The sequence below is a fragment of the Virgisporangium aurantiacum genome, assembly GCF_016863635.1.
Classification (GTDB): domain Bacteria; phylum Actinomycetota; class Actinomycetes; order Mycobacteriales; family Micromonosporaceae; genus Virgisporangium; species Virgisporangium aurantiacum.
In genome coordinates this window covers 1-56966 of sequence record NZ_BOPG01000056.1, presented here as the reverse complement: position 1 = coordinate 56966, position 56966 = coordinate 1, and the positions used below count along the sequence as shown (strand labels likewise).

The following is a 56966-nucleotide window of genomic DNA, read 5'->3' as shown; positions in this document are numbered from 1 at the left end:
CCACAGCAGCACGAGCCCGAGCACGGTGGACCCCACGACCCAGGCGAGCGTGCCGCCGAGCCGCTTCCCCTTGCGGCTGACGAACAGCCACGGCAGGTACACCGCCGGCGTCAGCTTGACGGCGATCGCGAGGCCGAGTCCCCAGCCCTTGAAACCCTTGCGCTGCACCAGGTCGAGCGCGACCAGCAGCACCAGGAACACGCCGACCTGGCCGAACCGCAGGTGACTGCGCACCGGTGAGGTCAGCAGGATCGCGGTGACCGTCAACGGCATGCCGATGCGGTCGACCACGGGACGCAGGGCGACCGGTGCCAGCGCGACGACGGCGGCCAGCGTGGCGAGCGTCCAGAGTGCCTGGGCGAGCCCCAACGGCATGCGCGACAACGGTTCCATCACGAGCGCCGCGAACGGCGGGTACGTGAACGGCATGTCGAACACGGTGCGGAAGTCGTACAGGTTCATGCCGTTGCCGGCCTCGGCGCCCGCGCCGTGGTACACCAGGAAATCCTTGAGCCGCTGATCGGGCGGCGACGCGAGCAGCAGCCCGATCGGCAGCGCCGCCGCGGCGGCCGGGATCGTCCACGCCCACGGCGACGCCTTGAGCCAGGCCGGCATGCGCCAGGTCGGCGCCGGCAGCCGGTCCACAGAGGACAGTGCGGCCAGCGCGGTGGCGAGCAGCACCGAACCGGCGATCAGGCCGGCCACCGCGTCGGAGAGCCAGTGCATGCCGAGGTACACGCGGGTTCCCGCGACCACCGCTCCCACGGCCAGCGCGGTCGCCCAGATCACGCCCGGTTTCGGTGACCGAGACAGCAGGCGGTACCCCTGCCGCACCACGAGACCCCAGCCGAGCACGGCCGCGGCCGACCGCCCGGACGAGAACGTGACCTCGAGGATGTACTCCGGCCCGGGGCGGCGCAGCGTGGCGAACAGCACCAGTTCCAGCACCTGCCCGGCGGCGAGCGCCAGCACGGGCAGGATCTCGCGCGCTGACCGGCGGACCGCCGTCACCACGCAGAGCACCAGGAGCACCGGGTACAACACCGGCCCCGCGCCGAGCTGGGTGAGCGCGAGGGCCACCCGCACGCCGTCGCCGCGGTCCTGCGCCGCGACCAGATCGCGCACCGCGATGTCGGCGTCGAGCGGGGCGCCGTTGCGCGCCGCGACGACCGCCGTCAGCCCGGCGGCCCAGGCGATGGCCAACCCGACGGCGGCGGGACGCAACAGCTGTGATCTGGACACGTTCGCGAGGGTAACCGGGCCGCGCACCTCGCGGCTGTCCACCGGATCGCTTACGTGGCAGGGGAATCGACGTCGGTTCCGTCGGAAATCCGGTCGCAGGGTACGCGGATCACCGTGTCCGGATTGTTGCGGAGGTAGGCGCGGGCGCCGGTGTCGCCGGTGGCGAGCTCGACGACGCCGGGCCAGTGGTCGCGGCCGAGGAGCACCGGGTGGCCGTCCTCGTCCCGGTACGTGGCGAGGGCCAGCGCGCCGGGCGCGGTGTGCGTGGCGACGGTGCGCACCGCGTCCGCTGTGATGCCCGGCGTATCGACGAGCATGACCACGGCGGCGGCCGCGGCGGTCGGGCCGAGCGCGGCGAGCCCGGCGCGCAGCGACGAACCCATGCCGTCGGCCCAGCCGGTGTTCTCCACGATGATCGCGCCGCCGAGGTCGGCCTTCGCGCGGACCTCGGCCGCCGCGGCTCCGATCACGACGACGAGCGGAGCGCACCCGCCGTCGCGCAGCGTGCCGAGCGCGCGGTTGATCCACAACTCGCCACCGTCGCTGACCAGGGCTTTCGGCATTCCGTAGCGGGTGCCGCCGCCCGCGGCGAGCAGCAGTCCGGCCGGCTGCCTACGTCCCTGCATGCCCCTTAGTAGACCCCCTCGCGGCGGCCCCGACGGTAACGGTTGTGAAAACTTCGCCCGGGTTCTTGACACGAGAGGGCTCTCAGTAAGAAATTTTACCAACACACCGAAATGAACGCAGCGTGAAGAGGGGCCAATGATCGAGCCAGAGGCAGACCAGGTCACCACCGCCGGAACGGCAGTGGTCGACGGGTCGACCGCTGACGGCTCCTTCGGGGCCAGGGACAGCGTGCTGGCCCGGGTCCGGTCGAAATTACCGGAGTTCACGGGTGCGCTGCAGCGGGTCGCGGAAAACATTCTCAGCGACCCCGCCGGAGCCGCCCGCGCGACGATCGTGGAGCTCGCCGAGCGCAGCGGCACCTCGCCGGCCACGATCACCCGGTTCTGCCGGGCGATGGACTTCGAGGGCTACGCCGACCTGCGGCTCGGCATCGCGGCCGAGACCGGGCGGATGACCCGCCGGGCCGGCTGGACCGTCGACATCGGCCGGGAGATCCAGCCGACCGACCCGCTCTCGCGGGTGCTCGGCCAGATCATGGCCGCCGATACGCAGGCCATGAACGACACCGCCGCACTGCTCGACCTCGCCGAGGTCGAGAAGGCGGCCGCCGCGATCGCCAGGGCGTCCCGGGTGGACATCTACGGCGCGAGCGGCAGCGCGCTCGTCGGTGGCGAGATGCAGTTCTCGCTGCACCGCATCGGCGTCGCGGCGTGGGCGTGGACCGACGTCCACAACGGCCTCGCCAGCGCCGCGCTGCTGAAGGCCGGCGACGTGGCCCTCGGCGTCTCGCACAGCGGCCAGACCCGGGAGACCATCGAGATGCTCGCCGAGGCCGGTAGCCACGGCGCCACCACCATCGCCCTCACCAGCTTCCCCCGCGCGCCGCTGGCGGAGGTCGCCGACATCATCCTGCTCACCGCGTCGCAGGCCACCACCTTCCGCCCGGACGCGCTTTCGGCCAGGCACCCGCAACTCGTGGTGCTGGATCTGCTGTACATCGCGGTCGCACAACGGACGCACGACCGCGCACACGCCGCCTTCCAGCGCACCGCACAGGCGGTCGCCGGGCACAAGACGGCTCGAGAGTCGCGGGATTCCCGTCTCTGACTCTCTTTTGGAACCCACCTTTCGAATATCCCTACCCAGTCCCGATCGGTGCGAGCATCACGAATCGAGGAGAACCCACCATGTCCGAAATCCCCGAAACCGGCACCAGTCTCGACCGGCGGAGGTTGCTTGGCCGGACCGCGGCCGCCGGCCTGCTCGCCGTTCCCGGCGTCAGCCTGCTGAGCGGCTGCCTCGGCAGCGGTGACGACGACAAGCCCGATCAGGCCGAGGGCTCGAAGAGCGACACGAACCCGTTGGGCGTCAAGGAGGACGCCGAGCTGGAGGTCGTCATCTTCAACGGTGGCCTGGGCACCAAGTACGCCACCGACGTGCACATCCCGTCGTACAAGAAGTCCTTCCCCAAGGCGAACGTGAAGTTCTCGCAGGCGGAGGAGATCTCCACCGTCGTGCAGCCGCGGTTCGCCGGTGGCAACCCGCCGGACGTGGTCAACAACGCCGGCTCCAAGCTGATGGACATGGGCGCGCTGGTGGCCGAGGGCCAGGCCGCCGACCTGACCGACCTGTTCGACGCGCCGTCGCTCGACGTCTCCGGCCAGAAGGTCAAGGACACCCTGCTGCCCGGGACGATCGAGCAGGGCACGTTCAACGGCAAGCCGTACGTGGTGCAGTACGCCTACACCACGTTCGGCCTCTGGTACGACAGCGAGCTGTTCAAGAAGAACAGCTGGACCCCGCCGAAGACGTGGGCCGACTTCACCGCGCTGCTCGACAAGATCAAGGGCGCGGGTATGACCCCGTACGCGTACGCCGGTGCCAACGCCGCGTACTACCAGTACCTGGTGATCCTCACCAGCGCCGCCAAGATCGGCGGGGCCGACGTCCTGAAGAACATCGACAACCTCGAGCCCAACGCGTGGAAGAACGACGCGGTGAAGAAGGCCGCGGAGGCGTGGGCCGCCATCGGCGCCAAGTACATGAACAAGGCCAACCTCGGCCAGCGCCACACCGAGGTCCAGCTGCAGCAGAACCAGAGCCAGATCGCGTTCTACCCGAGCGGGTCGTGGCTGGAGAACGAGCAGGCCAAGAACACTCCGCCGACGTTCAAGTACGCGGTCACGCCGCTGCCGAGCGTCACCACCTCGGACAAGCTGCCGAGCACCGCGATCTACGCCGCGGCCGGCGAGATGTACTTCGCCTCGGCCAAGGGCAAGAACGTCAACGGTGGCAAGGAGTACCTGCGGCACATGCTCTCGAAGGCGGGCGCGCGCGGCTTCACCGAGCTGACCAAGGTGGCCACCGTGGTCAAGGGCGCGGCCGACGGCCTGAACATCTCGCCCGGCTTCGCCAGCGCCGACGAGATGACGAAGGCGGCCGGCGAGAACGTCTTCTCGTTCCGCTGGGACTCGTGGTACAAGAAGCTCGACGACGAGTGCCGCGCGGCCACCAACGAACTGATGTTCAACGGTGGCACCGCTGACAAGTTCTGTGACCGGATGCAGAAGGTCGCCGACGAGGTCAAGAACGACTCATCCATCCAGAAGTTCAAGCGCTGAATCTGGAGTGACCTTATGCGGCGCGGCAAGTACCCATTCATCATCGGGTTCCTGATCGTCCCGGTAACCCTCTACGTCACCTACGTCGTCGCCCCGTACATCCAGGCGTTCCAACTGGCGATGACGAACTGGCGTGGAGTGAGTGCCAACGCGAAGTTCGTCGGATTGGAGAACTTCGAACGACTGCTCAAGGACGACACGTTCTGGGCCGCCGTGCGGCACCACGGGATCATCCTGCTTGTCATGCCGCTGGTCACGATCATCATCGCGCTGTTCTTCGCGTTCATGTTGAACGTGGGGGGCGGTAGCCGAGGTGGCGAGCTGCGGGGGATCTGGGGGTCGAAGTTCTACCGGCTGGTGTTCTTCTTCCCCCAGCTCCTCGCGGTCGTCATCGTCGGCGTCATCTTCAACCGGGTCTACGCGCCCGACGACAGCGGCCTGCTCAACGGGATGCTCGGCTCGGTCGGCATCGACCCCGTGCTGTTCATGGCCGACAAGAACATCGCGCTGTGGGCGATGATCGCGGTGCTCGTGTGGCAGGCGATCGGGTTCTACGTGGTGCTGTTCTCCGCCGGCATGGCGTCGGTGCCCCGCGAGATCGTCGAGGCCGCGATGATCGACGGCGCCAGCCGGTTCAGCCTCTTCTTCCGGGTGACGCTGCCCCTGCTCTGGGACACCCTCCAGGTGGCCTGGGTCTACCTCGGCATCGCGGCGTTCGACGCGTTCGCGATCGTGCAGGTGCTCTCGGTCGACGAGGGCGGGCCGGACAACGCCACCACGGTGCTCGGCATGGAGATCTACAAGAGTGCGTTCCGGGAGTACCAGATGGGCTACGCCTCCGCGATGGGTGTGGCGCTGTTCTTCCTGACGTTGACGTTCGCGGCGCTCACCCTGCGGGTGACCCGCCGCGAAACGATCGAGATGTGACGGGACGGATCGAGATGTCGACAGGGCTGGAAAAGCGACCCGCCGGCACCCCCGTGCCGCACCACACCCGGCGCGCCGGGAAGAAGCCGAAGACCGTCCGGGAAGAGGTCGGGTTCTTCTCGACGCTCGCGCACATCTCGTTGGCGGTGTGGGCGCTCGTGGTGATCGCCCCGCTGCTGTGGACGGTGCTCGCGGCGTTCAAGTCGAACACCGAGATCTTCATCGGCAGCCCGTTCGCGCTGCCCGAGTCGTTCGGCTTCGACGCGTTCAGGCGCGCCTGGACCGACGCGAACATCGGGCGGTACTTCCTCAACAGCGTGCTCGTGGTGTCGCTGAGCACCGCCGGCACGATGCTGTTCGGCTCGATGGCCGCCTACGTGCTGGCCCGCTACCGGTTCTTCGGCAACCGGTTCATCTACTACATGTTCGTGTCCGGCCTCGCGTTCCCGGTGTTCCTCGCGCTCGTGCCGCTGTTCCTCATCGTGCGCAACATCGGCCAGTCGATCCCGTTCCTGGGGCTGAACACGTACGGCGGCCTGATCATGGTCTACATCGCGTACTCGCTGCCGTTCACCGTGTTCTTCCTGACGGCGTTCTTCAAGACGCTGCCGACGTCGGTGGCCGAGGCGGCGATGATCGACGGCGCCTCGCACACCCGCACGTTCTTCAGCGTGATGCTGCCGATGGCCAAGCCCGGCCTGGTCAGCATCACGATCTTCAACATCATCGGGCAGTGGAACCAGTACATCCTCCCGGTGACGCTGATGCAGGGCGACGGCGGCGACAGCAAGTACCTGCTGACCCAGGGCATCGCCCGCATCTCGGTGGCCGCCGGCTACGAGGCCGACTGGGCCGCCCTGTTCGCGGCGCTCACCCTGTCGATCCTGCCGATGATCATCGTGTACGCGTTCTTCCAGCGTCAGATCCAGGCAGGTCTCACCGCCGGTGCGGTGAAGTAGCGGGGACTGCGTTTCGGTCGGCCACCTTCACCGGGCAGAATGTCTCATCGTGACAGGCGTGCTTTCGATCGAGCAACGGATCGCTGAGGAAATCGGTGTCCGCGAGAACCAGGTGCGGGCGGCGGTCGGTCTCCTCGACGAGGGGTCCACGGTCCCGTTCATCGCGCGGTACCGCAAGGAGGTGACCGGGAGCCTCGACGACGCGCAGCTGCGCACGCTCGAGGAGCGGTTGCGGTACCTGCGCGAGCTCGACGAGCGGCGGGCGGCGATCCTGGAGTCCATCCGGAGCCAGGGCAAGCTCGACGAGGCGCTGGCGGCGCAGATCCTCGCGGCCGACTCGAAGGCCCGGCTGGAGGACATCTACCTGCCGTACAAGCCGAAGCGTCGCACCCGGGCGATGATCGCCCGCGAGGCCGGGCTGGAGCCGCTGGCCGACGCGCTGCTCGCGGACCCGTCGCTGGACCCGCCCGTGGCCGCGGCCGAGTACGTCTCGAAGGAGAAGGGCGTCGCCGACCCGGCCGCCGCGCTGGAGGGTGCCCGGTTCATCCTCGTCGAGCGGTTCGCCGAGGAGGCCGACCTCATCGGCGAGCTGCGCGAGCAGATGTGGGAGCGCGGCCGGCTCACCTCCCGCGTCCGCGACGGCAAGGAGGAGGCGGGCGCGAAGTTCTCCGACTACTTCGACTACGCCGAGCCGTTCACCCGGTTGCCCTCGCACCGGATCCTCGCCGCGTTCCGGGGTGAGAAGGAGGAGATCCTCGACCTCATCATGGAGCCGGAGATCGTCGACGACCCGGTGGCGGCGATGGCGGCCGGGCCGAACTGGTTCGAGCGGCGCATCGCGCACTACTTCGGCGTCTCCGAGCAGGGTCGGCCCGGCGACAAGTGGCTGCTCGACACGGTCCGCTGGGCGTGGCGGACGCGGATCCTGGTGCACCTGGGCATCGACCTGCGGTCGCGGCTGTTCCAGCAGGCCGAGGACGAGGCGGTGCGCGTCTTCGCCACCAACCTCCGTGACCTGCTGCTGGCGGCGCCGGCCGGCACGCGTCCCACGATGGGCCTCGACCCGGGGCTGCGCACCGGCGTGAAGGTCGCCGTGGTCGACGGCACCGGCAAGGTGGTGGCCACCGACACGATCTACCCGCACCCGCCGGCCCGCCGGTGGGACGAATCGCTGGAGAAGCTGGCGCGGTTGGCGGTCGCGTTCAACGTCGACCTGATCGCGATCGGCAACGGCACGGCGTCCCGGGAGACCGACAAGCTCGCCGGCGAGCTGGTGAAGCTGCTGCCCGACCAGAACATGACCAAGGTCGTCGTGTCCGAGGCCGGCGCGTCGGTGTACTCGGCGTCGGCGTACGCGTCGCAGGAACTGCCGGGGATGGACGTGTCGCTGCGCGGTGCCGTGTCGATCGCCCGCCGGTTGCAGGACCCGCTGGCCGAGCTGGTGAAGATCGATCCGAAGTCGATCGGCGTCGGCCAGTACCAGCACGACCTCGCCGAGGCGAAGCTGTCGCGCTCGCTCGACGCGGTGGTCGAAGACTGCGTGAACGGCGTCGGCGTGGACGTGAACACCGCCTCGGCGCCGCTGCTCACGCGGGTGTCGGGCATCGGCGGCACGCTGGCGCAGAGCATCGTGGCGCACCGCGACCAGAACGGCCCGTTCCGGTCCCGGTCGGCGCTGAAGGAGGTGGCGCGGCTGGGTCCGAAGGCGTTCGAGCAGTGCGCCGGCTTCCTCCGCATCGCCGACGCCGAGGACCCGCTCGACGCGTCGGCCGTCCACCCCGAGTCGTACCCAGTAGTGCGCCGCATCCTGTCCGCGACCTCGACCGACCTGCGCGGGTTGATCGGCAACACCACGGTGCTGCGCGCCATCGCGCCCACGGACTTCGTCGACGACTCCTTCGGCCTGCCGACGGTCACCGATATTTTGAAAGAGCTGGAGAAGCCCGGCCGCGACCCCCGGCCCGCGTTCAAGACCGCGGTGTTCGCCGAGGGCGTCGAGAAATTGGACGACCTGACGCCCGGCATGCTGCTCGAAGGCGTCGTCACGAACGTGGCGGCGTTCGGCGCCTTCGTCGACGTCGGCGTCCACCAGGACGGCCTGGTGCACGTGTCGGCGATGTCCCGCACGTTCGTCCGCGACCCCCGCGACGTGGTGAAGCCCGGCGACATCGTGCGCGTGAAGGTGCTCGAGGTCGACGCGGCCCGCAAGCGCATCTCCCTGACCCTGCGCGTCGAGGACGAGGCCGAGACGGCCGCCGCCGGCGCTCCGGGCCAGCGCGCCCGCGGCCAACGCGGACCGGGCGGCGCTCGTGACGGTGGACCGGGCGCGCCCCGGGGGCGGGGACCGGGCGGTCGCGGCCCGGGCGGCCCTGGTAGCGGTGGCCCTGGTGGTGGCCCCGGCGCGGGTGGCCCTGGCGGCGGTGGCCCTGGCGGCGGGCGTGCCGGTGGCCCTGGCGGCCGTGCCGGCGGTGCGGGTGCCGGCGGCCCGGGTGGCGGTGCAGGTGGGCGTGCCGGCGGTGCGGGTGCCGGTGGCCCCGGCGGTGCGGGCGGGCGTGCCGGTGGCGCGGGTGCCGGTGGAGCCGGTCGCCGCGGCGCCGGAACGGGTGATGCTGCGGCTGGCGGTGCTGCGGCTGGTGGTGTCGGTTCGGGCGCCAGCGGTGCCGATGGTGCCGGTTCGGGCGCTGGCGGTGCGGGTGGTGCTGCTGGTGGTGCCGGTTCCGGTGCTGCCGTGGGTGGTGCCGGTGGCTCGAGCAGCGCCGGTGGCGCGGGCGGCGCCGGTGCGGACGGCTCGGGCGGCGGGCGGCGCGAGGGCGCCGGCGCGGGTGCCCGGGGTGATGCCGGCGCACGCGAGCGCGGCCCGGGTGGCCCCCGTCCCCGGGACGGCCAGGCCGGCCGTGGCGGGCGCGACGGTGCTCGCGCCGGCTCCGGTCGCGACGGCGCCGGCGGTGCCGGACGTGACGGAGCCCGGGGCGGATCCGGTCGCGACGCCGCCCGGGGCGGACCCGGTGGCCGTGACGGTGCCCGGGGCGGTGCCGGCCGCGACGGTGCGGGCCGTGACAGCGCCGGCCGTGACGGGGGCCGAGGTCGCGACTCCCGCGGCCGCGACGGTGGCCGGGACAACCGGGGCAGCCGCCCGGGCACCATCGCCAACGACGCGATGGCCGACGCCCTGCGGCGCGCCGGCCTCCTCGACGGCGACGGCGGCGGCCAGCGATAGCCTTCGGTGTTGCCGCGGTCACCGGGTCATCGGGTGTTGATCTTCTGACCGGGCGCTGAGGCACCTGAGCAACGCGGGGAAACGTGCCTGAGTGCCCAGTCCAGAGATCAACTGAGCCGGCGTCGGCCCGGTTTGCGGATCTTGGACTCCGGTGGGGGTCATGGCACCTCGTGCAGTCCAAGATCCGGTCGATGAGTCGCCTGGCGGCAGAACTTCGGGGCGCGTGATCATGGGACGTCGCAACGCACCCATTCAGGTGGTAGGTCCACAGGGGACCCAACGTTGTTGATCTTGCAGTTGTGTTCGGTTCAGAGTGGGGCAAATCTTCCCGAATGGGCGAGCACAACTGCAAGATCGAGAACCGAGAGCTGTCCTCCGGTGTCGATCTTGCAGTTGTGGTGCCTTGTTCGCCCGTATTTGCCACTGTTTGCGGCCCACCACAACTGCAAGATCGACTCGTTGGGACGTCACAACGTGACATGATCTTGAAGGCTTTGCCCGATTGCCGGAGCCGCCGCTGAGGAGGGGTCAGCGGCGGCGGGTCCGGGATGGTGTGACGCGGGCGGTGGCCGCCTCGACGACCGCCCGCATCGCCGAGCCGCGGCCCCCCGTTCGCCGCCGTGGCACGTGATCACCGTACGTGTGGATCGCCCGGCGATCACTTAAATGCGGCTTAGGAAATCCTGAAGCGGCCGTCACGCGGCCGAGGACGAGGCGCTCGGCGCCCGTACCGGGGAGCAGCCGCACGGCGGGGTGTCGTCGTCGGCGAGGAGGGCGACCCCGACCAGGATCGCGAGCAGGCCGAGCAGTCCGAGCGCCACCACGAGAAGCCATCGCTTCGTGGATCGGCGTCGGGGTGCCACAGCTTCCGTCACGCATCCGAGTCTCGCAGAGCGGTGCCCGTCCCTGCGGCAAAGCGGGTCAAGGTAAAGCCTTCGCGAAGCCGTATAGTCCGGTCTAGACCAGGGCCATGCCGATCCATTAGCGTGGATCGTGTGTGCGGACCCGCCCGTCCGCACACACGCAGGATCCCCCGAGCCTTGAGGACCCCCATGAACAGACCCCGCTTCACAAGACCGGTCCGGCGCCTCCTCATCGGTGGCGCCGCGGTCGTCGCTCTCCTCGGTACGGCGCCGGCGATCAGCGCGCTCGGCGCCGGCAGTCTCACTGCCTCGTTCACCGCCGCCTCCGACTGGGGCAGCGGGCACGAGGGCAAGGTGACGGTCACCAACGGCACCGACGCCAGCGTGGCCACCTGGTCCATCGACTTCACCCTTCCCGCCGGCACCTCGATCTCCAGTTCGTGGGACGCCGACATCACGTCCCTCGGTGCCAACAGCTACCGGGCCACCAAGAAGAGCTGGGCCGGCGCCCTCGCACCCGGCTCGTCGGCGGTCTGGGGCTACATCGGCACCGGCGCGTTCAAGGCGCCGTCGGCCTGCACGATCAACGGCGGCGGGTGCAACGGCGGGCCGAGCCAGCCGCCCTCCAGCCCGCCGGGTACGTCGTCCTCGTCGCCGGGCAACCCGAGCCCGTCGCAGTCCACGTCGCAGCCGCCGGTCGACCCGGGCGCCAAGAAGGTCGTCGGCTACTTCGTCGAGTGGGGCGTCTACCAGCGCAACTACCACGTGAAGAACATCGCCACCAGCGGCTCGGCCGCGAAGATGACCCACATCCTGTACGCGTTCGGTAACCCGGCGAACGGGCGGTGCAGCGTCTACGACAGTTTCGCCGACTACGAGAAGTCGTACACGGCGGCCGACAGCGTCGACGGTGTGGCCGACACCTGGGACCAGCCGCTGCGCGGCAGCTTCAACCAGTTGCGCAAGCTGAAGAAGCTGTACCCGCACCTGAAGATCCTGTGGTCGTTCGGCGGCTGGACGCTGTCGAGCGGCTTCACCCAGGCCGCGCAGAACCCGCAGGCGTTCGCGGATTCCTGCTACAACCTGGTCGAAGACCCGCGGTGGGCCGACGTGTTCGACGGCATCGACATCGACTGGGAGTACCCGAACGCCTGTGGCCTCTCGTGCGACAGCAGCGGCCCGAACGCGTTCAAGAACGTGGTCGCGGCGCTGCGGGCCCGGTTCGGGCAGAACAACCTGGTGACGGCGGCCATCACGGCCGACGGCACGGCCGGTGGCAAGATCGACGCCACCGACTACGCGGGCGCCATGCCCAACCTGAACTGGATCATGCCGATGACGTACGACTACTTCGGGTCGTTCAACCCGCAGGGCCCCACCGCCCCGCACTCGCCGCTGTTCAACTACGCCGGCATCCCGACGCAGAACTTCAACGCCGACGCGGCGATCCAGAAGTTGAAGAGCAAGGGCGTGCCGGCCAACAAGATCCTGTTCGGCGTGGGCTTCTACGGCCGCGGCTGGACCGGGGTCACCCAGGCCGGCCCGGGTGGTTCGGCCACCGGTCCGGCGCCCGGCACCTACGAGGCGGGCAACGACGACTACAAGGTGTTGAAGGGTCGCTGTCCGTCCACGGGCACGATCGGCGGCACCGCGTACGCCAAGTGCGGCAACGAGTGGTGGGGGTACGACACCCCGGCCACGATCGGCGGCAAGATGACATACGCCAACCAGCAGGGTCTCGGCGGCGCCTTCTTCTGGGAGCTGTCGGGTGACACCACGAACGGCGAGTTGATCGGCGCCGTCAGGGGAGGTATCGGGAACTAGGCGGGCCTACCAGGATCCGTCAGGACTTGGGTTCCGGTGCCACCCGAACGGCCACGAGCCACGGTGGCGCCGGAGTCCAAGATCCACATTTTTGAGGTCACCTGTGGGACGCTGGACGAACCCCACAGGCGCTAGCCCAGAAGTAGGCAAGGAGCAGGCCCTGACCACCATCGACGCGCGCAGTCCGGTCCCGAAGTACTTCCAGCTTCGGGAGATCCTGCTCGACCTCATCGAGAACGAACTGACGGTCGACGCGCCGGTGCCGTCCGAGCGCGAACTCGCCGCCCGGTACGGCCTGTCGCGCATGACGGCCCGCCAGGCGGTCGAGCACCTGGTGTCGGAGGGCCGGTTGTACCGGGTCCAGGGCAAGGGGACGTTCGTCGCCCGTCCGAAGATCGACATGCCGTTGCGGCTGACGTCGTTCACCGAGGACATGCGCGCCCGCGGCCTCACGCCCGGCTCGCGCGACCTTGGCCGGCACGAGATCGAGGCGACCGTGGCGCTGGGCCGGGAACTGTCCGTCGAGGCCGGGTCGCCGGTGTACGTCATCGAGCGGCTGCGCACCGCCGACGGCGTGCCGATGGCGCTCGAACGCTCGCACATCCCGGCGCACCTCGCGCCCGACCTGCTCACCGAGTCGCTGGTCGAGCGGTCCCTCTACGACCTGCTCGCGTCCTACGGGCTGGTGCTCGACCGTGGCGAGCAGGTCATCGAGGCGGGCATCGCCGACAGCAACGACGCGGGCCTGCTGGGGCTCGCGCCCGGCAGCGCGGTGCTCCTGCTCCAGCGGCACTGCTGGGCGGGTTCGGTCGCGGTCGAGTACGCGGTGTCCACCTACCGCGCCGACCGATACCAGTTGCGCGCGTCCCTCGACATCGCATCGGCGGCCCCCGGAGGTACCAAGTGAGCGTCGAGAGGCTCGCGGCGCGCACGCTGCTGGTCGGGTTCGACGGTCAGAGTCCTCCGCCGTGGGTGCGCGAGGCCGCGGGCGGGCTCGGCGGGGTCGTCCTCTACGGCGACAACCTTCGATCGGACGACGATGCGGCGCGCATCGCCGGCGAGTTGCTCGGGCACGGTGACGCGCTGCTGGCCGTCGACGAGGAGGGCGGTGACGTCACCCGCCTGCACTACACCACCGGCAGCCCCACGCCGGGCAACTTCGTGCTGGGCGCCGCCGACGACGTGGTCGCCACCCGCGCGGTCGCCGCGGCGATCGGTGGGAGGCTGCGCGCGTCCAATATTCTTTTGAACCTTGCACCCGACGCCGACGTGAATTCGAACCCGGCGAACCCGGTGATCGGAGTGCGCGCGTTCGGCGCCGACCCGGAGCGGGTGAGCCGCCATACGGTGGCGTACGTCGAGGGCATGCAGGCGCAGGGTGTGGCCGCGTGCGTGAAGCACTTCCCGGGACACGGCGACACGAGCGTCGACTCCCACCTCGAACTGCCCGTCGTCGCCCTCGACGAGGAGGAGTGGCGACGGGTCCATCTACCGCCGTTCGCCGCGGCGATCGCGGCCGGCACGCGCACGGTGATGACCGCGCACATCCGGTTCCCGGCCCTCGATCCCGGCCGGCCGGCGACGCTGAGCCGGCGCATCCTGGTCGGCCTGTTGCGTGACGAGCTGGGCTTCGACGGCGCGGTGATCACCGACGCGCTGGAGATGGAGGCGATCGCGGCCACGTACGGCGCGGCGAACGCGGCCCCGCTGGCGATCGCCGCCGGTGCCGACCTGCTCTGCCTCGGTGCCCGCGACGGCGAGACCACGTACCGGCGGGCGCTCGCGGCGATCGTGGCCGCGGTCGAGGCCGGTGACCTGCCGCCGGCGCGCCTGGAGGAGGCCGCGGCGCGGGTCGACGCCCTGCACGCGTGGGTCGCCTCTGCGCCGTCGGAAGGCACCGACGGCGACGGCGGTGCCGCGTACTCGGCCACCCGGCGGGCGGCGTTGACGCGTGACCTGGTGCCGCTGGAGAACGCTCCGGTGCTGGTGGAACTGCGCGGCGAGACCAACCTCGCCGTGGGTCGGGCCCGGTGGGACCTCGCCGGCCCGCTCGCCGAACTCGGTGCCGCGCCGGTGGTCACGGTGCGGGTCACGTCGGTTCCCGACGCCGGGCTCGACGACGCGCTGGGTAAGGCCGGCGGTCATCCGGTGGTCGTGGTCGGGCGCGACGTGGTGCGGCATCCGTGGCAGCGGGAGGTGCTCGGCCACGTGCGCGCGGCGGTTCCCGACGCGGTGCTGGTCGACCTCGGGCTGCCCCGCCCGGCCGACCTCGGTGCCGGCCCGTACGTGCTGGTCGGCGGCGCGGCGCGGCCCAACCTGCGGGTCGCGGCCGAGTTGCTCATCGGGCGCGATGTGTCGCGCCAGGACTAGACTGGTATGGACCACCCTGGGGTAGGATGTTGGGCGTGACCGATACTCCTGGTGGTCTGATGGCCGCCGAGATCGCCGAACAACCCGCCGTTCTGGCCAGCCTGCTCGCGCGCGCGCCGGAGATCAGCGAGGTCGCGGCCGCGCTGGTACGTCGCGCGCCGCGGTTCGTCCTGCTCGCCGCGCGCGGCACCAGCGACCATGCCGCCCTGTACGCCAAGTACCTCATCGAGATCACCCGTGGGGTGCCCGTCGGGCAGGTCTCGCCGTCCACGATGACCGTCTACGGGGTGCGGCCCGACCTCACCGACGTGCTGTACGTGGCGGTCAGCCAGTCCGGCGGCTCGCCCGACCTCGTCGAGTCGATGGTGATGGCCCGCGAGTGCGGCGCCACCACGGTCACCGTCACCAACAACGGCGACTCCGAGTTGGCGAAGGCCGCCGAGTTCGCGATCGACCTGCAGGCCGGTCCCGAGCTCGCGGTGGCGGCCACCAAGACCTATACCGCCGAACTGCTCGGGCTGTACCTCCTCCTCGGTGGCGACGCCGGCGCGGCGCAGAGCCTGCCCGAGGCCGCGGAGAAGACGTTGGCCGGATCCGAGGCCGTGCACGCGGCGGCGGCCCGGTACCGGTTCGCGAGCCGGCTGGTCACCACCGGTCGGGGCTACTCGTACCCGGCCGCGTGCGAGGGCGCGCTGAAGCTCATGGAGACCAGCTACCTCTCCGCCCACGCGTACTCCACCGCCGACCTGTTGCACGGGCCGGTCGCCATGCTCGGTCCCGACGTCCCGCTGATCGCGGTGGTCACGCCGGGGCACGGTGGAGAGGCGTCCCGCCCGGTGGTCGCGCGGTTGCGCGAGTCGGGGGTCGACGTCCTGGTCGTCGGCGACGGCGACCTGCCCGTGGTCACGGCCGGCATCCCCGAGGAACTCAACCCGGTGCTCGAGATCCTTCCGCTGCAGCAGCTGGCGTGGCGGCTCGCGGTCGACCGCGGCACCGATCCCGACCGGCCGCGCGGCCTGTCGAAGGTCACCAGAACACGATGACAGGAGCGGCCATGGCCGAGCGAAGCGAGGGCATCAGCAGTCAGAGTCCGCCCGGTCATGCCGGGGCACCACGGAGTGGGGACCCGGCATGATAGAGGCCGACGAGGCCGCGTTGGATCTGCTGCCCGCCGCCGGTGTGGTCGAGCGACTGCTCGCGGCCGAGGAACGGGTGCTTCCGGCGTTGCGCGCGGCCGTGCCCGCGATCGCCAAGGCGGCCGACCTCATCGCCGGGCGGATGGCTGCCGGCGGGCGGCTGGTGCTGCTCGGCGCCGGCACGTCGGGTCGGCTGGCGGTGCTCGAGGCCGCCGAGCTGCCGGGCACGTTCGGGCTGGCCGAGGGGACGGTCGTGGGCGTCACCGCCGGTGCCGGGCGCAGCGGCCTCGCCGGCACCGACTGGGACGAAGACGACACCGGCGCCGGCCAGCGCGACCTGCTCGCCACCGGCGTCGGCGCGGGCGACGTGCTGATCGCCGTCGCGGCGAGCGGGCGCACCCCGTACACGGTGGCGGCGGCCCGGCGGGCGACGCAGTCCGGGATGGCGGTCGTCAGCGTCACCACGTCGGCCGGTTCGCCGCTGGCCGACCTGGCCGACGTCGCGGTCGAGGTGCCGATGGGCGCGGAGGCGCTGCACGGGTCCACCCGGCTGACCGCCGGCACCGCCACCAAGCTCGCGCTCGACGCGCTCACCACCGCCGCGATGGTGCGGCTCGGCCGCGTCCACGACAACCTGATGATCGACGTGGTGCCCGCCAACGCGAAGCTGCGCGAGCGCAGCGCCGGCCAGGTCGTCGCGATCACCGGTGTCTCGCCCGACGCGGCCCGGGCGGCGCTCGAGAAGTGCGGCTGGAACGCCCGCGCCGCGGTGCTGACGCTGCTCACCGACCTCACCCCCGAGCGGGCGGGCGTTCTCGCCGCGGCCCACCCCACACTGCGCGCGGCGATGGCGGCCGCGGTCGACGAGGGCTTGTAGTGAGCGGGGCGGCCCTGGGGCCGGCGTCGCCTGCACTGAGGAGTGCAGGGAGCGCAGCGACCGGAGCGACGAGGGAAGGCGGCGCCTCAGCGACCCCGGGGCCCGCGCCCGCGGAGGCGGGCGCATTGAGCAGAGCCGTTGTTGCCATTGATCTGGGCGGCACGTCGATGAAGGGTGCGCTGGTCGACGCGCGGGGCTCGGCCCTGGCCCGTCTCGACGCGCCGACGCCGGCGGCGCAGGGCGGCGCGGCGGTGCTCGCGGCGGTGCTCCGGCTCGCGGTCGACCTCGCGGCGGCCGCGCCGGCCCGGGTGGTCGCGGCCGCCGCCGTCACGCCGGGGCAGGTGCACAACGGCGTGGTGAAGTTCGCGGCGAACCTCGGCGGCTGGAACGACGTCCCCCTGGCCCGGGAACTGACCACGGTGCTGAACGTGCCCGCGGCCGTCGAGCACGACGCGGCCGGCGCCGCCCTGGCCGAGGCGCAGTTCGGCGCGAACCGCAGCTCCGACTGCTTCTTCGTGGCGCTGGGCACCGGCATCGGCGCCGGGCACGTGCGGGCCGGGGTGGTGGCGGCCGGAAGCGCGGGCGGGGCCGGCGAACTCGGGCACATCCCGGTGTATCCCGACGGCGACCGCTGCGCGTGCGGCCAGATCGGGTGCCTGGAGACCTACGCCTCGGCGGCGTCCATCGGCCGGCGGTACACCGCGCGGACCGGCACCGTCGTGAGCGGATCCGACGACGTCGTGGCCCGGCTCGGCGACGACCCGGTGGCCGACGCCGTCTGGGCGGAGGCGATCGAGGCACTGGCGCTGGCGCTCGCCACCACCACGCTGCTGATCGATCCCGGCGTCATCGTGCTGGGCGGCGGCCTGGCGCGGGCGGGCGACACGCTGCTACGTCCGCTCTCGGCGCGGCTCACCGCCCGGCTGGCCTGGCGTCCGCCGCCGCCGATCGAGCTGTCGGTGCTCGGCACCGACGCCGGGTGGCGCGGCGCGGCGCTGCTCGCCTGGACGGCCGGTTCGGTTCCAGCGACCACGGGGGTTTCGTGATGACTGTCTACAGTGGAGTGTCGGTGGTGACGCCCGGCGGGGTGCTGGCCGACGGGTGGGTGTCCGTCTCCGGTGGCGTGATCGACGCGGTCGGATCGGGCCCGGTCGACGGACCCGCCGAGGACCTCGGCGGCGGGTTCCTGGTGCCGGGGTTCATCGACCTGCACGTCCACGGCGGTGGCGGGTACGACTTCACCGCCGGCCCCGACGACCTCGCCGCCGCGGTGGCGTTCCACCGCTCGCAGGGCACCACGCGCACCCTGGTGTCGCTGGTCACCGCGCCGATCGAGCGGATGTGCGAGCAGTTGCGGTGGATCGCGGCGCTCGCCGAGCAGGGCGGCAACGTCCTCGGCGCGCACCTCGAGGGGCCGTTCCTGTCCCACGCCCGGTGCGGTGCGCAGCACCCCGACCACCTGCTCACGCCCGACCCGGAAGCGCTCGCCGAACTGCTGAAGGCGGGCCAGGGCCACGTCCGGTCGGTCACCGTGGCGCCCGAACTGCCCGGCGGGCTCGACCTCGTCGAGCGGTTGGTCGACGAGGGGGTGGTGGCGGCGGTCGGGCACACCGACGGCACGTACGCCGACGCCACCGCCGGGTTCGGTCGCGGCGCCACGTTGCTCACCCACGCGTTCAACGGCATGCGTCCGCTGCACCACCGCGAGCCCGGCCCGGTCGCGGCCGCGCTCGACGCCGGGGTGACGCTGGAGGTCATCAACGACGGCGTGCACCTGCACCCCGCCACGGTACGGCTGGTCACGCACGGGCGGCTGGCGCTCGTCACCGACGCCATCGACGCGGCCGGCAAGGGCGACGGTCAGTACGTTCTCGGCGGCCAGGACGTGATCGTCAGCGGGCGCGAGGCGCGGCTGGCCAGGTCCGGATCGTTGGCCGGCAGCACGCTCACCATGGGTGCCGCGTTCCGCAACGCGGTGCGCGAGGTCGGGATGCCGATCGAGCGGGCATCGCTGGCGGCGTCCGGGGAACCGGCCCTGGTGCTGGGCATCGCCGACCGGTGCGGGTCGATCGCCGTGGGGCTCGCCGCCGACCTCGTGCTGCTCGACGACGATCTCCACGTGCGGCGGGTGATGTCCAGCGGCGGGTGGGTGTAGTTTCCCCCACCCCCGGCGGCGGGCTGGCCCCATACCGGCCGGACCACGCAGGCCCGAGACTGTGAACATGTTCGTTCTCGCGCCCTTCCGTGGCCTCGCTCTGGTGGCGCTGGCCGCGGTCGGGTTCGTGCTCGGTGCCGTTCAACTGGCGGCGGCGTGCCTCGTCGGGCCGTACAACGTCACCGTCGAGGTCACCCGGCACGTGGTCAACCTGGCCCGCACGCTCGCCGGCCGGTGGAGCGGCGTGCCCGTGGCGGTGCCCTACCGGCCGCCACCGCCGCGTCCGACGCCGCGGGCCGACGGACTGTACGAGCACGACGGTTCGCTGTACAAGCACGCCGGGATGCCCAACTTCCTGCGGCGGGCCGGTTGGCTGGCCACCGACCCGGCCACCTCCCGCGACTGGTTCTGGCTGATCGTGAACCTGCCGGCCGGCGGCGCGCTGGCCGCTCTGCCGGCCGGGCTGGTGGTGGGTGGCCTGGCGGTCGCGACCGGTGTCGTCGGCTCCGGGCTGCCGGCCTGGGCCGCGGTCGTCGTGGGAGTGGCGGCGGCCGCCCTCGGGGTGGCGATCGGGCCGGCGGTCCTGCGCCTGCACGGCTGGTTCACCTGGCTGTTGCTGCGCCCGGCCGACAAGGCGGCATGGCGCGAGTTCGCGTTCGTGAAGTGGTTCCGGCGCACGCACGCCGCCGTGTGGCAGGGCGGCGGGATCGTCGGCATCTCGTTCGGCGCGCTGGGCATCGCCCTGTGGCACCTGCTGATCGCCTGGTGCACCGGCACGTTCGGGCTGGCCTGGTCGGTGCCGGTCGGGCGGCACCTCACCAACGTGTACCGGCGCCTCGCGGGGGAGTGGGCCGGTGTGCCCATCGACGTCCCCTACCGGCCGCAACAGCTCCGGCTGGAGGTGGAGGCCGACGGGCGGTACAAGGTCGGTCGCTGGCTGGTCGACAACCGGGCCTCCGCGCTGCGGCACCTGCGCTGGGACTGGGTGATGCGCGACCGGGCCACCTGGCGCGACATCGCCTGGGCGGTCACCGCCCCGTTCGTGTCGCTGCCCCTGCTCGTGCCGGTGCTGCTGGTGATGTTCGGAATCTACGGGCTGGCCTGGCAGCCGGTGGTGTGGCCGCTGTGGGGCGTTCCCATCCTGCTGTTCGGCGGACCGTTCGTCACGCCCTGGTACATGTGGTACGTCCTCGTCTACTTCTCCGACGTGTTCGACATGCTGCCGGCGTGGACGAGCCCGCTCGTCGGGCTGGCGATCGGCGCGGTCGGCCTGCTGCTGGGGCCGCCACTGGTGCGGATGCACGCGCGGTTCAGCCGGCTGCTGCTCGGGCCCACCGAGGCGGCCCGGCTCGCGCAGCGGGTCGCCCACCTCACCGAGACGCGGTCCGACGCGGTCGACGCGCAGGCGGCCGAGCTGCGCCGCATCGAGCGCGACCTGCACGACGGCGCGCAGAGCCGGATGATCGCCGTCGGGTTGAGCCTCGGCGCGATCGAGCAGTTGATCGACAAGGACCCCGACGCCGCCCGCGAGCTGCTACGGCAGGCGCGCGCCACGTCGGCCACCGCGCTGGCCGACCTGCGCGACCTGGTGCGCGGCATCCACCCGCCGGTGCTGTCCGAGCGCGGCCTCGCCGACGCCGTGCGCGCCATCGCGCTCGACACGCCGCTGCCGGTGCGGGTCACGGTCGATCCGGAGGTCGACACCGGCGGCCGGCTGCCGGCGCCGGTCGAGTCGGCGGCGTACTTCGCGGTGATCGAGGCGCTCGCCAACGCCGCGCGGCACAGCGGTGCGGGGGAGATCTCGGTGTCGATCGGTTACTCGGGCCGCGCGCTGTGGATGCGGGTGGCCGACGACGGTCGCGGCGGCGCGGATCCGGCCAACGGCACCGGCCTGGCCGGCATCCGGCGGCGGCTGGGCACGTTCGACGGGACGCTCGACGTCAGCAGCCCGGCGGGTGGCCCGACCGTCGTGGCGATGACGTTGCCGTGCCCGCCGCCGGGGTCGCCCGATCAGCCGACCGGGGACGTGTTCGACGGGTGACGGGCGCTCAGGTCGCCTTCGGTTTCACGAAACTGCCGCGCTGCGGAACGGTGAAGACGAGGCCACGATCGCGGAGGACCTCGACGGCGCGCCGGGCGGTGCCGCGGGCGACGTCGTACTCGGCCATCAGGTACTTCTCCGAGGGGAGGGGCTTGTTGGGTTGCAGTTCGCCGGCGGCGATGCGACGTTCGAGAATGTCGGCGAGCTGCACGTACTTGGGGACCGGCCCGTCCGGCTCGATCGTGTCGATCATAAAACGAAGCTAATTGAGCAGCTACGTCGGCAAACCGTCCACTACGTTTCTGTACGTACATGAACGTTTATGTGCTAGCGTGGCCGCACCGGTATCCCCTTGGGGGTTGGGGGCGGGGCCGGGCTGTCGGCGCCGCTTCCGCTGGCAGGACAGTCCCGCCCACTGCGACGCTCGGGCGCGCCCGTTTCGAGGGCTGGCATGGGGCGCGCCCGAGTCCCGCCCGCGCCCGCCCGCCCGGGTTGCGGCGTACCCGCTCTCGCCGATCTTGCAGTTGTGTACGCCGAGAAACGGGCGAATTCCGGCGAAAGGGCGTACACAACTGCAAGATCGACTCGTGGGGGCGGGCGCGGTGCCGGCGGTTTGGGGGTTTGGGGTACCGGGGGGCGGGACAATTTCTACTATTCGGGCATGTCGAGTGTGGTTCGGGTAGTGCTTGCCGGGGTAATCGCCGTTGGCCTGGTGCCGGGCGGGGCTTCTGCCGCGCCGGGGGACTGGGCACTGCCGGACGGGGGCTGGGCGCAGGACGGGTACGGCCCGGGCAACACGGGCGTCAACCCGAACGAGCACACCATCACCACGCGGAACGCGGGCAAGCTGCGGTACCGGTGGTCGGTGCTGTCCGCCGTCACGCGGTCGGGCTGTCTGGCGCAGAGCGCGCCGGTGGTGGCCGGGCGCCGGTTGTTCCTTCCGGACGCCAACGGCTTCGCCGCGTACGACGCGGTGACCGGGCAGCGGCTGTGGCGGCGAAACGTCGGCATCTACGACTCGGAGACGCCGAAGTTCGCGGTGTCGGGCAACCTGCTGCTGTCGGCGAGCAACACGTGCGGCTCGGTGAGCGACCCGGACGTCGACCTGGCCGCTTACGACGTCGCCACCGGAGCGAAGCGGTGGTCGGTGAAGCGGGACGCGCCGATGGCGCACATGGTGGTCGACCGCAACGTCGTCGCGGTCGGTGGGGGTGACGCGGGGGAGGACCGGGTCAGCGTGTACCGCCGCTCCGACGGGACGCTGCTGTGGTCGGCGGCCGAGCTGGAACTCGCCGCCGACGTGTCGGCCGACGGGCGGCTCCTGCTCGCGCGCACGGGCGAGAAGAAGGGATCGATGGCCGTCGACATCGTCACCGGCAAGGAGTTGTGGTCGACGAAGGCACGGTGGACGGTCGCCGCCGCCGACCCCGCGGGCGAGCGGTTCATCGTCGGCGACGCCACCGGCAAGCTGCACGCCCTCGACGCCAGGAACGGCAACACCGTCTGGTCGGCCGGTGGCATCGCCCGCGAGGACGGCACCGCCACGATCGCCGTCGACGACACCCGGATCTACGCCACCCACGACACGCACCTGATCGCGCTCGACGCGAAGACCGGCAAGAAGATCTGGGACCAGGAGTTCCTCAGCAACCCGCTCGGCCAGCCGACCGTCGCCGGTGGCGTGGTGTACGCGCCGATCGAGGACGGCTGGCTGGCGATCCGCGACGCGCGCACCGGCGACGACCTCGACGACCTGCCGCTCGTCGGCGACGTACACGGGCACGCGGTCGTCACCGGCGGGCACCTGTACGTCACCAACGGGCGGGTCCTCGACGTCTTCACACCGTGACCGCGGGTGCGGCGCACGGGCGCGCGCCGCGGCCTTCGCCCGGGCGTGCGCCGCGACCCTCGCACGCGCCGTCGCAGGTGCGGCGGCGCCGCATGACGTAGGCGACGGTCGCCGTGGCCAGCGCCACGCCCCAGGGCACCCACAGCAGGCCGGGCACGCCCGCGCCGGACACGCCGCCCTTGTCCAGCGCGAAGCGGTAGATGGCGAGGCCGGCGACGGTGACGGCGATGGAGACGACGGTCGCCGGCACCACGGCGAGGCTGATCGGCACGCGCCGGCCGCCGAGGAACGGCACCCACGCGGGGAGCCGCTCGCCCCACGCCATCACCAGGCCGAGCGTCAGCAGGGCGCCGAGGACGTCGGGCCCGACGAGGATCCACATCGCCGCCTGGGGCATGCCCTTCCGGTCGATGTCGGCGGCGAGCTCGTCGACGAACTGCTGGGACACGCCCAGCGGGATCCCGAAGTTCCACGCCGCCCGCTGCACGCCGTACGGCAACTGCGCGACGATCGCGGCGACCACCGCCCACCGTCCGATCCGTAGCCAGCGCTCCCGCCGGCCGGGTTCCGCCGCGGGCCGGAGGCACTCCGGGCACGGCGGGCGCCGGAGCAGGAGCACCGCCGTCAACGCGAGCAGCGCGCCACCGGCGAGGCAGAGCACCTGGTTGAGCACCGGCCAGTCCACCAGCCCGAAGTAGCCGCCGAACGAGTAGGCGAGGTTCTGCAGCACCCGCACGTCGGGCACGACGAGCGCCAGCACGACCGCCAGCGGGATCAGCACGACCGCGGCCACCCGCTGGCCCCGGGCCGCCGCGAGCGCCGCCACCGCGCCGGCCGCGCACGCGACGGCGAACAGCGCACCGGTCCAGCCGGGGGTGGCGCCCGACCACCAGCTGCCCATGTCGGCCCCGCGCGGGTCGTCGGCGCCGAACGGGAACACGGGGGCGCCGAGCACCCAGCTGAGGGCGAGCGCGGCGTAGCCGAGGCACCACGTCGCCGCGAGGTAAGGAATCGATCGCATGTCTCGACCCTGGCGGCCGGCCGTCGCCGCGGGTATCTGCCGATCGGCAGAGGCGGCCCGGTGACGACACGCCATATCGTGGACCGATGTTCGCCGTCCCCGCGCTGCTCGGCGCCGTCGCGCTCGCGGTCCTCGCGCGGCGTCGACGGAGCGCGCTGCTCGCGCCGGTCACGCTGGTCGTGTCCGTCGCCGCGCTCGCGGCCACGGCCGCCTGGATCGCGGACCCGGACCCCGCCGGCAGGAGTGTCTCGGAGCTCGTGCTCACCGCCGAACTCATGGTGCTGACCGGGCTCGTGTGCCGCTGGTCGCCGCGCGGCTGGGCGATGGCCGTCGCGCCGCTCGCGGTCGTCGCCGGCGCCGGGCTGATCGTGCCGATCACGAACGATCCGCCCCGCTGGGGGTGGGACGCGTTGGCAGAGCTCGCGTTCTGGTCGCTGCCCGGGCTGGTCGGGGCGGCGTCCGGGTGGTACCTGCGCGGGCTCGACAAAAGACGCGCGGACGCGGTGCGCACGGCCCGGCGCGCGCAACGCGTCCAGTTGGCGGCGGACCTGCACGACTACGTGGCGCACGACGTGAGCGCGATGGTGGTGCAGGCGCAGGCGGCCCGGGTGCTGCTGGGGGAAAAATCCGCCGACGTGGCCGCGGTGCTGGCGCGCATCGAGGACGACGGGACGCGGGCGCTGGAGTCGATGCAGCGGTCCATCCGGGTGCTGCGGGAGTCGGAGAACGGCGGCGCGCCCGGGCTGGAACCGTTGCCCGGCCTCGTCGACGTACCCGAACTCGTGCGTCGCTTCGCGGACGCCTGCGGCGACAAGAGGGTGCGGCTGACCATGGAACCGGGACTCGACACGGCGTTGCGGGGCGAGGCGGGCAACGCCCTCTACCGGGTGGTGCTGGAGGCGTTGACGAACGTGCGCAAGCACGCCGGGTCCGGTGCGGACGTCACCGTGGACCTGACGAAGAACGCGCACGCGGTCACCGTCACCGTGGAAAACGCCACCACCCGGCGGCGCACCAACGCCGCAACCACGAGTGGTCTGGGCCTCATCGGGTTGAGCGAGCGCATCGAGACGTTCGGCGGCGCGTTCAGCGCCGGACCGACCGGTGAACGCTGGCGCGTGACAGCCGAACTACCGAACGGAAGTGTCGAATGATCCGGGTGCTGCTGGCCGACGATCAGGAGTCGGTGCGGCTGGCGTTCCGCACGATTCTCGGTGCGGCGCCGGACATCGAGGTCGTCGGGCAGGCCGCCGACGGCGTGGAGGCGCTGGAGCTCGCGACGCGGCTGCGACCCGACGTGGCGCTCGTCGACGTGCGGATGCCGCGCATGGACGGCCTGGAGCTGACGAGGAAACTCACCGACGCCTCCCCGCCGGTGCGGGTGGTCGTGGTGACGACCTACGACCTCGACGCGTACGTGCACACCGCGCTGCGGCACGGCGCGTGCGGCTTCCTGCTGAAGCATTCCGGTGCCGCGCTGCTGGTGTCGGCGGTGCGCGCGGCGGTGGCCGGCGACGCGCTCATCAGCCCCGAGGTGACTGTGCGGCTGCTGCGCGAGCTCCGTGCCGATGCGCCGGCCTTACAGGGCCGGCTTTCCGTGCGACCGGCCGAACCGAAGCCGCACCGGCTGACCGACCGCGAACTCGACGTGGTGGCGCTGGTCGCCGACGGCCGCACGAACGCGGAGATCGGCGCCCAGCTCTACATCACGGCCGGCACGGTCAAGACGCATCTGGCGAGCATCCAGCAGAAGCTGGGGGTGGCGAACCGGGTGGCGATCGCGGCCTGGGCCTGGGACACCGGCCACCGCCGCCCGGCCACTCCGTGAGACCGCGTCACCCCTTGAGACCCGTGGTCGCCAGCCCCTCCACGAACTGGCGCTGCGCGAACACGAACACCGCGAGCACCGGCAGCGTGGTCAGCGACGCCGCCGCCAACTGGACGTTCCACATAGGACCGCCGTACGCGTCGACGTACTGGGTGAGCGCCTGCGGCAACGTGAACTTCTCCGGCGTCGACAGGAACACCACCGGTTCGAGGTACAGGTTCCAGCTGTGCAGGAACGTGAAGATGGCCACCGCGCCCAGGGCCGGCCGGGCCAGCGGCAGGGCGATGCGCCAGAACGTGCCCGGGTGGCCGAGCCCGTCGACGCGGGCGGCCTCCTCCAGATCGCGCGGCAGTGTGATGAAGAACTGCCGCATGATGAACGTCGCCAGCACGCCGGGCGCGCCGAGGATCGGCACGATGATCAGCGGCCAGTGGGTGTCGGTGAGCCCCAGCTTCAGGAACAGCTGGAACAGCGGGACGATCGTCACCTCGCTCGGGATGAGCAGCCCGGTGAGGATCACGACGAACAGCACGTTGGCGCCCCGGAACCGGATGCGGGCGAACGCGTAACCGGCCATTGTGGACACTGCCAGCGTGCCGATCGTCACCACGACGGCGATGTAGAGGCTGTTCCAGTACTGCTGCGCGAACGGCTGCAGCTCGAACACCGTGCGGTAGGCGTCGAGGCGCGGCGAGGTGGGCAGCAACGACGGCGGGAACGCGAAGATGTCGTTCACCGGCTTGAACGAACTCGTCACCATCCACCACGTCGGGAACACGAACGGGATGCACAGCACCGACAGCACGCCATAGAGCGCCGTCTTTCCGCGGACGGAGATCTCACGTTTCATCGAGCACCCACCTCCGGCGCATGCGCCACTGCAGCAGCGTCAGGCCCAGCACGATCACGAACAGCAGCACCGACAGCGTGGCCCCGTAGCCGAAGTGGTGGAACTGGAACGCCTGCTGGTACAGGTAGTAGACGAGCACGGTGGTCGAGGTGCCCGGCCCGCCCTGCGTCAGCACGGCGATCTGCGCGAACACCTGCAACGAACCCACCACCGTGATGATCGACGTGAGCAGAACGGTGGGGCTGATCAGTGGCATCGTGATGCGGCCGAACCGCGTCCACCAACCGGCGCCGTCGAGCGTCGCCGCTTCGTACAACTGCGCGGGGACGCCCTGCAGCGCGGCCAGGAACAGCACCATGTTCAGCCCGACGTTCTTGAACACCTGCACCACGATCACCGACACCATCGCGGTGGTCTCGCCGCGCAGCCAGTTCGGCCCGGTGACGCCGATCGTGTCGAGCAGGCCGTTGATTCCGCCGTCGGCCTGGAGCAGGAAGCCCCACACGATCGTCCACGCGACCAGCGAGACGACCACCGGCGAGAAGAACAGCGTGCGGAACACCACCGTGCCGCGCAGTTTCTGGTTGAGCAGCATCGCGAGCAGCAGGGCCAGGCTGAGGTTGAACACCACCAGCCCGACCGAGAACAGCGTCGTGGCCCGCAGCACGCCGCCGATCTCGGGGTCGTCGGCCAGCGCCCGGTAGTTCTCCGCGCCGGTGAACTCGAACGTGTCGGCGAGCACGTTCCACTCGTGCAGGCTGTACCAGACCACCATCACCAGCGGTCCGATCACGAATGCGAGGCTGCCGACGAGCTGCGGCGCGATGAACAGGTAACCGGCTATGTGATCGCGCCGCCGCTTCGTCAACACTTATTTACCCAGCATCGGTTGGATCTTCGAGCAGACGCCGCCCAGTACGGACTTCACGTCGGCGTCCGGCTTCCACAACGGGTCGAGCGCGGCCCGGACGGTCTGGCTCAGCTCGGCCTGACCGGTGTGCGACGGCTTGACCTTACCGACGCTGATCCCGTCGATGACGACCTTCTGCAATTGTTCCGGCTTCAGGAGCGGGTTCGTCTTCGCGAGATTGTCGGCGGTGAGCAGCGACTTGCGCGGCGGCGGGAAGTACTTGGCGAGCTTCGCGGAGTTCTCCGGATTGGTGAAGTACGCGAGGAACCCGGCCGCCGCGTCGGCATTCCTGCCCTTCTTCATGACGCCGATGCCGGCCTGTCCGATGACGCCGTACGTGCCCTTCGGTCCGGCGGGCAGCGGCACCAGGTCCCACCCGAACTTGCTGTCCTTCAACAGCGACGCCCGGCTGATCTGGGTGATGGTCATGGCGGCGTTGCCGGCGAAGAAGTCCGGCGCGGTGCCCGGCCCCGGCACCGCCTTGTCGGTGAAGATGGCCTTGTGGAACGCGGTCATCGCGTCGACCATCGGCTGGTCGGCGAAGCCGCACTTCTTGCCGTCGTCGCTCCAGGGTGACGCGCCCCAGCCGCCCCACACCGAGGCGAGGTTGTCCCACGTCTTGTAGTCGAAGTCGCGGACGACGAGGCCGCCCTTGCCGGTGCCCGCGTTGACCGCGGCGTTGACGGCGTACGCCTTCTCCCACGTCCACTGGTTCGCCGCGATGAGCTCCGCGGGCGTCTGCTGGCCGGCCTGCTTGATGAGGTCGTTGTTGACGAACACGCCGAACGGCGACGTCGAGAACGGGTAGGCGTAGAGCTTGCCGCCGGTCTGCCACAGCTTGGTGGTGCTGGGGATGAGGTCCTCGGAACCCTCGACCTTCAGCGGAACCAGCGCGCCGGACGACACGAAGTCGGGCGCGGAGTTCTCCAGGATCCAGGCCAGGTCCGGCGCGTTGCCGCCGGCGATCTGCGTGGTGAGACCGGTGGTGTAGGTCTCGATCGGTAGCGTGTCGAACTTGATCTCGGTGACGTTCGGGTGCGTCTTCCGGTACTCGTCGGCGATCGAGTTGAACAGCGCGAGGTGGTCGGCGTTTCCGGTCCAGATCGTCATGCGCAGCGAGACGGGGCCGTCTGCGGCCTTGTCGTCGTCGCCGCCTCCGCAGGCGGTGAGTACGAGCGCCGACGCCAGTAACGCGGCGGCGATTTTCCTTCTCATGGGTGGGTACTCCTCGGGGTTCAGTAGCCGGTGACGTCGGGCCAGCGCAGTTCGACGCCGTCGCCGGCCAGCCGCTGCTGGAAGTCGGCGAGCAGATCGGGGTCGTTGCGCACCGCGCGGGGGGTGGCCGCGCGGTCGAGACAGAAGGCGGCCAGGGCGCCGGCGGCCTCGCCGACGTTCCATTCGACCGGGTGCAGCCGGTAGCAGCCGTTGGTGATGTGGGTCGTGCCGATGTTCTTGCCGGCCGGCAGCAGGTTCTCGACCCGGCGCGGGATCAGCGCGCCGAGCGGGATCTCGAACGGGCTGCTCGCCACGTCGATGTAGTTGTCGCCGCCGGTCGACGGGTGCAGGTCGATGCGGTACATGCCGATGCCGACGCTGTCGTCGTAGCGGACGGCGCCCTTGTCGCCGCGCGCCGCCACGGCGAGGTCCTGCTCGACGACCGTGTACTCGGCGAGGATCCGCCGGGACTCCCGGATGTAGGGCGCCTGCGCCAGGCCGTCCGACGAGCCCGTGACGTCGCCGCGCAGGCGCAGCCCGGGGAAGCCGGTTCCGCCGTCGGCGCGCGGTGCCTCGGTCTGCATCCAGTAGAGGACCGAGCGGGAGAGGTCCCGCGCCGCCTCGAGATGCCGGGAAGCGTCGGGGACGTCGATGACCGAGCCCTCCAGGTAGTCGATCATCGGCCAGTTGACGAGGGTGATGTCGCTGGCGTACGCGCCCGGCACGAAGTGGCGGCGGGCGGCAATGCGGCGGAACGTCCACAGGTTGTGGTCGCCACCGTCGACGCGCTGGTCGGCGGTGACCGAGAGCGGGTCGTCGTCGGGGTTCGGGGTGAACGCCCGCTCGACGGGTGCGAGCGTGCGCGGGTGCGGCGCCGTCCAGCCGAGCAGGTTCCCGCCCCAGAACGGCGGCGCGTAGTCGCGCCAGAAGGTGTAGTTGTCGGGGCGGTCGACGGTGTGGTCGCCGTCGACGTGGTCGATCGCGAAGCAGACCGAGACGGCCTGCATGTTCTGCGGCTGTTTCTCCGGCGGCGCGCTGGGTTCGTTCGTGTCGGTCTGCGACTCGAAACCGGTGACGTACTCGGTGCCGCTCAACGGAAGCAGTTCGCCGGTCTCGGTGGCGTCGAGGACGTACGGCGCCCGGACCGTGTCCCCTGTGGACAGTCGCACCGCGGTGACCCGGTCTCCGTCGGTCTCCACCGCCACCGGCGTCGCCGGCTGGACGACCGTGAGCCGGCCGCCACCCCGGTACGGGGCCAGCAGGGACTCGATCACCGCGACCGCGACGCGCGGCTCGTGACACAACCGGCTCACGAAACCGGCGCCGGGGTTGAGTTCCCGGGCCGCGCGCGACCGCTCGGTGAGTGGGTAGTGGGCCCGGTAGTAGTCCCGGATCCCGTCACGCAGCGCCCGGTAGGACGCCGTGACGCCGAACCGCTCCACCCACGTGTGTTCGTCGGGCGGCACGGCCTGGCTGGTCAACTGCCCGCCCAGCCACGGGTACTCCTCCGTCAGCACGACGCGCCGGCCGGCCCGCAGCGCGGCCAACGCCGCCGCGACCCCGCCGAGCCCGCCACCGACGACGAGCACTTCCGTTTCCAGGTCGGCCATTCAGTTCTTCCTCTCAGCAAGGGTGCTTCCGGCGACGGGTTCGCAGGGCAGCAACCGTTGGGTCTGCGCGGGTTGCTCGATCAGCGTGGTGAGCACGTCGACCGCCTGCTCGCCCATCTCCCGGCGCGGGATCGAGAACCCGGTGAAGTCGAGGTCGGTCGAGGTCGGCCTGGTCGGGTCGCCCAGGGCCACGATGGACAGATCCGCGGGGACGCGCACGGCGCGGTCGTTCGCGAGCGCGATGAGCGCCACCCCGTCGGCCGGTTCCTCCACGAACAGTGCCGTGATCCCTTGCCGCAGCAGGGAATCGAGGGCCGACGCGTCGGCGACCGGCGCGTGCACGCCGTGGACACCGGCGGCGGCGACCGCCTCGGTGAAGCCGCGCATGCGGTCGGCGGGTGACTCGGCGCCCCCGCCCGGGCCGACGTACGCGAGGCGGTCGTGGCCGAGTTCGACCGCGCGCCGCACGAGGGCGGCGGTGGCGGCCGGGTAGTCGGCGCCGACGTACGGCACCGGGCCACCCGCGTCGTCGCGCCGGCCGACCGCCACGAACGGGTACTCCTCGGCCACGAGGCGACCGAGGTCGTCGCGGTCCATCTGGCGCCCGAGCAGGATGCAGCCGTCGGCGAGGCGCAACCGGTGGTCGTCGTGGAAGATGCGGCGCCGGCCGTCGGCGACCGGTGCGCTGGTGAACAGCAACAGGTCGCAGCCGAGGCGCTCGGCCCGCTCCTCGATGCCGAGCAGGAACGGGTGGTAGAAGTCGCGGCTGCCGCTGGGGAACACCGGTTCGTAGGTGAACACGCCGAGGATGCGGTTGTGCCGGGCGACCAGGCGACGGGCGACCGGGTCGGCCACGTAGCCGGTCTCCCGGATCGCGCGCAGCACCTTCTCCCGGGTCTGCGGCGCGATACGCACGTCGGCGTCGGCGCGGTTGTTCAGCACCAACGAGACGGTCGCCTGGCTGACGCCGGTCATCCGGGCGATGTCCTGCTGGGTGACGCGCCTGCGCGCTCCCGCCACGGTATGCCTCCCCGGTCCGCTAATACGTATCAGTGTTGACTGTGAACGACATCCTGCGGGCCGATTACGGCGGGAGTCAAGTGGTAATTCGTATTAGCATCTTGACCATCGACGCACGTCAGCGCATCTTCGTCCCATGGAACGTTTTCCCCGCCGCACGGTCCTGCGCGGTGGCGCCGTAGCGCTCGGCGCCGCTGCCCTCGCGCCCCTCGCCGGAACCGGCCCCGCAAACGCCGGACCGGCCGGATTCCCCACCTACACGTACCTCGGCACGCCGTTCACCAAGTCGGCGCTGCGCTACAACCCCACCAACGAGCTGATCTTCCCGTGCGTGCGCGGGGTCTACGACAAGCTCTCCAGCTACCGGGCCCGGTACTACCTGTACTACGCGCCGCACGACGCGCCCGGCGGGATCTGCCTCGCCTACGGCAACTCGCTCGCCGGCCCGTTCACCGAGTACCCGGCCAACCCGATCATCAGCAACGTCTGGTCGCCGCACTACTCCGTGACGCACGTGTCGTCGCCGCACGTGCTCTGGCACGCGTCATCCCGGCGCTTCTACATGTACTTCCACGGCGACAACAACGCGACCCGGCTGGCCGTCTCCGCCGACGGCATCACCTTCACCTACGACCGCCAGGTGCTCGGGACCGGCAACGTGCCCGGCACCACCGAGACGTCGTACGCGCGGGTCTTCGACCACACGATCGCGAGCCGCGGCAGCAGCTTCGTGATGGTGTACATGGGCGTCAAGGGCGGCCGGCGCGACATCTACTGGGCCTGGTCGGCCGACGCCCGCACCTGGCAGTACGCCCAGACGCCGCTCGTGAACGCCGAGAACGACGGCGAGACCGACATCAGCGGCGCGCACATCCTCAAGCGCAACGGCACCACGTACGTGGTGTACCACGGCGGGTCCGGGAAGATGTACCTCACCGAGGTCGGCAACGACTTCGACCGCGAGGTGCATCTCGGCGTCTTCCACACGCCGCGCGGCAACGCGCCCGACAACGGTCGTTCGGCCGCGCCGGCGTTCGGCACCGACGGCGGGGTGCAGTACATGTTCTACGAAGCGGGGCAGCGCAGCTCGTCGACCATCGCGGTCGCCCGGGCGGTCTGAGCCGGTCAGCTTGCCCAGGTGAGGTGCTTGGTGAACCGCAGCACCGTGCCGAGGCCGTCGATCGACACCACGTCGAGCCCGTCGGTCACCGCGGCGACGATCTGCAGGCCGCGGCCGGCGTCGTCGAGCACCTCACCGGGGCGCACGGCCGAAGGGTTGAACCCGCCACCGTCGTCGGTGACCTCGATGACGCAGTCGCTGTTCTCCACCGTCACGTCGACGTGGTAGATCGTGGAGTGTTCCGCGTGCTTGATGACGTTGGCACACGCCTCGGTCAGCGCCAGCCGGATGTCGTGGCGGCAGTCCTCGTCGACGCCGGCTCCGCCGAGCGCGCCGTCGAGGGTCCGGCGGGTCTGGGCGACAAGTTCCGCGTCGCGGGGCAGATCCAGCGAGATCTCCAGATGCAGCGGCTTGTTCATGGCCCCGCTTTCCACTCGGCTGTTGTTCGGTGCGGCTGCCGTGTACCCGGGGATCCGTGGGGAAAAACGTCACGATAGCGAGGTTCCGTGGCGGCCCCGTCCGGCCCGGAACGCGGCGATGCCGGCGTCGACCGCACCGAGCGACCGTTCGCCGTGCCGCAGTTCGTTGGCCAGCGCCGCCGGTTCGTCGAGACCGTGCTGCTCACGTACCGACAGCCGGTCCTCCCGCAGGCAGGTCTGCGGGAGCTCGGCGAGCTGGGCGGCGAGCCGTTCGGCGGCCGACACCGCCGTGCCGGGCGGCACCACGCGGTTCACCAACCCGATCGAGAGCGCCTCGGGGGCGGCGACCGGGCGGCCGGTGAGGATCAGGTCCATCGCGTGGCTCTCGCCGATCAGGCGGGGCAGGCGCACGGTTCCGCCGTCGATCAGCGGCACGCCGTAGCGCCGGCAGAACACCCCGAGGACCGCGTCGGCGGCGGCCACGCGGAGGTCGCACCACAGCGCGAGTTCGAGCCCGCCGGCCACCGCGTGCCCCTCGATCGCGGCGATCACCGGCTTCGACAGGCGCAGCCGGGTGGGTCCCATCGGCCCGTCGCCGTCGGGCGTGACGCGATTCTGTTCCGGCGTGCCGTAGGCGTGCAGGTCGGCACCGGAGCAGAACGTGTCACCGGCACCGGCGAGCACCGCGACGGCGGTGGACGGGTCGGCGTCGAAGGCGCGCAGCGCGTCGGCGAGCCGCGCGGCGGTGGGGCCGTCGACCGCGTTGCGGCGGTCGACGCGGTTGATCAGAACCGTGGTGACGGGCCCTTCGTGGCGCACGATGACTGTCATGCCGCCAACATACGCTCGCGCACTTATAAGCAGTCTTGACTGTTTGTTTGCCGGCGTGGGACGGTGGGCGCATGGCGACTTCCGCGACCGACGTCGACGAGGTCCTCTCCGAACTGCTCACACCGGAGGGCCGGCGCGACCTCGCGGGCGTCTTCCGGCGCCTGCACGAGCTCGGTGAACTGCACCGGTCGCAGTTCCTCGGCCGGTTCGTCACCAGCTACCGCAACGTCGACGCGGTGCTGCGCGACCCGCGCGTCGTGCGCCGGCGGCCGGCCCGGCAGGACGTGCTACCCGCGGCGTCGGAACACTCGTCGCGGCGGCTCATCAACGCGACGTTCATGGTGCAGGACCCGCCCGACCACACCCGCATCCGGCGCCTGGTGAGCAAGGCGTTCACGCCGCGCGCGGTGGTGGGCCTGCAACCCACCATCGAGCGGATCCTGGCCGAACGGCTCGACGAGATCGACGCGCGCGGCGACATCGACCTGATGAGCGACCTCGCGTTCCCGTTCCCGGTGGCCGTGATCGGTCACCTGATCGGCGTACCGGAGGCCGACCAGCCACCGTTCCAGAAGCTCGTGCGCGACCTCACCGACGCGCTCGACCTCGCCGTCTCCGACGCCGACCTCGGCCACGCCGACGCCGCGGCCGACACCATCGTCGAGTACTTCACCGGCCTGGTGGCCGAGCGCCGCCGCCGGCCCGCCGACGACCTCGTCTCCGCGCTCATCGCGGTCCGCGACGACGGCCGATCTGTCGCCGAGGGAGGCGACGGAAGCGACCGGCTCACCGAGACCGAACTGCTGGCGACGCTGGTGCTGCTGTTCCTCGCCGGGTTCGAGACGACCACGAACCTCATCGGCAACGGCACGTACGCGCTGCTGAACCACCCCGCCGAACTCGACGCGCTGCGCCGGGACCCCGCCCTGCTTCCGGGCGCGGTCGAGGAGATGCTGCGGTTGGATACGCCGGTCCAGGTGATTCCGCGGCTCACGGCCGACGATGTGACGCTTCCCGACGGGACGGTCGTTCCGGGTGACCGGCACCTGCTCGTCCTGCTGGGTGCGGCGAACCACGATCCGCGCGTCTTCACCGATCCCGGCGTGCTCAAGCTGAACCGGGCGGAGGCGGCGACGCTCAGTTTCGGCAGCGGCATCCACTACTGCCTGGGCGCGGGCCTGGCCCGGCTGGAGGCGCGGCTGGTGTTCGGCGCGCTGCTGCACCGGTTCCCGTCCATCGAACTGGCGGAGACTCCACAGTGGAGGGACGGGCTCACGGTGCGGGGCCTGAACCGGCTCCGCGTCACGCTTCGCCGAGCGTGAGGGTCGTCCGCACCACCCGTTCCAGCAGGACGAGCTGACGCTTCACGGTCGACGTCGGCTGGAGGAGGCGGTGCAGCGCGATTCCGTACATGGAGTTCAGCACCAGCGTCACCACGTCGTTGAAGTCCGGATGCGCGACCGCACGCGGCCCGAACAGTTCCGCGGCGAGTTCGCGCGACAACCGCCGCAGCTCGCGCTCGAAGGGCGTGAGCGCGGCCCGGAGCACGGCGTCGGTGCGGGCGGCGATGATGAGTTCGATGCCGGCCTGGAACAGCCGTCCGGAGAACTGCGACCAGAGCAGGGCGAGCGCCGCGGCGATGCGGTCGGCGTCGTCGGGCAGCCGGGCCGCCTCTTCGCGCAGCCCCGCCGCGCGCCGGTTGGCCAGGTACTCCATCGCCGCGACGACGAGTTCCTGCCGCGTCGGGTACTGGTGCAACTGAGCACCCCGGGACACCCCGGCCCGGTCGGCGACGCGGCCGGTCGTCAGGTTGAAGTAGCCGTCTTCGACCAGGCAGTCGAGGGCCGCGTCGAGCACGCGCCGCTTCGTCTCGGCCCGTCGCTCCTCCTGCGTGCGCCGCCGGGGGCGGGTCGTCGGCTCGGCCACCCCAGCACCGTACCCCGCAGCGCGAGGCGAGGGCCTACTATGCGTTATGGCTGAACCCGACCCATCGATCCCCGCGAAGATCGACACCACGGTGGCCCACTCGGCCCGCATCTGGAACTACTGGCTCGGCGGCAAGGACAACTTCGCCATCGACCGGCTGGTCGGCGATCAGGTGCGCGAGGTCCTACCGGAGATCGTCGAGTGTGCCCTGGCCGACCGGGCGTTCCTCGGCCGCGCCGTCACCTACCTGGTCGAAGACGTGGGTATCCGGCAGTTCCTCGACATCGGCACCGGGCTGCCGACGGCCGACAACACCCACGAGGTGGCGCAGCGGATCGCGCCGGAGACGCGGGTGGTGTACGCCGACAACGACCCGCTGGTGCTGGTGCACGCGCGGGCGCTGCTCACCGGGACGACCGAGGGCGCCACCGACTACGTCGAGGGCGACCTCCGCGATCCCGACGTGATCATGGAGCGGGCCCGCAAGACGCTCGACTTCTCGCAGCCGATCGCGGTGATGCTGCTCGGCGTCCTGCACTACCTCGGCGACGACGACGAGGCGCGCGCGGTGGTGAACCGGGTGATGGAGGCCGTGCCGTCCGGCAGCTACCTGGCGTTGCAGCACCCGACGAACGCTGTGACCGGCGAGCGGATGGTGGAGGCCGTCCGGCGGTCGAACGCCGCCGGCGGGGCATGGATCTACCTGCGGACGCCGGAGCAGCTCGCCCGGTTCTACGACGGGCTCGAACTGGTGGAGCCCGGCGTGGTGTCGTGCTCGCGGTGGCGCTCCGACGAGGGCACCGAGGTCGACGTGTTCGGCGCCGTGGGCCGCAAGCCCTGACGGCGCCGTAGGCCCTAGCGCGGGCGGCGCATCGCGTTGGCCGTCGCGGGCAGCAGCGCGACGGCGGTGGCCGCCGCCCACAGCAGGAGCGCGAACGTCGGCATCGCGACGAACCGGACACCGCCGTTGGCGGCGATGTACAACAACGCGAAGAAGTAGTAGACGGTCACCAGCGCGCCGATCGCGGCCAGGATCCACCGGAGGGCGTTCAGCCGGGCGAACAGGGCGAGCGCGAACGTCATCGTGGAGCAGGCGACGGTCATCGTCGCCGAGATCGCGAAGTCGGCGTTGCCGGTGACCTTGCCGCTGAACACGATCCCGACCAGGCCGGCCGCGAGGTGCGGGCTGCCGCTGCCACCCCAGGCCGAGAACGCGAACACGAACGTCATGATCGCGCAGGCGATGAACAGGGTGGCCGACGCGAACGCCACGGCCGGGTTCGGAGCCGGCCCGCCGGCGACCGGTGCGCCGAAGGCAGGCCCGTACGCAGGGTCCCAGCCCGGCTGCGGTCCGTACTGCTGGGGAGCCGGCCCATACTGCTGAGGGCCGTATTGCGCAGGGCCGTACTGCTGGGGCGAGGTCTCGTACTGCTGGGGGCCGTAGCTCGGCCAGCCGTCGTCGTACGGCCCGGGGCCGGTCTGGTAGGACATTCCCCGCAGGATGGCACCGGCCGTCTTCAGGACTGCTTCATCCGAGCTTCACCGGTCCCCGGCCACGGCGATCACCACCGCGGTCGCGTTGTCGGAGCCGCCGGCCGCCGCCGCGTCCGTGATCAGGTGCCCCACCATGTCCGCCGGTGACCGGCCGGTGCCGAGCACCTCGGCCAGCCGCCGGTACGGCACCTGCTCGGCGATGCCGTCGGTGCACAGGCACAGCACGTCGCCGGGTCGCAACGAGACGTGCAGCAGGTCCGGCTCGGGCATCGCCGGGTGCCCGACGTACCGGGTCAGGTGGTAGCGGTCGCGCGCCGCCTGCGGCGAGTCGAACGGATACCACCCGTTGACGGCGCCGAGCCACGCCATCGTGTGGTCGACGGTGAGCTGCTCCAGCAGCCCGTCGCGCCACCGGTAGGCCCGCGAGTCGCCGACGTGGACGATCCACGCCGCGTCGGGTTCGCAACCGACCAGCGCGGTCAACGTGCACCCGGTCAACTCGCCGAGGTCGGCGCCGGCCCGGTTCACCTGCCGCTGGACGTCGGCGACCGCCGCCCGCAGCGCACCGGCCTCCGGCCGCGCGCCGGCCGCCCGGGCGGCGGCCACGAACCCGTCGACGGCCGTCCGCCCGGCCAGCGCGCTGCCCCGGCCCGCGCCCATCCCGTCGGCGACCGCGACGACCGGCCGATCCCCGTCGACGTGCATGACGTCGAAGTTCGCCGGGTACCGCCGCCCGACGTCGGTGCCGCCCGCGACGCTCAGCCGGCGCTCACCGACCAGGTAACTGTTCACGCACCCGATTGAACACCGCCCGGGGTCAGCGCGGCACGATCAGGCGCTGGTGCCCGAGGAGGCCGCCAGCACGAACACGAAGACGACCCAGAGCACGCTCAGTACGGTGAACGCGATGCCCAGCCAGAATCCGGCCTTGGCCAGGCCCATGCCCTGCTCGCCGGTCTCGCTGATCTGCCGCTTCGCGATCGCGCCGAACACGATGCCGAGCGGGGAGAACACGAATGCGAATACCAGGGCCAGAATCGCCATCACGTTGGTGTTGCTCGTCGTTGCCGGTGCCTGCGTCGGCGCTGCCATCGGTCGGGCCTCCCTCGTATAGCCACAGTGGACGTTGGAAATCGGGGTACCCCGTTCCATCGATGAATTAACGTGACGTCATGACCCTGGACGGGAAGACGGCACTGGTCACCGGCGGCTCGCGGGGCATCGGCCGGGCCATCGTGCGGCGGTTGGCCGGGCTCGGCGCCACCGTCGTATTCACCTATCGGGACAACAGCGCGGCCGCCGAGGAGGTCGTTGCGGAGACGGGCGCCACCGCGGTGCGGGCGGACCAGGCCGATCTCGCGAGTCTCGACGCGATGTTCGAGCCGGTGGCCGACGGGCTCGACATCCTGGTGAACAACGCGGCGATCAACCCGAACGCTCCGATCGCCGACCTCACCGCCGCGGAGTTCGACCGGGTGTTCACCGTCAACGTGAAGTTTCCGGGGCTCGCGATGAGCCGGGCGGCGACGCTGTTGCGCGACAACGGCCGCGTCATCAATCTGTCCACGTTGAACACCGCGGTGCCGGCACCCAACTGCGTGCTCTACATCGCCTCGAAGGCGGCGCTCGAACAGTTCACGGCGGTCGCCGCGCGGGAGTTCGGCCCGCGCGGCATCACCGTCAACACGGTCTCGCCGGGTGCGACCGACACGGATCTGTTGCGGGCGACCAATCCGCCCGAGGCGCTACCCCGTGCAGCGGCGATGACCGCGCTGCAGCGCCTCGGGCGGCCCGACGACATCGCCGCCGTGGTCGCGTTTCTCGCCGGCCCGGACTCCGGCTGGATCACCGGCCAGAACATCCGGGCCACCGGCGGACTGCTGATTTAGCTAGCGGCGCAACGCGATCGTCTTCTCGATCAGCGTCGCCAACTCGCCGACGGCCGGGTCGCCGGTCTGCTCGGCCGCCGACCGCGCTACCTGCACCAGCACGGCCATCGGCACGCCCGCGGTGCCGCGCAACGACTCGGCCAGATAGGCGGCGGAGTACGCGACGGTCAGCCGCGGCGCGGCCAACGCGAACGCGCCGTCGAGGTCGGACACCCGCACGGTGCGGGACGCCTCGACGGGCCGGCGGTCGTCGGGGTTCAGCCACCGCACGTCGACCTTCGCCGCCTGCGCGTTGCCGCCGGCGCCCGCCGCCAGTCGCACCTCGTACAGCGCCGTGACGCTGTGCCCGGGACCGACCTCGCCGCCGTCGGTGGTGTCGTCGCGGAACTGGTCGTCGGCGACGGCGCGGTTCTCGTACCCGATGAGCCGGTACGACGTCACCGTCTTCGGATCGAAGACGACCTGGACCTTCGCGTCGAGCGCGCGCACCGCGAGGTTGGCCGGCAACCGGTGGACGAACACGTCGCGCGCCTGCCGCTGGTCGCTGACGTAGACGACGAACCCGTCGCCGCCGTCGGCGAGGCGCTCCATCAACGAGTCGCCGTAGCTGCTGCCGACGCCGACGCCGAGCAGCGCGATCTGCTTGCCCGCGTTCTCGCGTACCTGCGCCAGGATCTGGTCGGCCGACGTGGTTCCGGTGTTGGCGAGCCCGTCGGACAGGATGATGACGCGGTTCGACGTCCCCTCCCGGAAGCCCGCGCGCGCCGTCGAGTAGCCCAGCGTGAGCCCGGCGCCGAGGTTCGTGCTCGCCTGCGTCCGCAACGAGTCGATCGCCTTGTGCAGCGGGGCGCGGTCGGCGACCCGGGTCATCGGGCGGACCACCGTGGCGTCGCTGCTGAACGCCACGATCGCCACCGCGTCGTTCGGGCGCAGCTGGTCGACCAGCGTGTGCAGCGCGTCCTTCACCAGGTCGAGCCGGCCCGGCTCGCTCATCGACCCGGAGACGTCGATGACGAACGTGAGCGTGGCGTCGGCGCGCGCCTCCTCCGGTTCCGAGCGGGTCTGCAGGCCGACGCGCATCAACCGGGTGCCGCCGGCGGCCTCGTGCCCGTCGGGCAGCCGCGCGCCGTCGGTGTGTATGGCGAAGCCGTCGCCGGTCGGCTCGGCGTAGTCCTGGTCGAACGCGTTGACGAACTCCTCCGGACGCACCGTCGACGCGCTCGGCAACCGGCCGTCGAGGATCTGCCGGCGGGAGTAGGTGTAGGACGCCGTGTCGACGTCGACCGCGAACGTCGACCGTGGATCCTGGGACGTCGAGGTGCCGCCGCCTTCGTCGTTCGCCGTCGAGTTGGGTGGCAGCGGGCGGCCGGGCAGCCCGGCGCCCTCGTTGCTGGAGCCTCCGCCGTCGGCGCCGCAACCGGCGAGGGCGAGCACGATCACGGCGGCACCGGCGGCCGCCGCCAGACTGCTGCGGGACAGGGATCGGACGGACATCGTTCCTCCCGGTGGATCAGGTGCCGATCCGACGCGGGGGCAACAGACCGGGTTCCGGCCGGGTGGGAGTCGTGTCCGTGTCGTGTCCCAGTGCCGTTCCCGTGACCTTCCCGTGCACGCGCCGTGATCTAAAAAAGTTCTGCCGCACCTGTCGATTTCGCGGAGGGGCTGCGTCAAGGACACGAGAGGCACCCACGAGGGCGCCACGAACCGCGAAGGAGCGGCCCGATGAACGGACTCGACGCAATCGCCATGAACCAGCTCGCCCGGATGCCCGAGCGGCACCGCCGCACCACGGACGAGACCGCCGGCCGGATGTTCGCCGGGGTGGCCCGTGCGATCCGCCGGCTCCGGTTGCCCGCGGTGCGAGGGACCGTGCTTCAGCCCGAGACGTCGGCGCGGTAGCTCGACATGTCCTGTACGAGGGTGAAGCCGACCCGCTCGTACAGCCGCCGCGCCACCGGGTTGTTCGTCACCAGGTCCATCTGGGTGATCCGGTCGTCGGCGAACGCGAGGTGCAGCGCCGCCGCCACGAGGCGGCCGCCGACACCCTTGCCGCGGGCGTTCTCGTGCACGGCGACGTACTCGATCTGTGCGTCGTCGTGCTCGGGGCGCAGCTTCAACGTCACGTATCCGAGCAGTTCGGTGCCCGACACCTCGACCCAGATCGGCTCACCCTTCGCCAGCAGCGTCGCCGCGGGCGAATACGTGCCCGGGAACGCACTGTCGTGCAGCGCGGCGAACTGGCCCTCGAACGGCGGTGTCAGCGTCGGGAGCGTCACCGGGGCGAGCCCGGCCAGGCTGTCGCGCCGGAACGTGAGGATCGCATGGGACTTCGGTGCGCCGAACCCGTGCCGCGCGGCGAACGCCGCCACGGCCGCGTTGGTGACGTCGCAGAAGATCTCGCGTTCCCGGATCGGCCCGGGCACCGTGGCGTCGACGGCGGCGTAGAGGTCGTCCATCAGGGCCGGCGTGTCGGCCCACGGGCCGAGGATCCAGGCCCGCCCGATCTCCGGATCCCACTCCATGCCGACCGTGCCGGCGATTCCCCCGTCGGCGGACCGCGTGACCGCGAACGTGAAGTCGCCTTCCAGCTCGTGCAGTTCGGCCGTGACGCCGGCCGGTTCGTCGCCGAGGTACCCGATGTTCTGCGCGCGATCGGCGTTGCGGCCGGCGATGAACCCGCCGAGCTCCGCCAGCAACGCATCGCTGACGTCGGACCTGCGCAGCGTCACGATACCCATGGTCCGTCACTGTATGGCGCGTCACCGGGGACCCGCATCGGATATTAGGGTCATCCGCCATGAGGCGCATCAGCACCCGCAACGCCGCGTTCCAGCAGTGGCAGGCGTTACTCGCCAGTCGCACCAAGCGGCAGCGCTCGGGAGAATTCGTGGTGCACGGTGTGCGTCCGATAAATCTGGCTTTGGAAAAGGGCTGGACCGTCCGCGCGTTGCTGTACCCCGACGGACGCGATCTTTCCCGGTGGGCGCGGGAAACGTTGGCCCGGGCCGACAACGTCGCGATGGCGCCGGAACTTCTCGCGGAACTCGGCGAGAAGACCGACGAGCCGCCGGAACTGCTCGCCGTGGTCGCGCTCCCCGCCGACGACCTGAGCCGGATCCCGTTGCGCGGCAACGCCTTGGTGGTGGTGTTCGACCGGCCGACCACACCCGGCAACATCGGCACGCTGATCCGGTCCGCCGACGCGTTCGGCGCCGACGGCGTGATCGTCACCGGCCACGCGGCCGACCCGTACGACCCGAAGGCCGTACGGGCCAGCACCGGGTCGCTGTTCGCGCTTCCGGTGGTCCGGGCGCCGTCGCACCGCGAGGTGGTCGCGTGGGCGTCGGCTTCCGGCGCTTCCTTCGTGGGGACGGACGAGAGCGGCGACGTCGACGTCGATCTGTACGATTTCACCGGCCCACGGGTGGTGGTGATCGGCAACGAGACCCGTGGGCTCAGCAACGGGTGGCGCGAGGCGTGCGACCGCATCGTCCGGATCCCGATCGCCGGCGCCGCCAGTTCGTTGAACGCCGCCGCCGCGGCCACCGTCGTGCTCTACGAGGCGGCGCGGCAGCGGCGCGCTAGCCCTTCACCGTGAGGATCGGCTTCAGTTCCACCACCGGTTCCGCCACTCCCGCCGTGCGCAGGCTGTCGACCACCGGGCCGACCTCCTTGTAGGCCCACGGCGCCTCCTGCTTGAGGTCGCGCCGCCACGCGTCGACGATGTCGCGGCGCGCGGTGACGGCCGGGTCGCGGTGGTTGAGCGGGGTCACCACGCGGAACTCCGCGAGGAACGCGTCGAGATCGGCGTCGCTGCCCCGGGACGCGGCACCGCGCGGAACGCTGCGACCGGCGCCGTGGCAGGCACTGGCGAGCGCCTTCGCGTTGCCGAGGCCGCGCAGCAGGTAGCTCGGCGCGCCCATCGAGCCCGGCACGATGACGGGTTCGCCCCAGCCGGTTCGCTCCGGCCCGCCGGCCGGCGTGGCGCCCTTGCGGTGCACGATTGTTCCGTCGTCGCCCGGCCACATCAGGTTGTGCGGGGCGTCGTAGACGAGGCGCGGTTCGACCTCGCCGAGTTCGGCGAGCCCCGCGCGCATCATCAGCGAGAGGAAGAACCGGTTGCCGACGGCGAAGTTCGCCGCGTTGGCGAACGCGGTGAGGTACTTCTGCCGCCGGTCCCGCGTGCGCTCGTCGGTGAGCATGGGGAGGATCCCGTTGGCCGGCGCCGGAACGCCGCGCGGCCACATCGCCTTCGCCTGGGTGCGGCCGGTGCCGTTGGCCTGGTGGCCGAGCGACAACGATCCACTGTGGACCATCGTGACGATCCGGCCCGGCGCGAGGCCCCACGCGTACGCGGTGGCACCGTCGTGCACGGCGGAGACATACTGCAGTTCGGCGAAGTGGTTCCCGCCGCCGACGCTGCCGATGATGCTGTCGTAGCTCGTGCCTTTTCGGGCGGTGCCGCCGCTGTTGATCCAGTCCCGGAAGTCGTCGGCGGTGTCGACCGGGTAGCCGGGGCCGTGCAACCGTTCCACGTTCTCGTCACCGGTGACATGCCGCCACGCGCCGTCGGTGCCCGGCTTCTCGGTCAGCAGCCCGGGAAGCCCGTGGCGCAACAGGCCCTCCCGCTGGGCGGCGGTGAGCCCGATGCCGCGCCCACCCTCGAAGAACAGGTGCCGCAGGCGACCTTCGAGCGCGTCGAGGTGCGGCCGCACCCGGTCGACGGTGAGACCGGTGGCCTCGACCCGCATCCCGCAGTTGATGTCGTTGCCGACCGCCTGCGGAATCAGCGCGCCGGTGGTCCGGAGCACGGTGCCGATCGGGATGCCGGCACCCTTGTGGAAGTCGGGCGTGCACACCACCCGGTCGATGCGGGGCTCCTCGGCGAGCCCGGGTGTCGCTCGGGCGAGGGCGCGCAGGGTGTCGGCCGTTTCGAGGACGGTGAGAAGTTCGTCGATGGCGGCGCTCTCGATGGGAACGCCGGGCCCGGCACAGACGTCCACCGGAACCCCGGCGGGGTTCGGCAGGCTGAGCCAGGAATCGTGGGTGCGGACAAGGCGCGGGTCGGTGCGCATGGGTGGGACCTTTCGCAGCTGCTTCGGTGAGCCTTACGGTTCAGCAGCCGCGAGGTCCCGCCCAGGGTAAGCCGCCGCGCGAAGCCGGTCACCCGGATTAGTGCGGGCGTCAGACGATGTTGCGGAGTTTGGCTTGCATGTCGGCGACCGCCTTGGCGATCTCGACCAAGCGGCGGCCCTCCGGGGAGTCGACGGGGTACTGGCGGCGCAGGTTGCCGAGGTCGGTCGACAAGCGGGCCAGGGAGCGCCGGGCGTGGCTCTTCTCCGAACTGTTCATCATCCTGCCGCCGTGGTAGCGGGTCATGAACGCGTTGTAGCGGCCGATGTACTCGCCCAGGGCCCGCGACCGGACGCGGCGCTGCCGCAGGCGGGCGAGCACCTGCCGTTGCCGGTCGACGGCGCGGGCCAGTTCGGCGGCGCGGGGGCGCAGCGGCGGGTCGAGGGCGGCGCGGTCGAGCAGTTCCAAAGCCTGGTCGAGGTCGGTGTAGGTGCGGTTGAGTTCGGGCTCGTCGTGCGTCGACAGTTCCCGGATCACGCTCCGGTACAAAGCCATCGCGAGCAGTAGTGCGGCGCGGCTGCCCCGGCCGTCGATCCGCAGGGCGCGTTCGAAGCTGGCGATCGCCCGGCTCAGGTGTTCGCCGCTGAGGGCCTGCTCGCCGGCGCGCAGCTCGTCGGCGGTCAGCCACACGAGGACCCGTTGCAGCGCGTCGCGGTCGAACGTGGTCGCGCGGGGGCGTTTGTGCAACCGTGACAGCCGTTCCTGGGCGTACGCGGCGATCTCGTCGGGCGACGGCGCGCCGTCGGGCAGCTCGGTGACGCCGCGCAGCAACGCCAGCGCGCGGCGGTAGTCGCACCGGCGCAACGCGGTGCGGATGGCGGCGGGCCGGTCGGTGCCGGCTCGCGCGGGAGCTCGCGAGAGGTCGACCATATTGACTCCCGTACCCGTGATCGGTCCGGTCCATACTTGACCTAGGCACGGGGAGGGGTCAATGGATCAGCTGGGCATGGTGGCGGCGGCGGAGGAGTCGACGCGGGCGCGCGACTGGGCGGCGGCCGCCGAGCGGTGGCGGGAGGTCGTCGAGGTCAACCCGGTGAACGGGATCTTCTGGTGCCGGCTGGGGCTGGCCCGGTTCGAGACCGGCGACCATTCCGGCGCCCTCGACGCCTACCGGAAGGCCGCTGAGCTGGGCATCTGGCCCATCGGCTACTGGGCGCCGCTGCCGCCGATCTTCCCGGGCGAGCTCACGTACGAGATCGCGCGCTGCCACGGCGCGCTGGGTGATCGCGAGGCGGCGTTCGAGGCGCTGGTCCGGGCCATCGGCGAGGGCCTGCGGGAGCCGGGCAAGGCCCGGGCGGACCTCGCGCTGCTGAGCGACGATCCAAGACTCGATGACGTCGTGGGCCCGGCCCGGCCGGCGGAGCCGGCAAAGCCGGCAGAGTCCGACGACTCCGCCTCGCGCGTCGAGAAGTGGCGGTCCGACCTGCGGTTCCTGCGCGCGGAGATCGCCCGGCGCATACCGCGTCCGGAAATTCTCGACGACGATTTCCGCGCGGCCGCGGATGGCCTCGACCACGATGTGCCCGACCTCGACGACGCCGGGATCGTGATCGGGATCTGGCGGCTGCTCCGGCGCCTCGGCGACGGGCACGCCTGGGTCGACGCCGACGAGCGGTACCCGGAGTGGAGCCGGTCGCTGCCCGTGTGGTTCTACGCCTTCCACGACGGCCTGCTGGTCACCGAGACCGACCCGCGCTTCCGGCACCTGGCCGGCGCCGAGGTGCTGGCGGTCGACGGGCACCCGGTCGCCAAGGTGTTCGACGCGCTCGATCCGCTGTTCACCCGCGACAACGAGTACACGCCGGCGCTGCAGGGGGCGATGTGGCTGCGCCGGCCGGCGTACGTGCACGCCGTGGGCGTGGCCGACCGGCCCGACGGAGTGACGCTCACCGTGCGCCCACCCGGCGGCTCGGTCACCGACGTAAGAGTTCCCGCCGACCCGGTCGACGAGGCGCTCACCTGGCCGAACAGCCGGCCGCGGCCGTGGCCGTGGAACTGCCCGCCGGGCTCGGTGCGGCCTCCGTTCGAGACGCCCGCTCATCTGCGGGACGTCGACAACCCGTTCTGGTTCGAGTACCAGGCGGCCGGGAACCTGGTGTACTTCCAGTTCAACGGCGTGCGCGACAAGGACGACGACACCCTGGCGGCGTGCTACGAGCGGGTGTTCGCCGCGGTGGCGGAGCACGACGCGCGGGCGCTCGTGATCGACATGCGCTGGAACGGCGGCGGCAACACGTTCCTCGGCCAGACGTTGGTCCACCATGTGCTGCGGCATCCCGACCTTCCGGTGTTCGTCATCATCGGCAACTACACGTTCTCGGCGGCCCAGAACACCGTGACGCTCCTCGACCGGCACACCCACGCGGTGTTCGTGGGTGAGCCCACCGGGTCGGCGCCGAGCTTCGTGGGGGAGTCGGTGCCGTTCACGCTGCCGGCGAGCGGCGTGCGGGTGAACGTCTCGGACCTGTACTGGCAGACCGGGTGGCCGTTCGACCACCGGGTCGCGGTCGCGCCGCGGATCTACGCCCCGCTGACCGCGGCCGACTACCTCGCCGGTCGCGATCCGGCCATGGATGCCGTTCGCGAGCACCTGGCGTTATAGGATCCGGCGTGCGCACCCTGCCGGAGACACCGCACAGTGAGGCGCTTCGCAACGTCGAGCGGATCCGCGAGCTGTTTCCGGGCTGCGTGGTCGAAACTTCGGGACCCGACGGAAGCGTCACCGCCGCCGTCGACTTCGACCTGCTCCGGCGCGAGCTCGGCGGGCGCGCCGTCGACGGACCGCGGGAGCGGTACCACCTCGACTGGCCGGGGAAGGGCGCCGCGGTGGCCGCCGCCAACGCGCCCACGACGAAGACGCTGGGCCCGGTTCGCGCCGACAGCCTCGACTTCGACGACACGCGAAACCTCTTCATCGAGGGCGACAACGTCGAGGCGTTGAAACTCCTTCAGGAAAGCTGCCTCGGCCGCGTCGGCCTCATCTACATCGACCCGCCGTACAACACCGGCAGCGACCGGTTCGTCTACCCCGACCGCTTCGCCGAGTCGCCCGGGGAGTTCCGGGACCGGACCGGGCTCTTCACGAACTCGGCCACCGACGGCCGGTTCCACTCCACGTGGCTGTCGATGATCTATCAACGGTTGCGGTTGTCGCGGAACCTGTTGCGACCCGACGGCGTCATGCTGATCTCGATCAACGACGTGGAGCAGGCGAACCTGCGCCGGCTGTGCGACGAGGTGTTCGGCGCGGCCAACTTCGTCTGCCAGTTCGTGTGGGTCAACGACGGCAACGTCGACCAGCAGAGCGCGATCAAGGGCGTGCACGAGTACGTGCTGGCCTACGCGCGCGACATCGCCCGGCTGCCGCGGCCGGTGGTGATCGACCCGAACATCGCCGACGGCAGCAAGCTCTACAACGACCGCATCGAGAACTCCATCACCAAGAACGGCCCGGCGAACCCACCGTCCACAGTGGAACTGCCGGCGGGCTTCCCGGCCCGGTTCGAGCACGGCGAGATCCCGCGGCGCACCGACCGGTTCCCGCACATCCTCGACCCGGTGCTGGTGCGCGACGGGAAACTGGTCGCGCCGGTGCGCGTCCACAGTGGATGGAGCTCGCGGAACCTGCTGGAGCTGTTCATCCGCAACGGGTGCACGCCGATCGCCGACGCGCAGGGGCGGGAGACCTGGTTCGACCTGACCGGCAGTGGCGCCGTCTACAGCTACAAGCGGCGGGCCGGCGACCAGGGGCACGTGCTGTCGGTGCTGCGCAACATGGGCACCACCAAGCAGAACAGCCGGATGCTGGCCGGCTGGGGCATCGAGTTCAGCTACCCGAAGCCGGTGCACCTCATCGAGTACCTGGTGCGCGTCTTCACCCGGCCGGGCGGCGACGACCTGGTGCTCGACTACTTCGCCGGTTCGGCCACCACCGCGCACGCGGTGTTCCGCGCCAACGCCGCCGACGGCGGCAACCGCCGGTTCATCCTCGTGCAGTATCCCGAGCCCGGCCCCACCGGCACCATCGCCGACGTCGCCCGCACCCGGATCCGGTGCTGCGGGCCGGAGGTGGCCGCGTCGCGCACCCGGCATCCGGGCTGGCGCGGCGACACCGGCTTCCGGAACCTGCGGATCGGCCCGTCGCCGTTGGCCGACGTCACGCTGTGGCCGGGCGCCGTGCGGCAGGCCGACCTGGCGGCGCTCACCGCCACCGTGAAGCCCGACCGCACCGCCGAGGACCTGCTGTTCCACGTGCTGGTGCGGTACGGCGTCGACCTGTCGGCGCCGATCGGGGAGGGGCCCCGCGACGTCTTCACCGTGTCGGGCGTCGTCGCGTGCTTCGCTCCGGACGTCACCGAGAACCTGGTTACGGAGTTGGCGTTGCGGCGGCCGCGCCGGGTGGTGTTCCGGGACGCGGGATTCGCGTCCGACACGGCCCGCGTGAACGCCGAACGCATCTTCGCGCGGCTCTCGCCGGGCACCGACGTCTCGGTGATGTGAGTGCGGTTCCGGTACACCGTCCAGCCGTACCAGACCGCCGCGGTCGACGCGGTGGTGGACTGCTTCGCCGGGCAGCCGCACCGGTCGGACGCCACCGCCAACGCCCCGCTGCGACTGTCCGATGTGGACCTCCTGGCGAACGTCCACCGGGCGCAGGACGCGAACGCGCTGCCCCGGTCGGCCCGGCTGGTGCCGAGCGCGGCGGGCCAACTCAACCTCGACGTCGAGATGGAGACCGGCACCGGCAAGACCTACGTGTACATCAAGACGATCTTCGAGCTGCACCGGCGCTACGGCTGGGGCAAGTTCATCGTGGTGGTGCCCGGCGTGGCGATCCGTGAAGGTGTGCTGACGTCGTTCGAGTCGACCGCCGACCACTTCGCCGAGGCGTACGGCCGGCGGGCCCGGGTCTTCGCCTACCGGTCGCGGGAACTGCACCGGCTGGAGACGTTCTCCGCCGACCCCGGCATCAACGTGATGGTCATCAACGCGCAGGCGTTCAACGCGACCGCCGAGACCCGGCGCATCCACGAGGAACTCGACGACTTCCAGTCCCGCCGACCGATCGACGTGCTCGCCGGGTGCCGGCCGGTGCTCGTCCTCGACGAACCGCAACGGCTGGAGGGCCGCCGGACCGGTGCCGCGCTGGCCGCGTTCCGGCCGCTGGCGGTGCTGCGGTACTCGGCGACCCACCGCACCGAGCACAACCTGGTGCACCGCCTGGACGCCGTCGAGGCGTACCGGCAGGGGTTGGTGAAGCGCATCTCGGTGCGGGGGGTCACGACCGCGAGGGAAGCCGGACCGGAACTGCGTCGCCTGCAGATCCGCGAGACGGTGAACGCGCACCTGGAGCGCGAGCGGGAACTGGCCGGCCGCGGCATCAAGACGCTGTCGCTGTTCTTCATCGACGAGGTCCGGCACTACCGCGACTACACCCGGGCCGACCGGCGCGGCCTGTACCTGCGCATGTTCGAGGAGGAGTACCGGGCCGCCGCGGCAGACGTCTCCGTCGACGTTTCGAGTGTCCACAGTGGATACTTCAGTGTGGACAGACAGGGCCGGCTCGTCGACCCGCTGATCCGCCGGTCCACCGGCACCACCGACGATCTCGACGCCTACGACCTGATCCTGCGCGACCGGGAACGCCTGCTGTCGCCCTACGAACCGGTCCGGTTCGTGTTCTCCCACTCGGCGTTGCGGGAGGGCTGGGACAACCCGAACGTGTTCGTGCTGTGCATGCTCAAGCAGACCGACAGCACGGTCTCGCGGCGGCAGGAGGTCGGACGCGGGCTGCGGCTGGCGGTCGACGGCACCGGCGAGCGGGTGCACGACCCCGACGTCAATCAGCTCACCGTGGTGGCGGGGGAGAGCTACGCCGATTTCGTCGCGGCGTTGCAACGCGAAGCCGTGTGGCACCACGGCCGTGCTCACGTGCGTCCCCTACCGCCCATTGTGGACGGCCTGCGTACCGGCCCGCCGCCGCCGACCCCGACGACGTCCGGCTTCCGACCGACCGAACGGGTCGACATCGACTCGGTCGCGCTGATCGCCCGCTGCGTGCGGGCGCTCGACGACGGCCTCGCCGACCGAACCCGGTTGCGGTACACCGTGCGCGGCGGCACCCAGCAGGCCGACGGCGCGTTCGTGGCGGCGGGCGCCGCGGCCGGAACGTGGGCCGCACCGTCCACATCGGACACCCGGTACGACCTGCTCGGCGAGCTGGCGGCCGCCACCACGCTGACGCGGCGCACGATCGCCGCGATCCTCGGCGGCGTGCGGCCCGCCGTGTTCGCGCTCTACGCGCGCGACCCCGACCGCTTCCTCCGCGAGGCGGCGGACCTGATCTCAGTAGAGTGTGGTCGTGTAGCCGTGACGGAGATTGCCGTCGATCTCGTCGACAGTGGCGGCGATCTGGGCGTGGTCGCGCCAGATCTGCGCGGCGCGGGGTAGCTCGTCGCGGTCGTTCCAGGTCTGCGGGTCCCAGAGGTCGGAGCGCAGGAACGCCTTCGCGCAGTGCAGGTACACCTCGTCGACGGTGACCTCCACCGCGAGCTTCGGCGGGCGGCCGCGCACGGCGAGGTCGGCGAGGTACGGTGCCGCGCGCACGATGCGGGCGCGGCCGTTGATGCGCAACGTCTCCGCCATCGGCGGCATCAGGAACAGCATCCCGACGCGCGGGTTGTGCAGGATGTTCCGGAGACTGTCGACGCGCTTGTTGCCCGGACGGTCGGGCAGCACGAGCGTCTTCTCGTCGAGCACCAGTGCCACCGAGCCCGGTTCGCCACGCGGGGAGACGTCGGTGCCGTCGGCTCCCGACGTGGCGAGCAGGCAGAACCGCGACCGGGCGATGTAGTCGCGGGCGTGGACGTCGAGCGCCGGGAGCACCTTCGCCTCCGCGACGGGCCCCGGATCGCCGACGATCTCCCGAAGCTCGGCTTCGGTGTCGATGTACTCGATCATTGCTTCGGTCACTGCTTCGGCGGTGCGGAGACCCACTGGAGGCCCCACCCGTAGGCCTCGTCCATGAGCTGCTGGTTGCTCTTGCCGTCAACCCGGACGATGTACCGCGCCTCGCGGCGCACGACCATTTCGCCGTTGATGTTCTCGATCAGCGCGACCGCCGCCGCCGTGGACGTCACGGTGCACTCGTCGAGGTGCATCTCGATCGGCGGGCCCTGCAACGGGAACAGCGTCGCGACCGCGTCGAGACCGGTGAACGAGTCGGCTCCGTCGTAGATGTTCGCGAAGATGAGGATCCGCTTGATCTTGCTGGCGTGGTCGAGGTTGATGGTGAGATTCTCGCCCTCGGCCGCCGCGCCCGAGCGGTCGTCGCGGTCGAGCAGCACGTACGGCGGCCCGTTGAACGACCCGAACCGGTTGTTGATCGGGTGGACGATGCCGGCGTCGCCGTCCTGCAGCTCCCAGAGGGCGCACAGGTCGAGGTCGAGATCGGGCAGCGCCGACTGGCGCCGGCCGAAGAGGCCCTTTCGCGGCGCCTGGCCGCGCACGCTCCAGTTGAGGTTGACCTTCAGCGCGCCGCGCGAGGCGCCGGACTTCGTCAGCGAGACGGACGGCGCCTGCTTGGTCAGCGTGATCTTGCTGAGCCGGACGGGTTGGCCCGGCTGGCCCGGCGGCGGTTGCGGCGCGGCGGGCGGAGCCTGGTACGGCGCGGCGGGCGGAGCCTGGTACGGCGGGGCCTGGGGCGCCTGCGGTGCCTGGTATTGCGGCGCGGGCGGGGCCTGGGGTGCCTGGTATTGCGGGGCCGGGGGTGCCTGCGGCGCCTGATACTGCGGCGCGGGCGGGGCCGGAGGCGCCTGAGGTGCCTGGTATTGCGGCGCGGGCGGGGCTACCGGCGGGGCCTGGTACGGCTGGGGCGGGATCGGCGGTGGCGGCGGGGCCTGGTACTGCTGCTGCGGCGCGGGCGGCGGGGCCGCCGGGGCCGGGTCGTCGTCGACCGAGATGCCGAAGTCGCGCGCCAGCCCGCTCAGCCCGGAGTCGTAACCCTGGCCGACCGCGCGGAACTTCCACGCACCGTTGCGCTTGTACAACTCTCCGAGAATGAACGCGGTTTCCGACGTGGCGCCCGGCGCGTCGAACCGCGCGACCTCGGCGTTGTTGGCCGCGTCGAGCACCCGGACGCTCAGCTCCGGCACCCGTCCGAACGTGCCGCCGTCGGCCGACGCGGCGAGCAGCACGCGCTCCACCGGCCCGTCCATGCCGGCGAGGTTCACCCACAACGTGTCGGTGACGGTGCCGCCGCTGTTGTTCTTGCCCTCGTACCGGACCGCTCCGCCGGGATGATTGGGCTGGTTGTAGAACACGAAGTCCGAATCGTTGCGAACCTTGCCGTTCACCAGCAGCAGCGCCGACCCGTCGGCGTCGGGGATGCCGGCACCGGAGCGCCAGCTCAGCACCACGCGTACGGACTGGGCGGGCACCGCCGTGTTGGAGCCCTTTTGCATCGACATCGGTTCCACCCCCGTGAGGTCTCGGCACCACACTACCGACTGAACTTCATATCTCGCGGCTCACGGGGAGAGACTTTACCCATGGATCTGACCGCGCTGATCGTGGCCGTCCCCGAGGCTGAACCGGCGGTGGGGCGGTTCCGGGCGACGCTCGACCGTGCCGCCGGCTGGGGCGTTCCCGCGCACGTCACCGTCCTCTTTCCGTTCCTGCCGCCGGGCCGTATCACCGAATCGGAGGTCGCCGTCGTGCGCGAGGCCGTCGCGACGGTGCCGCGCTTCGAGGTGACGTTCACCCGCACGGCCTGGTTCGGGACGGACCTGCTGTGGCTGGCCCCGGAGCCCGACGACGGGTTCCGCGCCCTGACCGCCGCGGTGTGGCGCCGTTTTCCCGACACCCCGCCGTACGCCGGCAAGCACGGCGACGCCGTCCCGCACCTGACCGTCGGCCACGACCGGCCACTGACGTTGCTGCGGGCCGCCGCCGACGAGATCGCGACCCACCTGCCGATCCCGGCGGCCGTCGACACGGTGCTCCTGATCGCCGGCTCGACGGACGTCAAGGGCTGGCGCACCCTGGCCGAGTTCCCGCTCGGCTAGGCCTGGACGCGGTGACCGGCGAGGTGGGCGAGCACGGTCTGGTTGGCGGCCCACCCGTCGGGGAACTTGACGGGCTCGTCGAGGTGCACGGGTTCGGTCGACGGGTGGGCGTCGAGGAGTTCGGCGATCCCGGCCCGCGCGACCACGATGCACGCCTGCCGGTGCCGCGACGTCAGCACGCACAACCGCCCGGCCTCCAGGTGGAACGCCGTGGCGTCGCGGCGGCCGGACAGGGGGTGCAGCACCACGGTGACGTCGTACTCGCGGCCCTGCAGGCGGTTCGCCGTGTCGACGGTCACCGGCACGCCGGCCAGCGCGGCCGACAGCGCCGCCACCTGGTCGCGGTGGGCGGCGCCGACGGCGATCCGCTCGGGCGTCACCGGGTGCTCCTCGGCGCCGGAGCGGGCCACCGCTCTTCTTTCCACCAACCGTTTGGTGATAGTGGCGACCGCGTCGATCGCTTCCGGGTCGGTGCGGATCGTGAACCGGGCCGGCAGTTCCAGCAGCGCCCACCCGGAGGCGGCGGCCTCGTCGAGAACAGCGTCCACCGGGCCGGCAGAGGCGCCGGCGGTGAAGCGCAACTCGCGGTCGCCCGGCGCGGAACCGGCCCGGAACCCGGTGAACGGATAGAACGCCTTCGCCACCACGGTTTCCGCCGACGCCGGCAGCCGCCACGACACCGGCAACCGGTGGACCGGCAGCGTCGGGTTGTTGCGGAGCAGCACGGCGACCGCGCTCCGCATCGGGTCCCAGCTCAGGCCGCGCCAGCGGTCATTGTCCACAGTGGAGAACGGGTCGAGCTGACCCGGATCGCCGACGAACAGCGCCCGTTCGAACCGGCGCGCGATCGCGAGCAGGTAGTCCGAGCGCATCTGGTAGGCCTCGTCGACGATCGCCCACGACCAGGTGCGGTCCTTGACGTGCGCCCATTTCGCGGACGTCGAGACGGTCACCGCGCAACCGGACAGCTCGGCGACGTCGCTGCTGACCATCAGGTTCGTCAGCCCGCCGAGGCGTTGCGGCGCAACGTATCCCGTGCGGCTCAACCGTCCGACGATCGCGCCACCGAGGTCCGCGGCGGCCAGCCGCACCACGAGGTCGTCGACCTGTTCGTTGGTCTGCGCGACGATCATCACCGGTTCGCCGGTGGCGACGAGCGTCGCGGCGGCCCGCACCACGAGCGTCGACTTTCCGGCGCCCGGCGGCGAGTCGACGACGACGCCGAGGTGCCGCTTCGACAGCAGTTCGTCGAGAATCGCCTGGGTGACCCGTTCGGCCTCGGTTCCCGCGCTCATTCGGGAGCGTCCTGTGACTGCGGCGGACCGCCGTGCGTCCACGGGGTCTCGTCGGGTTCGGGCAGCGGCGGTGTCGGGACACTGGTGACGACGAGGCTGCTGTAGCACAGCTCCTCGCCGGGCGCGGGCAGGCTGGCCGGCGGCGGCACCTTCGCGCGGCCGAAGCCGCTGCTGAGTTCCAGCGTCACGATCACGGAGGCGCCGTCGGGCTCGATGTCCTCGACGGTCGCGGTCTGGTTGCGGCGGGTGGTGGCGACCACGGTGGTGCCGGGCGACAGGTGCACCGGATCGCGGGTCACAACCGTCACCAGTGGACGCGTCACCAGCGTCCCCTTGCTGTTCGGAACCCGGCGCGTCGGATCCACCGCGACCACCGAACCGACGAACGCCGCGCCGGTGGCGCGGTGGCCGGCCATCACCAACGGATCGTCGAACGCGCGCGCCGCCTCGTACGCGGCGAGTTCGTTCTCCAACCGGTTGAGGCGCTGGGCCGACGCCACCGCGCCGTCGCGCCGGCCCTGCGGGGGACCGCCGCCGGTGACGTGTTCGTGGTGGCTCGTGAACCGGTCGCGGTCGGCCGCCCAGCGCTCGGGTACCGACGAGCCGGCCGGCAGGTCCCGCAGGAGGCGGACGGCGCGCCACATCAGGTCCCAGGTCGGTTCGAGCTGGCTCCGCAGTTTCGCCGTGACAGAACGCCTCGCGGCCTCCTGCTCGGCGGAGCCGGGTTCCGCCTCGGAGTAGGCGCGCACGGCCGGCACCAGGTGGTCGTTGTCGAACGTGGGATCGGTGGTCGGGCCGGCCGGCGGGTACACCGTCGGATCCTCGGCGAGCCGGGCGGCCTCGACGCCGGTCAGCCCGTCGGGCGGGTCGATCCAGCCGAGCACCGCGGCCAGGTTCGCGTCCTCCATCGCGCTCTGTCCGGTGGCCCAGTGCCGCGCGAGAACGTCCGTCATCGCGAGCAGGATCGCGCTGCCCGGGTGCTCCGCGCGTTCGGCCGCGAACGTCAACCACCGGCCCAGCAACGGGATCGTTGGCGGCACCGGGTACTCGCCGTCGGTGCGGCGGAACCGGGTCGACCGGCCGAGCAGCCCGAGGAACCGGATCCCGGTCTCGTTGGGCACCAGGATCTGGGGCGCGTTCGTGTAGCGGTCGTGGCCCTTCACGTGCTCGATGTCGTAGCAGTAGCCCTGGATGTAGGGCAGCACGATCGCGGCGAGCTCGGTGAGGAAGTCGAAGCGCAGGTCGCGGTCGCGGGGCTGGGGGACGACGAGCAGCGTCGGATCGTCGGGGTGCGTGCCGACGAGCGCCGCCAGCGGCGCGTTTGCCTCACCGGCGAGCGACAACGGAACCAGTACCAGGGGACGCGGGGACAGGTGCACGTGCCGCACCGTGGCGATCGGTTGCGCCACCCCGGCCGCGACCGCCAGCACGCGCGCGTAGGAGGCGATAGCACTCAACGCGACTCCGCGTACACCCTCGCAACGGTGCGGATCATCGTCGCGACCTCGGAGTCGTCGTCGCTGTCGGCGAGCGCGAGCACCTCGTCGATCGTCTCGACGCCGCCGAGGTCGTCGCGGACGTTCGTGCCGAGCGACGCGGTGGTCGTGCGCCCCTCGTTCCGGCAGAAGTACGCGAGTTCGCAGCTGGACAGGCAGGTCGGGGAGTAGCACGGGTCGATCGCGCCGACGGCGGCGCCCAGGTCGTCGGCCGGGCGGTTCAGATCGAGCCGGAACGTGAGCTCCGGTGGCAGTTCGGCCAGGATCTGCTCGACGCGCACCATCCGGGCGAGCTGGTGTTCGAGCACCGACAGCTGCCGCCGCACGTCGATCGTGACCGCCATCGGACGGCTGCCGAAGTCGGCCGGGCACACGAGCACGATGTCGTGCGCCACCGCGCCCGGGTCGCCGAGCAGCTTGCGCAGCGCCAGCACGTAGACGGCCGCCTGCGTCGCCGCCGCCGCGACCTTCGCCGGGTCGGCCTGCCGGTCGATCACCGGGAACGACTTGATCTCGACCACGTGGTACCTGCCGTTGTGCTGGAACGCCACCAGGTCGGGTTCGAGGTACACGTCCTTGCCGGCCACCTGGAGCTTCAGCAGCGGGTGGTCGTACAGCGCCGGACCGGTCGCGGTCTCCAGCTGGGTACGGGCGTGCGCGTGCCGCAGATCCTGGTCGGTGTCGCCGCCGGCCACGGTTTCGAGGTCGGTGTAGGCGACGTCGTCGGGCAGGTCGAGGCCCAGCGTCTCGCGCAGCAGGCGGAGCAGTTCGGCGCAGCCGTCGGCCTTCATCCGGGCCTCGAACGCGTTGCCCCGCGTGATCGCGAACTGCGACTGCCCGTACGGCGCCGGGAAGTCGACGGCCGTCGCGAGCGCTGCCTTGTCGATGCCCGCGGCATCGAGCACCGCGCGCCGCGCACAGCCCGGGTTGCTGGTGAGGGCCGCGATCGTCCGCGCATTGTGGTGCCGCGCCGGAACCGGACCCCGTAACGCGGCAAGCCTGGCGTCAACATCAGTTGGCACGCACGTACGGTATCCGCCCGGGGCTCCGCCCCCGGGTACGCCGCGCCGCGTGTCCCCGCCGATCTTGCAGTTGTGCACGCCTTTTCGTGCCGGTTAGGCCCGATTCGCACCGTA

Annotated in this window: 50 protein-coding genes and 1 pseudogene (1 of these 51 running past the window's edge); 26 read left to right on the top strand and 25 right to left on the bottom strand. The window is 71.4% G+C overall.

Features of this window, described 5'->3' with window-relative positions:
• Both Vau01_RS39970 and Vau01_RS39965 read right to left on the bottom strand, forming a co-directional pair.
• On the bottom strand, nucleotides 1-1242 hold the 5' portion of the coding sequence (locus Vau01_RS39970; protein WP_204004869.1) for a glycosyltransferase 87 family protein. It extends 543 nt beyond the left edge of the window; the window shows 1242 of its 1785 coding nt (coding positions 1-1242); its start codon is at nucleotides 1240-1242; the stop codon falls past the left edge of the window.
• Between the two features lie 50 nt (nucleotides 1243-1292).
• A complete protein-coding gene (locus tag Vau01_RS39965; RefSeq protein ID WP_204004866.1) occupies nucleotides 1293-1868 on the bottom strand; it encodes a nucleotidyltransferase family protein in 576 nt (191 codons plus the stop codon).
• 136 nt (nucleotides 1869-2004) lie between these two features.
• Here Vau01_RS39965 and Vau01_RS39960 point away from each other — a divergent pair, with 136 nt between their 5' ends.
• The 5 genes and pseudogenes from Vau01_RS39960 to Vau01_RS39940 form a co-directional block, all read left to right on the top strand.
• Entirely contained in the window at nucleotides 2005-2976 is a 972-nt protein-coding gene (locus Vau01_RS39960; protein WP_204004863.1) for a MurR/RpiR family transcriptional regulator, read from the top strand.
• An 80-nt stretch (nucleotides 2977-3056) separates the two neighbouring features.
• On the top strand, nucleotides 3057-4490 hold the full coding sequence (gene ngcE / locus Vau01_RS39955; protein ID WP_204004860.1) for an N-acetylglucosamine/diacetylchitobiose ABC transporter substrate-binding protein: 1434 nt from the start codon (nucleotides 3057-3059) through the stop codon (nucleotides 4488-4490).
• A 15-nt stretch (nucleotides 4491-4505) separates the two neighbouring features.
• Entirely contained in the window at nucleotides 4506-5417 is a 912-nt protein-coding gene (locus Vau01_RS39950) for a carbohydrate ABC transporter permease (RefSeq protein WP_204004857.1), read from the top strand.
• Between the two features lie 14 nt (nucleotides 5418-5431).
• Nucleotides 5432-6376 (top strand): carbohydrate ABC transporter permease, encoded by a 945-nt coding sequence (locus Vau01_RS39945; RefSeq protein WP_204005064.1) that lies wholly within the window; start codon nucleotides 5432-5434, stop codon nucleotides 6374-6376.
• A gap of 49 nt (nucleotides 6377-6425) precedes the next feature.
• Nucleotides 6426-8834 (top strand): annotated as a pseudogene (locus tag Vau01_RS39940) (Tex family protein); the annotation flags it as partial.
• Nucleotides 8835-10288: 1454 nt separating this feature from the next.
• Here the strand turns inward: Vau01_RS39940 and Vau01_RS39935 are convergent.
• Nucleotides 10289-10468 (bottom strand): hypothetical protein, encoded by a 180-nt coding sequence (locus Vau01_RS39935; protein WP_204004854.1) that lies wholly within the window; start codon nucleotides 10466-10468, stop codon nucleotides 10289-10291.
• Nucleotides 10469-10645: 177 nt separating this feature from the next.
• Between Vau01_RS39935 and Vau01_RS39930 the strand changes: the two genes are divergently transcribed.
• The 8 genes from Vau01_RS39930 to Vau01_RS39895 all read left to right on the top strand — a co-directional run bounded on the left by Vau01_RS39930 (nucleotide 10646) and on the right by Vau01_RS39895 (nucleotide 20859).
• Nucleotides 10646-12280 (top strand): glycosyl hydrolase family 18 protein, encoded by a 1635-nt coding sequence (locus Vau01_RS39930; protein ID WP_204004851.1) that lies wholly within the window; start codon nucleotides 10646-10648, stop codon nucleotides 12278-12280.
• 103 nt (nucleotides 12281-12383) lie between these two features.
• Entirely contained in the window at nucleotides 12384-13187 is an 804-nt protein-coding gene (locus Vau01_RS39925) for a GntR family transcriptional regulator (RefSeq protein ID WP_239152230.1), read from the top strand.
• Nucleotides 13184-14650 carry a glycoside hydrolase family 3 protein gene (locus Vau01_RS39920; RefSeq protein ID WP_239152229.1) on the top strand — a complete coding sequence of 489 codons (1467 nt, stop codon included), beginning with the start codon at nucleotides 13184-13186 and terminating at the stop codon, nucleotides 14648-14650. The genes Vau01_RS39925 and Vau01_RS39920 overlap by 4 nt, the downstream gene beginning before the upstream one ends.
• 59 nt (nucleotides 14651-14709) lie before the next feature.
• Nucleotides 14710-15693, top strand: coding sequence for an SIS domain-containing protein (locus Vau01_RS39915; protein ID WP_204005059.1), 984 nt, complete (start codon nucleotides 14710-14712; stop codon nucleotides 15691-15693).
• Between the two features lie 88 nt (nucleotides 15694-15781).
• The gene (locus Vau01_RS39910; RefSeq protein WP_204004849.1) at nucleotides 15782-16663 is read left to right on the top strand and encodes an N-acetylmuramic acid 6-phosphate etherase; all 882 of its coding nucleotides are present in this window, start codon (nucleotides 15782-15784) and stop codon (nucleotides 16661-16663) included.
• A 125-nt stretch (nucleotides 16664-16788) separates the two neighbouring features.
• Complete coding sequence (locus Vau01_RS39905; protein ID WP_204004847.1) at nucleotides 16789-17709, top strand: ROK family protein; 921 nt, start codon at nucleotides 16789-16791, stop codon at nucleotides 17707-17709.
• Nucleotides 17709-18818: an N-acetylglucosamine-6-phosphate deacetylase gene (gene nagA / locus Vau01_RS39900; RefSeq protein ID WP_204004845.1), complete on the top strand. Its 1110-nt coding sequence runs from the start codon at nucleotides 17709-17711 to the stop codon at nucleotides 18816-18818. The genes Vau01_RS39905 and nagA overlap by 1 nt, the downstream gene beginning before the upstream one ends.
• 67 nt (nucleotides 18819-18885) lie before the next feature.
• Nucleotides 18886-20859: a sensor histidine kinase gene (locus Vau01_RS39895; protein WP_204004843.1), complete on the top strand. Its 1974-nt coding sequence runs from the start codon at nucleotides 18886-18888 to the stop codon at nucleotides 20857-20859.
• A 7-nt stretch (nucleotides 20860-20866) separates the two neighbouring features.
• On the opposite strand, the gene Vau01_RS39890 is transcribed toward Vau01_RS39895, so the two are convergent.
• Nucleotides 20867-21112 (bottom strand): GntR family transcriptional regulator, encoded by a 246-nt coding sequence (locus Vau01_RS39890; protein WP_204004841.1) that lies wholly within the window; start codon nucleotides 21110-21112, stop codon nucleotides 20867-20869.
• Between the two features lie 408 nt (nucleotides 21113-21520).
• Here Vau01_RS39890 and Vau01_RS39885 point away from each other — a divergent pair, with 408 nt between their 5' ends.
• Entirely contained in the window at nucleotides 21521-22708 is a 1188-nt protein-coding gene (locus Vau01_RS39885) for an outer membrane protein assembly factor BamB family protein (protein ID WP_204004839.1), read from the top strand.
• On the opposite strand, the gene Vau01_RS39880 is transcribed toward Vau01_RS39885, so the two are convergent.
• Nucleotides 22698-23729, bottom strand: coding sequence for a hypothetical protein (locus Vau01_RS39880; protein WP_204004837.1), 1032 nt, complete (start codon nucleotides 23727-23729; stop codon nucleotides 22698-22700). The genes Vau01_RS39885 and Vau01_RS39880 overlap by 11 nt on opposite strands.
• Before the next feature lie 86 nt (nucleotides 23730-23815).
• Between Vau01_RS39880 and Vau01_RS39875 the strand changes: the two genes are divergently transcribed.
• Nucleotides 23816-24883, top strand: a complete 1068-nt coding sequence (locus tag Vau01_RS39875; RefSeq protein ID WP_204004835.1) for a sensor histidine kinase — start codon at nucleotides 23816-23818, stop codon at nucleotides 24881-24883.
• Complete coding sequence (locus tag Vau01_RS39870) at nucleotides 24880-25557, top strand: response regulator (RefSeq protein WP_204004832.1); 678 nt, start codon at nucleotides 24880-24882, stop codon at nucleotides 25555-25557. The genes Vau01_RS39875 and Vau01_RS39870 overlap by 4 nt, the downstream gene beginning before the upstream one ends.
• 7 nt (nucleotides 25558-25564) lie before the next feature.
• On the opposite strand, the gene Vau01_RS39865 is transcribed toward Vau01_RS39870, so the two are convergent.
• The 5 genes from Vau01_RS39865 to Vau01_RS39845 are packed head-to-tail and all read right to left on the bottom strand — an operon-like array spanning nucleotide 25565 to nucleotide 31162.
• Nucleotides 25565-26407, bottom strand: coding sequence for a carbohydrate ABC transporter permease (locus tag Vau01_RS39865; protein WP_204004830.1), 843 nt, complete (start codon nucleotides 26405-26407; stop codon nucleotides 25565-25567).
• On the bottom strand, nucleotides 26397-27278 hold the full coding sequence (locus Vau01_RS39860; RefSeq protein ID WP_204004827.1) for a carbohydrate ABC transporter permease: 882 nt from the start codon (nucleotides 27276-27278) through the stop codon (nucleotides 26397-26399). Before Vau01_RS39860 ends, Vau01_RS39865 begins: the two co-directional genes overlap by 11 nt.
• Nucleotides 27279-28532: an ABC transporter substrate-binding protein gene (locus tag Vau01_RS39855; RefSeq protein ID WP_204004824.1), complete on the bottom strand. Its 1254-nt coding sequence runs from the start codon at nucleotides 28530-28532 to the stop codon at nucleotides 27279-27281.
• Nucleotides 28533-28552: 20 nt separating this feature from the next.
• Entirely contained in the window at nucleotides 28553-30142 is a 1590-nt protein-coding gene (locus Vau01_RS39850) for an FAD-dependent oxidoreductase (RefSeq protein WP_204004821.1), read from the bottom strand.
• Nucleotides 30143-31162, bottom strand: a complete 1020-nt coding sequence (locus tag Vau01_RS39845; RefSeq protein WP_239152227.1) for a LacI family DNA-binding transcriptional regulator — start codon at nucleotides 31160-31162, stop codon at nucleotides 30143-30145.
• Between the two features lie 136 nt (nucleotides 31163-31298).
• Here Vau01_RS39845 and Vau01_RS39840 point away from each other — a divergent pair, with 136 nt between their 5' ends.
• A complete protein-coding gene (locus Vau01_RS39840) occupies nucleotides 31299-32282 on the top strand; it encodes a glycoside hydrolase family protein (protein WP_204004818.1) in 984 nt (327 codons plus the stop codon).
• Between the two features lie 5 nt (nucleotides 32283-32287).
• Here Vau01_RS39840 and Vau01_RS39835 read toward each other — a convergent pair whose 3' ends face one another.
• Nucleotides 32288-32701, bottom strand: a complete 414-nt coding sequence (locus Vau01_RS39835; protein WP_204004816.1) for an ATP-binding protein — start codon at nucleotides 32699-32701, stop codon at nucleotides 32288-32290.
• A 69-nt stretch (nucleotides 32702-32770) separates the two neighbouring features.
• Nucleotides 32771-33532, bottom strand: coding sequence for a crotonase/enoyl-CoA hydratase family protein (locus Vau01_RS39830; protein ID WP_204004814.1), 762 nt, complete (start codon nucleotides 33530-33532; stop codon nucleotides 32771-32773).
• A gap of 71 nt (nucleotides 33533-33603) precedes the next feature.
• Here Vau01_RS39830 and Vau01_RS39825 point away from each other — a divergent pair, with 71 nt between their 5' ends.
• Complete coding sequence (locus tag Vau01_RS39825) at nucleotides 33604-34854, top strand: cytochrome P450 (protein WP_204004812.1); 1251 nt, start codon at nucleotides 33604-33606, stop codon at nucleotides 34852-34854.
• Here Vau01_RS39825 and Vau01_RS39820 read toward each other — a convergent pair.
• Entirely contained in the window at nucleotides 34835-35458 is a 624-nt protein-coding gene (locus Vau01_RS39820; RefSeq protein WP_204004810.1) for a TetR/AcrR family transcriptional regulator, read from the bottom strand. The genes Vau01_RS39825 and Vau01_RS39820 overlap by 20 nt on opposite strands.
• Nucleotides 35459-35504: 46 nt before the next feature.
• On the opposite strand from Vau01_RS39820, the gene Vau01_RS39815 reads away from it, so the two are divergent.
• On the top strand, nucleotides 35505-36299 hold the full coding sequence (locus Vau01_RS39815) for an SAM-dependent methyltransferase (RefSeq protein WP_204004808.1): 795 nt from the start codon (nucleotides 35505-35507) through the stop codon (nucleotides 36297-36299).
• 14 nt (nucleotides 36300-36313) lie between these two features.
• On the opposite strand, the gene Vau01_RS39810 is transcribed toward Vau01_RS39815, so the two are convergent.
• From Vau01_RS39810 to Vau01_RS39800, 3 genes are read right to left on the bottom strand one after another with little or no spacing between them, the layout of a single operon-like run.
• Nucleotides 36314-36949 carry a hypothetical protein gene (locus Vau01_RS39810; protein ID WP_204004805.1) on the bottom strand — a complete coding sequence of 212 codons (636 nt, stop codon included), beginning with the start codon at nucleotides 36947-36949 and terminating at the stop codon, nucleotides 36314-36316.
• 48 nt (nucleotides 36950-36997) lie between these two features.
• On the bottom strand, nucleotides 36998-37744 hold the full coding sequence (locus tag Vau01_RS39805; protein WP_239152226.1) for a PP2C family protein-serine/threonine phosphatase: 747 nt from the start codon (nucleotides 37742-37744) through the stop codon (nucleotides 36998-37000).
• Nucleotides 37745-37783: 39 nt separating this feature from the next.
• Nucleotides 37784-38044, bottom strand: a complete 261-nt coding sequence (locus tag Vau01_RS39800; protein WP_204004803.1) for a DUF4190 domain-containing protein — start codon at nucleotides 38042-38044, stop codon at nucleotides 37784-37786.
• A gap of 80 nt (nucleotides 38045-38124) precedes the next feature.
• On the opposite strand from Vau01_RS39800, the gene Vau01_RS39795 reads away from it, so the two are divergent.
• On the top strand, nucleotides 38125-38841 hold the full coding sequence (locus tag Vau01_RS39795) for an SDR family oxidoreductase (RefSeq protein ID WP_204004801.1): 717 nt from the start codon (nucleotides 38125-38127) through the stop codon (nucleotides 38839-38841).
• On the opposite strand, the gene Vau01_RS39790 is transcribed toward Vau01_RS39795, so the two are convergent.
• Nucleotides 38842-40335: a vWA domain-containing protein gene (locus tag Vau01_RS39790; protein WP_204004799.1), complete on the bottom strand. Its 1494-nt coding sequence runs from the start codon at nucleotides 40333-40335 to the stop codon at nucleotides 38842-38844.
• Nucleotides 40336-40563: 228 nt separating this feature from the next.
• Between Vau01_RS39790 and Vau01_RS39785 the strand changes: the two genes are divergently transcribed.
• Complete coding sequence (locus tag Vau01_RS39785; RefSeq protein WP_204004797.1) at nucleotides 40564-40740, top strand: hypothetical protein; 177 nt, start codon at nucleotides 40564-40566, stop codon at nucleotides 40738-40740.
• On the opposite strand, the gene Vau01_RS39780 is transcribed toward Vau01_RS39785, so the two are convergent.
• Entirely contained in the window at nucleotides 40716-41579 is an 864-nt protein-coding gene (locus Vau01_RS39780; RefSeq protein WP_204004795.1) for a GNAT family N-acetyltransferase, read from the bottom strand. The two genes, Vau01_RS39785 and Vau01_RS39780, sit on opposite strands and share 25 nt — an antisense overlap.
• Before the next feature lie 59 nt (nucleotides 41580-41638).
• Here Vau01_RS39780 and Vau01_RS39775 point away from each other — a divergent pair, with 59 nt between their 5' ends.
• On the top strand, nucleotides 41639-42439 hold the full coding sequence (locus Vau01_RS39775) for a TrmH family RNA methyltransferase (protein WP_204004793.1): 801 nt from the start codon (nucleotides 41639-41641) through the stop codon (nucleotides 42437-42439).
• Here Vau01_RS39775 and Vau01_RS39770 read toward each other — a convergent pair.
• Nucleotides 42423-43916, bottom strand: a complete 1494-nt coding sequence (locus Vau01_RS39770; RefSeq protein ID WP_204004791.1) for an RtcB family protein — start codon at nucleotides 43914-43916, stop codon at nucleotides 42423-42425. The genes Vau01_RS39775 and Vau01_RS39770 overlap by 17 nt on opposite strands.
• Nucleotides 43917-44025: 109 nt before the next feature.
• The gene (locus Vau01_RS39765; RefSeq protein ID WP_204004788.1) at nucleotides 44026-44844 is read right to left on the bottom strand and encodes a hypothetical protein; all 819 of its coding nucleotides are present in this window, start codon (nucleotides 44842-44844) and stop codon (nucleotides 44026-44028) included.
• 61 nt (nucleotides 44845-44905) lie between these two features.
• Between Vau01_RS39765 and Vau01_RS39760 the strand changes: the two genes are divergently transcribed.
• Genes Vau01_RS39760 through Vau01_RS39750 form a run of 3 tightly spaced genes read left to right on the top strand, consistent with a single transcriptional unit; the run spans nucleotide 44906 to nucleotide 50424 of the window.
• A complete protein-coding gene (locus Vau01_RS39760) occupies nucleotides 44906-46576 on the top strand; it encodes a tetratricopeptide repeat protein (RefSeq protein ID WP_204004785.1) in 1671 nt (556 codons plus the stop codon).
• A gap of 8 nt (nucleotides 46577-46584) precedes the next feature.
• Nucleotides 46585-48474 carry a site-specific DNA-methyltransferase gene (locus Vau01_RS39755; RefSeq protein ID WP_204004782.1) on the top strand — a complete coding sequence of 630 codons (1890 nt, stop codon included), beginning with the start codon at nucleotides 46585-46587 and terminating at the stop codon, nucleotides 48472-48474.
• Nucleotides 48475-50424, top strand: a complete 1950-nt coding sequence (locus Vau01_RS39750) for a DEAD/DEAH box helicase family protein (RefSeq protein WP_204004779.1) — start codon at nucleotides 48475-48477, stop codon at nucleotides 50422-50424. It begins immediately after the preceding gene.
• Here the strand turns inward: Vau01_RS39750 and Vau01_RS39745 are convergent.
• Both Vau01_RS39745 and Vau01_RS39740 read right to left on the bottom strand, forming a co-directional pair.
• Nucleotides 50320-50946 carry a pyridoxamine 5'-phosphate oxidase family protein gene (locus tag Vau01_RS39745; protein WP_239152225.1) on the bottom strand — a complete coding sequence of 209 codons (627 nt, stop codon included), beginning with the start codon at nucleotides 50944-50946 and terminating at the stop codon, nucleotides 50320-50322. The genes Vau01_RS39750 and Vau01_RS39745 overlap by 105 nt on opposite strands.
• Nucleotides 50943-52442 (bottom strand): TerD family protein, encoded by a 1500-nt coding sequence (locus tag Vau01_RS39740; RefSeq protein WP_204004775.1) that lies wholly within the window; start codon nucleotides 52440-52442, stop codon nucleotides 50943-50945. The genes Vau01_RS39745 and Vau01_RS39740 overlap by 4 nt, the downstream gene beginning before the upstream one ends.
• 81 nt (nucleotides 52443-52523) lie before the next feature.
• Here Vau01_RS39740 and Vau01_RS39735 point away from each other — a divergent pair, with 81 nt between their 5' ends.
• On the top strand, nucleotides 52524-53039 hold the full coding sequence (locus Vau01_RS39735; protein WP_204004772.1) for a 2'-5' RNA ligase family protein: 516 nt from the start codon (nucleotides 52524-52526) through the stop codon (nucleotides 53037-53039).
• On the opposite strand, the gene Vau01_RS39730 is transcribed toward Vau01_RS39735, so the two are convergent.
• Genes Vau01_RS39730 through Vau01_RS39720 form a run of 3 tightly spaced genes read right to left on the bottom strand, consistent with a single transcriptional unit; the run spans nucleotide 53036 to nucleotide 56852 of the window.
• On the bottom strand, nucleotides 53036-54334 hold the full coding sequence (locus tag Vau01_RS39730; protein ID WP_204004770.1) for an AAA family ATPase: 1299 nt from the start codon (nucleotides 54332-54334) through the stop codon (nucleotides 53036-53038). The genes Vau01_RS39735 and Vau01_RS39730 overlap by 4 nt on opposite strands.
• Entirely contained in the window at nucleotides 54331-55791 is a 1461-nt protein-coding gene (locus Vau01_RS39725; protein ID WP_204004768.1) for a hypothetical protein, read from the bottom strand. The genes Vau01_RS39730 and Vau01_RS39725 overlap by 4 nt, the downstream gene beginning before the upstream one ends.
• Nucleotides 55788-56852, bottom strand: a complete 1065-nt coding sequence (locus tag Vau01_RS39720; protein WP_204004766.1) for a hypothetical protein — start codon at nucleotides 56850-56852, stop codon at nucleotides 55788-55790. The genes Vau01_RS39725 and Vau01_RS39720 overlap by 4 nt, the downstream gene beginning before the upstream one ends.
• Nucleotides 56853-56966 lie beyond the last annotated feature (114 nt).

Excerpts from the sequence above, each read along its gene's own strand:
- Vau01_RS39790 (WP_204004799.1), bottom strand. The coding sequence starts at position 40,335 with ATGTCCGTCCGATCCCTGTCCCGCAGCAGTCTGGCGGCGGCCGCCGGT.
- Vau01_RS39870 (WP_204004832.1), top strand. The coding sequence starts at position 24,880 with ATGATCCGGGTGCTGCTGGCCGACGATCAGGAGTCGGTGCGGCTGGCG.
- Vau01_RS39830 (WP_204004814.1), bottom strand. The coding sequence starts at position 33,532 with ATGACAGTCATCGTGCGCCACGAAGGGCCCGTCACCACGGTTCTGATC.
- Vau01_RS39850 (WP_204004821.1), bottom strand. The coding sequence starts at position 30,142 with ATGGCCGACCTGGAAACGGAAGTGCTCGTCGTCGGTGGCGGGCTCGGC.
- Vau01_RS39885 (WP_204004839.1), top strand. The coding sequence starts at position 21,521 with ATGTCGAGTGTGGTTCGGGTAGTGCTTGCCGGGGTAATCGCCGTTGGC.
- Vau01_RS39785 (WP_204004797.1), top strand. The coding sequence starts at position 40,564 with ATGAACGGACTCGACGCAATCGCCATGAACCAGCTCGCCCGGATGCCC.
- Vau01_RS39880 (WP_204004837.1), bottom strand. The coding sequence starts at position 23,729 with ATGCGATCGATTCCTTACCTCGCGGCGACGTGGTGCCTCGGCTACGCC.
- Vau01_RS39835 (WP_204004816.1), bottom strand. The coding sequence starts at position 32,701 with ATGAACAAGCCGCTGCATCTGGAGATCTCGCTGGATCTGCCCCGCGAC.
- Vau01_RS39825 (WP_204004812.1), top strand. The coding sequence starts at position 33,604 with ATGGCGACTTCCGCGACCGACGTCGACGAGGTCCTCTCCGAACTGCTC.
- Vau01_RS39775 (WP_204004793.1), top strand. The coding sequence starts at position 41,639 with ATGAGGCGCATCAGCACCCGCAACGCCGCGTTCCAGCAGTGGCAGGCG.
- Vau01_RS39780 (WP_204004795.1), bottom strand. The coding sequence starts at position 41,579 with ATGGGTATCGTGACGCTGCGCAGGTCCGACGTCAGCGATGCGTTGCTG.
- Vau01_RS39945 (WP_204005064.1), top strand. The coding sequence starts at position 5,432 with ATGTCGACAGGGCTGGAAAAGCGACCCGCCGGCACCCCCGTGCCGCAC.
- Vau01_RS39810 (WP_204004805.1), bottom strand. The coding sequence starts at position 36,949 with ATGTCCTACCAGACCGGCCCCGGGCCGTACGACGACGGCTGGCCGAGC.
- Vau01_RS39760 (WP_204004785.1), top strand. The coding sequence starts at position 44,906 with ATGGATCAGCTGGGCATGGTGGCGGCGGCGGAGGAGTCGACGCGGGCG.
- Vau01_RS39960 (WP_204004863.1), top strand. The coding sequence starts at position 2,005 with ATGATCGAGCCAGAGGCAGACCAGGTCACCACCGCCGGAACGGCAGTG.
- Vau01_RS39875 (WP_204004835.1), top strand. The coding sequence starts at position 23,816 with ATGTTCGCCGTCCCCGCGCTGCTCGGCGCCGTCGCGCTCGCGGTCCTC.
- Vau01_RS39965 (WP_204004866.1), bottom strand. The coding sequence starts at position 1,868 with ATGCAGGGACGTAGGCAGCCGGCCGGACTGCTGCTCGCCGCGGGCGGC.
- Vau01_RS39815 (WP_204004808.1), top strand. The coding sequence starts at position 35,505 with ATGGCTGAACCCGACCCATCGATCCCCGCGAAGATCGACACCACGGTG.
- Vau01_RS39915 (WP_204005059.1), top strand. The coding sequence starts at position 14,710 with ATGGCCGCCGAGATCGCCGAACAACCCGCCGTTCTGGCCAGCCTGCTC.
- Vau01_RS39800 (WP_204004803.1), bottom strand. The coding sequence starts at position 38,044 with ATGGCAGCGCCGACGCAGGCACCGGCAACGACGAGCAACACCAACGTG.
- Vau01_RS39930 (WP_204004851.1), top strand. The coding sequence starts at position 10,646 with ATGAACAGACCCCGCTTCACAAGACCGGTCCGGCGCCTCCTCATCGGT.
- Vau01_RS39770 (WP_204004791.1), bottom strand. The coding sequence starts at position 43,916 with ATGCGCACCGACCCGCGCCTTGTCCGCACCCACGATTCCTGGCTCAGC.
- Vau01_RS39950 (WP_204004857.1), top strand. The coding sequence starts at position 4,506 with ATGCGGCGCGGCAAGTACCCATTCATCATCGGGTTCCTGATCGTCCCG.
- Vau01_RS39765 (WP_204004788.1), bottom strand. The coding sequence starts at position 44,844 with ATGGTCGACCTCTCGCGAGCTCCCGCGCGAGCCGGCACCGACCGGCCC.
- ngcE (WP_204004860.1), top strand. The coding sequence starts at position 3,057 with ATGTCCGAAATCCCCGAAACCGGCACCAGTCTCGACCGGCGGAGGTTG.
- Vau01_RS39895 (WP_204004843.1), top strand. The coding sequence starts at position 18,886 with ATGTTCGTTCTCGCGCCCTTCCGTGGCCTCGCTCTGGTGGCGCTGGCC.
- Vau01_RS39855 (WP_204004824.1), bottom strand. The coding sequence starts at position 28,532 with ATGAGAAGGAAAATCGCCGCCGCGTTACTGGCGTCGGCGCTCGTACTC.
- Vau01_RS39795 (WP_204004801.1), top strand. The coding sequence starts at position 38,125 with ATGACCCTGGACGGGAAGACGGCACTGGTCACCGGCGGCTCGCGGGGC.
- Vau01_RS39735 (WP_204004772.1), top strand. The coding sequence starts at position 52,524 with ATGGATCTGACCGCGCTGATCGTGGCCGTCCCCGAGGCTGAACCGGCG.
- Vau01_RS39910 (WP_204004849.1), top strand. The coding sequence starts at position 15,782 with ATGATAGAGGCCGACGAGGCCGCGTTGGATCTGCTGCCCGCCGCCGGT.
- Vau01_RS39865 (WP_204004830.1), bottom strand. The coding sequence starts at position 26,407 with ATGAAACGTGAGATCTCCGTCCGCGGAAAGACGGCGCTCTATGGCGTG.
- Vau01_RS39740 (WP_204004775.1), bottom strand. The coding sequence starts at position 52,442 with ATGTCGATGCAAAAGGGCTCCAACACGGCGGTGCCCGCCCAGTCCGTA.
- nagA (WP_204004845.1), top strand. The coding sequence starts at position 17,709 with ATGACTGTCTACAGTGGAGTGTCGGTGGTGACGCCCGGCGGGGTGCTG.
- Vau01_RS39890 (WP_204004841.1), bottom strand. The coding sequence starts at position 21,112 with ATGATCGACACGATCGAGCCGGACGGGCCGGTCCCCAAGTACGTGCAG.
- Vau01_RS39840 (WP_204004818.1), top strand. The coding sequence starts at position 31,299 with ATGGAACGTTTTCCCCGCCGCACGGTCCTGCGCGGTGGCGCCGTAGCG.
- Vau01_RS39730 (WP_204004770.1), bottom strand. The coding sequence starts at position 54,334 with ATGAGCGCGGGAACCGAGGCCGAACGGGTCACCCAGGCGATTCTCGAC.